This window comes from Azospirillum rugosum (assembly GCF_017876155.1).
Lineage (GTDB): Bacteria > Pseudomonadota > Alphaproteobacteria > Azospirillales > Azospirillaceae > Azospirillum > Azospirillum rugosum.
In genome coordinates, this window is sequence record NZ_JAGINP010000019.1 from 1 (window position 1) to 57,671 (window position 57,671).

The following is a 57,671-nucleotide window of genomic DNA, read 5'->3' on the forward strand; positions in this document are numbered from 1 at the left end:
CAGCGAGATGTTGTAGAGGAACAGCAGCGCCACCACGACGATGGCGGCCTTGATCCACAGCGGCTGCTCCAGGAACTCGCGCCCCTCGTGGATGCCGAAGACGTAGCCGACGACCGCGGCCAGCGCGCCGAACATGAACAGGCCGAACTGGAGGTAGGCCAGCTTCGGGCTGTGCAGCTCGCGCTCGGCCTCCTCCGGGATCAGGTAGTAGGCGGCGCCGAAGAAGCCCATCAGCAGCCAGACGATCAGCGCGTTGGTGTGGATCATGCGCAGGACGTTGAAGGGCAGCAGCTCCGACAGGGTGTTGGGCAGCACATAGACCGTGCCGGCCAGCAGGCCGACCAGCAGCTGCACGGCGAACAGGAGCAGCGCGCCGTAGAAGAAGGGCAGCGCCACCTTCTGGGACTCGTATTTCATGGCAGTCGTCCTTCCCGTCAGCCCGAGACCTTGGGCGGCCAGTTCTGGGTGTTGATGCGGCTGGTCCAGGCGAAGAAGTCGGCGAGGTCGCTGACCTCCTGGTCGGAGAGGTGGAACTGCGGCATCTGGCGGCGGCCCTCGATGCCGCTGGGCTGGGCGGCGAACCAAGCGGCGAGCGCGTCGCGCGCACCCTGCGGGTCCTTGTCGCCGCCGTAGCGGACCCAGACGTTGCCGAGTTCCGGCGCGAAGTAGGCGCCCTCGCCCAGGATGGAGTGGCAGTTGATGCAGGAGTGCTTCTCCCACACGTGCTTGCCGCGGGCGACGCTGTCGGTCAGGCCCTGGGCGTCGGTGCCGGTGGTGACGACGTATTTGTGGCTGGCCGCGGTCAGCGAGACGAAGGCGGCGAAGAAGAACAGCGAACCGCCGTAGAAGATGTTTCGGGCGGCCGCCTTGGTGAAGCGTTCCGTCATGCGTTGGTTCCCCTGGAACTGGATCAGGGCCCAGCGGGCCGGTCCTGGCTATCGATCGGGGCGAGCGGTCGGGCGGGAGAGCCGGCCCTCCGGTCGCCGTGCCGCCATCCATGGGGAAACTTGACTGATTTGCTCGGCCACTCCTTGACGGCGGTCAAGCGGCTGCGCGTTGGTTGCAAAGAACCGCGCCGCTCCTCCACCAAAGCAAACGGGGCCCGGCGTCATCCGCCGAGCCCCGTTTCCAAGGTCCTTATGCACCGCTCCCCGCGGTCGTCACTTCACGAGGGGGCAGCCACTGTCCTTCGGGTTGATGTAGGCCTGCTCGCCCGGAATGGTCTTCAGGATCTTGAAATAGTCCCACGCCGCCTTCGACTCGGCCGGCGTCTTCACCTGTGCCAGGTACATGTCGTTGAAGACGCGGCCGTTGTCGGCGATCTTCGCGTTCTTCATCATCATGTCGGTGACCGGCGTGCTGCGCATCTTGGCGGCCACCTTGTCGGGATCGTCGGTGCCGACCTCCTGCACGGTTTTCAGGTAATGCTTGACCGCCGAGTAGACGCCGGCCTGGTTCATCGACGGCTTGCGCCCGGTCCGCTCCTCGAACTTCTTCGACCAGGCGCGGGTCTCGTCGTTCATGTCCCAGTAGAAGGAGTTTGCCAGCATCAGCCCCTGCGAGGTCTCAAGGCCCAGCGCATGGACGTCGTTGATGTTCAGCAGCAGGCCGGCCAGCGTCTGGCCGCCCTGGGGGATGCCGAACTCGGCGGCCTGCTTCACCGCGTTGATGGTGTCGCCGCCGGCGTTGGCGAAGGCGACCACCTGCGCGCCCGACGCCTGCGCCTGCAGCAGGAAGGAGGAGAAGTCCGACGCGCCCAGGGGATGGCGCACGCTGCCCTTGATGGTGCCGCCCAGCTGCTTGACCGTGTTGGCCGCTTCGGCTTCCAGCGAATGGCCGAAGGCGTAGTCGGCGGTGATGAAGAACCAGCTTTTCTTGCCCTGTTCCATCAGCGCGCGGGCGGTGGAGGAGGCCACGGCGTGGTTGTCCCAGGTCCACAGGAAGCCGTAGGGGCTGCACTCCTTGCCCGTCAGGTCGGTGGAGCCGGGCCCGGACATCAGGAACAGGCGCTTCTTGTCCCGCGTGATGCCCTGCACGGCCAGCGCCGCGGCGGAGTTCGGCACGTCGGCGACCACGTCGACCTTCTCGGTGTCGATCCACTGGCGCGCCAGGTTGGCGGCGATGTCCGCCTTGTTCTGGTGGTCGCCGACGATGATCTCGACCTTGGTGCCGTTGATGGCGTTGCCGAACTCCTCCGCGGCCAGCCGCGCGGCCACCGCGGAGCCCTCGCCGTTGATGTCGGCGTAGATGCCGGACCGGTCGGACAGCATGCCGATCTTGATGACGCTGTCCGACATCTGGGCCTGGGCCGCGCCGGAGGCCAGGGCGGTGAAGGCGGCGCCGGCGAGAAGACCGGCAATAAGACCGTTGCGCATGTTTCGCTCCCTACGATTGGTTCTTGATGGTTGGGCCTGTCGAAGGATCAATGGGTCGTGTAGCCGCCGTCCACGGGAATGACGGCGCCGGTGATCGACGCGGCGGCGTCGGAGCACAGGAAGGCGATGGCGGCCGCGACCTCCTCCGGGGGGATCAGCCGGCCGGTCGGCATCTTGTCGAGGAACACCGCCTTCAGCACCCGCTCCTCCGGCAGGCCGGTGACCTGCGCCTGCTGGGCGATCTGCTTCTCGATGATGGGGGTCAGCACCGTGCCGGGGCACACCGCGTTGCAGGTGATGCCGTGCTCCGCGACCTCGATCGCCACGGACTTGGTCAGGCCGATGATGCCGTGCTTGGTGGCGACGTAGGCGGGCTTGTGCGGGGCGCCGACCATGCCGAGCACCGACGCCGTGTTGACGATGCGCCCCCAGCGCCGCTCCCGCATCGCGGGAAGGGCCGCCTTGATGGTGTGGAAGGCGGCGCTGAGGTTGACGGCGAGCAGCAGGTCCCACTTCTCGTCGGGGAACTCGTGCACCGCCGCCACGTGCTGCACCCCGGCGTTGTTCACCAGGATGTCGATGGGGCCCAGCGTCTCGGCGGCTTGGGCCATCATGGCGCGCGCCTCCTCCGGCCGGCTGAGGTCGGCGCCGGAATAGAGGATCGTCCTGCCGCTCTGCTCGGCGATCCCGGCGCACAGCCGGTCGATCTCCGCGCGGTCGCCGAAGCCGTTGAGCATCACGTGGCAGCCGCGGCCGGCAAGCTCGCGGGCGGTCGCCAGACCGATGCCGGTGGTGGAGCCGGTGACGACGGCGTTTCTGTTCTTCATCTCTTTTCCCTCCAACGTCTTGGACGATTGGGCGTCTCAGAACGCCACCTGGTCGGCGCCCTTCAGGGCGAGCATGGCGCGCGCCTCGGCGGGGGTGGCGACCTCAAGCGACAGCTCCTCCAGAATCCGGCGGATCTTCGCCACCTGCTCCGCGCTGTTCCGGGCCAGCCGTCCCTTGCTGAGGTACAGGCTGTCCTCAAGCCCGACGCGGACGTTGCCGCCCATGACGGCGGCCATGGTCGTGAAGGGAATCTGGTGACGGCCGGCCGCCAGCACCGACCATTCGTAATCCTTGCCGAACAGCCGGTCGGCGGTTTCGCGCATGAAGACGAGGTTGCGCTGCTCCGCGCCGATGCCGCCGAGGATGCCGAAGATCGTCTGGACGAAGAAGGGCGGCTTCACCAGCCCGCGGTCGACGAAGTGCGCGAGGTTGTAGAGGTGCCCGACGTCGTAGCACTCGAACTCGAAGCGCGTGCCGCAGCCCTCGCCCAGATGCTCCAGGATGTACGCGATGTCGCGGAAGGTGTTGCGGAAGATGAAGTCGTCCGTGCTGCGCAGGTAGGGCTCCTCCCAATCATGCTTCCAGTCCTTGTAGCGCTCGGCCAGCGGGAAGATGCCGAAGTTCATCGAGCCCATGTTGAGGGAGCACATCTCCGGCTGGGCCTGGAGGGGGGCGGCAAGGCGCTCCTGCACCGTCATGTTGAGCGAGCCGCCGGTGGTGATGTTCAGCACCGCGTCCGTCGACTGCTTGAGGCGCGGCAGGAACTGCATGAACACCGCCGGGTCGGGCGTCGGTTGCCCGGTGCGCGGATCGCGGGCGTGCAGGTGCAGGATCGCAGCACCAGCCTCGGCGGCGCCGACCCCCTGCTCGACGATCTCATCCGGCGTCACCGGCAGCGCGTCCGACATGGTCGGCGTGTGGATCGACCCCGTCAATGCGCAGCTGATGATGACCTTCTTCGATGATGCGGCCATGTGACGTTTTCCTGTGTGTGTCCGGCCCAACGGGCCGCGGAAGAGTGAAAATCCGGCGTTCGCGCGATCACCCGCGCTCCGTGTCGTCCAACCGTCGGAGATGGGCCGCCAAGCGGGCGTGGGCCTCGGTCCGCTGCGCATCATTCCAGGTCCGGAAGCCGGCCCCGGACTTCATGCCGAGCCGCCCGAACGCGACGAGGTCGCGCAGCAGGGGCAGCGGTCCGGCCGTGCGGTCGAGGTCCGGCAGGACGTGCTCGTGCACCGCGAGCGTCAGGTCGGTGCCGACGAGGTCGGCGTTCTCCAGCGGCCCCAGAACGGCAAGCCGCCGGCCGAAGCTGGCCTTGACCACGGCGTCCACCGTTTCGGCGTCGCACACGCCGTTCTGGACGAGCGCGATCGCCTCGCGCCACAGCGCGTGCTGCAAGCGGTTGCCGATGAAGCCGGGGACGTCCTTGCGGACATGCACCGGCATCTTGCCGATGGCGGTCAGCAGATCGATCATCGCGGCGACCGCCGCGTCGGCGGTGTCGGCGGTCTGGATGACCTCGACCAGCGGGATCTGGTAGGGCGGGTTCCACCAGTGGGTGCCCATGGCGCGGGTCTTGTCGCGCAGCCGTTCCATGATCCGGGTGATCGGGATCACCGACGTGTTGCTCGCCAGAAGCGCGTGGGGCGGGGCCGCGGCCTCGACCGCCGCGAAGATCCGTTGCTTCAGCTCCAGGTCTTCAGGCACCGCTTCGATGACGATGTCGGCGTGCGCGACGGCGTCCTCCAGCGTGTCGCAGGGCCGGATCCGATCCGCGGCGGTGCCGTCCATGCCCAGCCCCTGGAGGTTGCGGCGGACATGGTCGAGGATCCCGGCCCGGCGGGCGGGATCGGGCTCCTGGATATCGACGCGGTGACCGGCGACGGCGAAGGCCTGGGCGATCCCGTGCCCCATCAGTCCGGCGCCGATGATTCCAACACGCTGGTGCGTCATGCCTTGCGCTTTCCCTCCTCATGACTCAACGGGCGTCGCGTCACCGATTGTTCGCGGATCCCGCATTTTTCTTGGCGTCCGTATAACAAGATGCGTGCCAGAGGGGAAAACCGTTATAAATCAGCGTCTTATTCTGGTGCCCCGGGGATCGGGCGAACGGGCTGTTTGGGTTTCCGGACACCGCGGCCCGGCACGACGCGCGATGCCCAGCAAATCAGCGCTTTCCCCGTGTGCCAAATTTTGACAGACCGTGTTCAGAATATTGACAGGCGACGGGAGGCGGGCCATGACGGCGGAACAGGACAAGCACTTCGCAGCGGCGCGCGCCCTGATGGTGATGATCGACGAGATGATCGACGGCGCCATCCTGGTCGACAAAGACGCGCGCATCGTCTGGTCCAACGACAAGCACGTCTGGTTCGACGACAAGCGGATGGAGGCGCTGGGGATCCGGTCCGTGGCGGATATGGTCGGGCATCCCGTCGAACGCCTCATCCCGCACAGCCGGATGCGCGACGTGGTGGAGACCGGCCGCTCCATGCCGCTCGACATCATGCGCTATGGGGAGCACACGCTGCTGGTCAGCCGCCTCCCCCTGCGCGACGAGCGGGGGGAGATCATCGGCGCCATCGCCTTCGCGCTGAAGAACAGCCTCACCTACCTGCGGCCCATCGCGGAGCGCTTCAACAAACTGCAATCGCGTCTCGCGCGCATGGAAAAGGAACTCGCCGCCAGCCGGGCACCGAAATACACGGTGGAGAACCTGATCGGCTTCAGCCCGGCGATGCTCCAGGTGAAGCGGCTGGTGCGCAAGGCGGGCCAGATCCAGTCGGCGGTGCTGCTGCTGGGCGAGACGGGGACCGGCAAGGAACTGGTGGCGCACGCCATCCACGCCGCCTCCGACCGGGCCGACCGCCCCTTCGTGGGCCTCAACGTCGCGGCCATTCCCGAAAACCTGCTGGAGGCGGAGTTCTTCGGCGTCGCGCCGGGGGCCTACACCGGCGCCAGCCGGCAGACGCGCCCCGGGAAATTCCAGCTCGCGCACGGCGGCACGCTGTTCCTGGACGAGATCGGCGACATGCCGCTGCCGCTCCAGGCCAAGCTGCTGCGCGTGTTGCAGGAGCGGGAGGTCGAGCCGCTGGGGTCAAACCAGGTCATCAAGGTCGATGTCCGCATCATCGCCGCGACCAGCCGGCCGCTGGCGGAGATGGTGCGGGACGGCGCGTTCCGGTCGGATCTCTACTACCGGCTCAACGTCTTTCCGATCCAGCTGCCGGCCTTGCGCGACCGCCGGGAGGACCTGGAGATCCTCGCCTCCCTGTTCTCGGAACGGACGGCCGCGAGCCTCGACCAGCCGATGCGCGACCTCACCCCCCCAGCGCTGGAAACGCTGCACGGCTACGATTGGCCCGGCAACGTCCGTGAACTGGCCAACGTCATCGAGCAGGTCTATGTGCGCACCGACGGGGAGCGCATCCTGGCCGAGGACTTCGCCGACGTCCTTCCGAAAACCGCCGTCCACCGCCCCGCTGCGCCGACCAGGAAGCGCCCGCTGGCCGAGGCGATGGACGAGCTGGAGCGGTCACTCATCCTCGCCGCGCTGGAGGAGGCGAAGGGAAACAAGCTCGAAGCCGCCCGCAACCTCGGCCTGTCGCGCACCAACCTCTACGCGAAGCTGCGCAAGCACGGCATCACCGCGGATTTGGACGCTTAAGCGCCCTCTTCCTTCTCCACGAAGCTGTCGTTGTCGGTCAGGCGGTGGGCCGTGTTCTCCACATGCCGCCTTGCCGCAGCGCGGGCGGCTTCGGGGTCGCGGGCGAGAATGGCCTCGTAGATCGCCAGATGCTCCGCCTGGGCCAGCGCCCCACGGTCGGCCTTCTTCGCCGAACGCTTGCGGGAAACCATGATGTTCTCGTGCAGGAACTGGCCGAGGAAGGTGGTGAAGGTCAGGTAATGCGGGTTGCGGGTCGCCGCGCAGATGGCGCGGTGGAAGCGCACGTCGGCGTCGACGCCGGCCTCGACCTTCCCGCTCTCGATCGCCTCGGCCATCTTGTCCAGCGCCTTGCGCATGTCGCGCAGGTCGCGTTCGGTGCGCCGTTCCGCGGCCAGGCCGGCGGCCTCCGTCTCGATCCCCATGCGCAGTTCGACCAGCTTGACGATCTGCTCCGCCGGCTCCAGCTCGCCATGGTCGATCTGGAACGACGACTGGCGCCGGTTCGACACGACGAACACGCCGAGCCCCTGCCGGGTGCCCAGCAGGCCCGCGGTCTTCAGGCGCGCGACCGCCTCGCGGACGACCGTGCGGCTGACCCCGAAGCTGGTCGCCATCACCTGTTCGGAGGGAAGAATCTCGCCGGGCTTGTAGCGGCCACCGGTGATCTCCTCGGTCAATGCCTCGGCCACACGGTCAGTCAGGCTGACGGTGGGCTTCAACGCACGGGCGCGCGGAACTGGATTGGCCATGGCTCTCTACGGGTTCTCTCAGGGGGGACTTCGGTTTCAGGCTCTTGACAGATGACAATACTCTTATCATACAAGTGGGAGCTGGTCCACGCGGATTTACGCCAGCGGGAAAAGTTCACGCCACTGCAACAAGCGCCTCAACATATGGCGCGGGAAGGGCTTGGGCAACAGCATGACCACAAAAAAAGTAGTGTTGGTGGTGGGGGCCGGACAAGCCGGGTCTGAGGCCTGCTGGGCGTTGCGGCAGGGCGGTTTCGCCGGGGACATCATCCTCGTCGGCGCCGAAGCGGCGCTGCCCTATGAGCGGCCGCCCCTGTCGAAGAAGTTCCTGAACGGGACGCTGGACGCAGAGCGCCTGTTCCTGCGCGGCCCGGCCGCCTACGCCGACGCGGGCGTGTCGTTGAAGCTCGGCCGGCGGGTCGTCGGCCTCGATCCCGCGGCCTCCATCGCGGTGCTGGACGACGGGGAGCGGCTGGCCTTCGACTGGGCCATCCTCGCCATGGGCTCCGGCGCGCGCGCTCTGCCCATCCCCGGAATCGACCTCGCGGGCGTCCACGCGCTCCGGACGATGGAGGATGCGGAGCGCCTGCGCGCGGGGCTGCTGAAGGGCGGACGGCTGGTGGTGATCGGCGGCGGCTATCTGGGGCTGGAGGCAGCGGCGACGGGCCGCAAGCTCGGCTGCGAGGTCACCGTTCTGGAAAGCGCTTCCGGCCTGCTGCAACGGAGCGCGTCCCGCCAGACCGGCGCCTATTTCGAGGCGAAGCACCGGGCGGAGGGCGTCGACCTGCGCCTCGGCGCCTCGGTGGCGCGGATCGAGGGCGACGGGCGGGCGGAACGGGTGGTCACCGCCGACGGCACCGTCCTGCCCGCCGACCTCGTCCTGGTCGCCGTCGGCGGCGTTCCCGAAACCGCGCTGGCGGAGGCCGCCGGGCTGGAGTGCCGCAACGGCATCCTGGTCGACGCCGACTGCCGGACCAGCGTTGAAACCATCTTCGCCGTCGGCGACTGCGCCAACCATTTCGACCCGGCGCTCGGGCGCCACGTGCGGCTGGAGGCGGTGCAGACCGCGATATCCCAGGCGCGCTGCGCGGCGGCGGCCATCCTCGGCGCGCCCCGCCCCGCCCCCAAGACTCCCTATTTCTGGTCCGACCAGTATGGCGTGAAGTTGCAGATCGCCGGCCTGATCGACCCGTCGCTGCCCTGCGAGGACATCCTGTTCGGCGAGGCGGGCGTGTCCTTCGCCATCCACCGCATCCAGGGGGGCGTGCTCGCCGCGGTCGAGACGGTCAACCGCCCCGTGGACTTCGTCCGCGCCCAGAAATTGCTCGGCAAGCCCGTGGACGTCGCCGCGGTCGCCTGAACCAGCACAACGACCGGAACAACGAGGACACCATGCCCACTGCCCGCTTTGTCATGCCCGATGGAACCGAACGCGCGGTCGACGTGCCCGACGGCTGGTCGCTGATGGAAGGCGCCCGCCGCGACGGGATTCCCGGCATCGTCGCCGAATGCGGCGGCGGCGCCACCTGCGCCACCTGCCACGTCATCGTCGACCCGACCTGGTACGAGGTCGTCGGCGCACCGCCCGACACCGAATCCATGCTTCTGGAACTGGCGTCGGAGCGCGGCGAGACCAGCCGCCTCAGCTGCCAGATCCTGATGACCGACGCGCTGGACGGCATCACCGTCCGCGTCCCGGAATCGCAACTCTGAACCTCCAACAACAGCCCAAACGCTGACATAAGGGAGCGGAAACACCATGCCGGCACCGTCCGTGCACCCTCTGGCGCCGTCCGAACTCGTCGTGACGGCCATTCCGGAAGACGAACGCCTGTGGGTCCTGCAGGCCCCGAACGTCTGGTTCCGCCCGCTGATGTTCAACACGCTGCAGGGCCAGTGGTGCAACCTGCTGCGCGTCCGTCGCGCCGGTGTGCTGAGCCGCCACCGTCACCCCGGCCCAGTGCACGGCTACGTCATCAAGGGCACCTGGCGATACCTGGAGCATGACTGGCTGGCCACGGCCGGATCCTACGTGTTCGAGCCGCCGGGCGAGACGCACACGCTGACCGTCGACAGCGACGACGAGATGATCACCTTCTTCAACGTGTCCGGCTGCATGTATTACGTCGACGAGGAGGGCCGCCACACCGGCTTCGAGGACGTCTTCTCCAAGATCGACATGTGCGCCGCGCACTACGAGTCCGTCGGGCTCGGCGCCGACTATGTGAAGCAGTTCATCCGCTGACGTAGGGAAAAGAAAAGGCGCCGCGTCCGGGTGACGGACGCGGCGCCTTTTCCGTTGCGGCCCGTTACTCCACCACCTTCACCCCGGCGGTGTCCACCACCTGCTTCCAGCGGTCGTGCTCGGACTTCACGAAGCTGGTGAAGGCCTCCGTGTCGCGGTCGACGGGGAGGAAGGAGATGGTCTGCAAGCGCTCCTTGGTGGCCGGATCGCGGGCGACCTCGACCAGCGCCGCGGCGATCTTCGCCTTCAAGTCCGGGCTGAGGTTCTTCGGCCCGTACATGCCCATCCAGCTGGTGACGTTGAAGTCCTTGATGCCGGATTCGGCGATGGTCGGCACCTCCGGCAGCTGCTCCGCCCGGTAAGCGCTGGTGACCGCCAGCGCCTTCACCGCGCCGGCCTTGATCTGGCCGACCACCGTCGGCAGGTTTTCGAAGACGACGTGGATGTTGCCCCCGCGCAGATCGTTCAACGATGCCATGCCGCCCTTGTAGGGGATGTGCTCCATCTTCACGCCGGTCTTCTGCATGAACAGCTCGGCCGTCAGGTGGTTGGACGCGCCGATGCCGGTGGAGCCGAAGTTCAGCTGCCCCGGCCGCGCCTTGGCGTAGTCGATGAACTCCTGCACGGTGTTCACCGGCAGGTCCTTGTTGACGATCATGACGTTGACGAACTCGGCGATGCCGGCGATGGGCGTCAGCGTCTTGTCGATGTCGATCGGGAACTTCGGATCGACCAGCGGCGGCAGCACCAGCCCGCCCAGCCCGCCGACCAGCAGGGAATAGCCGTCCGGCTTGGACCGGATCACGTCCTGCGTGCCGATCACGCCGCTCGCCCCCGGCTTGTTGTCGACGATGACCGTCTGGTTGAGCCTGGCCTTCAGCCCGTCGGCGACCACGCGCCCGACGAGGTCGGAGACGCCCCCGGGCGGATAGGGAACGACGAGGCGGATGGTTTGCGACGGGTAAGTGTCGGCCACGGCTGTTGCCGCCACGCCGAAGGCCAGCAGCAACGCGCCCAGCGTTGTCACCACACGTTTCATCACGACACTCCAAAGGGAATGGGGAATTGCACGAAGGTCAATAAAGAGAGAAGAAGACCGTCTATTCCTGGAACGCCTCCTCCCGCGTCTTGCGGACGGACGGAAGCAGGACGGCGACCAGGAGGGCGACCGCCAGGAGCAGCAGCCCCAGGCTGATCGGGCGTTCCAGGAAGATGATCGGGTCGCCGCGCGACATCAGCATCGCCCGCCGCAGGTTCTCCTCGATCATCGGGCCGAGCACGAAGCCGAGCAGCAGCGGCGCCGCCTCGCAGCCGAGCTTGATGAACACATAGCCCACGAAGCCGAAGAGCGCGGTCAGGATCAGGTCGAAGGGCTGGCTGCTCAGCGTGTAGACGCCGATGCAGGAGAACAGCAGGATGGCCGGCGACAGCATGCGGTAGGGAAGCGACAGCATCTTCACCCACAGGCCGATCAGCGGCAGGTTGAGCACCACCAGCATCAGGTTGCCCACCCACATGCTGGCGATCATGCCCCAGAACAGGCGGGGCTGGTCGCTGACCACCTGCGGGCCGGGCACGATCCCCTGCATGATCATGGCGCCGATCATCAGGGCCATGACGCCGTTGGACGGCAGGCCCAGGGTCAGCATGGGGATGAAGGAGGTCTGGGCGCCGGCGTTGTTGGCGGCCTCCGGCCCGGCCACGCCCTCGATGGCGCCGTTCCCGAAGCGCGACGGGTCGCGCGCCAGGTTCTTTTCCAGCGTGTAGGACGCGAAGGAGCTCAGCAGCGCCCCGCCGCCGGGAAGCACGCCGAGCACGGAGCCGAGCATCGTCCCGCGCAGGATCGGCATGGCGCTCTGCCGCAGGTCGGCGCGGGTCGGTAGGACGCTCTTGACCGGGTTGACGAGGACCGTCCGCTTCTCCTTCGATTCGACGTTCACCATGATCTCAGCCAGGCCGAACAGGCCGATGGCGAGCACGACGAAATCGACGCCCTCCGCCAGTTCGGGAAGGCCGAAGGTGAAGCGCTGGTAGCCGGAATTGACGTCGGTGCCCGCGGTGCCGAACAGAAGGCCCAGCACGATCATGGCGATCGCCTTCAGCAGCGATCCCTGCGCCATGACCACCGCGGCGATCAGGCCAAGCACCATCAGCGCGCAGTATTCCGCCGGGCCGAACTGGATGGCCAGCTGCGCCAGCGGCGGCGCGAACAGCGCGATCAGCGCGGTCCCGAAGCAGCCCGCGGCGAAGGAGCCGATGGCGGCGATGCCCAGCGCCGCCCCCGCCCGGCCCTGCCGCGCCATCTTGTAGCCGTCGAGGCAGGTCACCACCGACGAGGTCTCGCCGGGCAGGTTCACCAGCACGGCCGACGTGGACCCGCCATACTGCGCGCCGTAATAGATGCCCGCCAGCATGATCAGGGCGGAGGTGGCGTCCAGGCCGAAGGTGACCGGCAGAAGCATGGCGATGGTCGCCATTGGCCCGATTCCCGGCAGGACGCCGACCAGCGTGCCGCACAGAACGCCGATGAAACAGTAAAGAAGGCTGACCGGCTGCAACGCCGCGCCGAATCCGAGGCTCAACGCGCTGAAAAGATCCATCACGCAGGTCCAATCGAGAGTTGCACGCCGACGCCGTAGACGAAAACGACGATCGCGATGGCGATGAGCACGAGGTAGATCAGCACGATCTCGATGGCGCGGAAGTCGCGGTTCGCCACCGCGCCGAGGCCGACCAGCACCGCCGTGGCGATGGCCAGGCCCGCCGGCTTCAGCAGCAGGCCGAAGGCCACCACGGCCGCCAGCACCAGCGCGCAGCGCGGGCTGCCGCCGGGGACGGACGCGCCGGGGCTGAGGACACCGCGCGCCGCGATGAGCGCGCCCAACCCGGTCAAAAGCCAGCCGAGAAGTGTCGGGAAATAGCCCGGTCCCATGCGGGTCGATGTGCCGTGGGGATAGGCGCTGGACAGCGCCAGGGCCGCCGCGCCGATCAGGATGAACATAAGGCCGGCAAGCACGTCCTGGCTGCCGAAGATCCGTGCTTTGGTCACCCGTGGACTCCTTCGAGGAAGGCGATGTGGGGCACCGGAGGAGCACCCGCGCCTTACGGTGCTACGGTTGTGATCAGATGCCTCAATGGTTGTCATTTAGCTTGACAGAGTACGATACGGTTATCATACAAGTGACAGACCGTCAAAGGCGTTTCTCCCCTCCTCCCTCCAGCGCACGCGGAACGACCGCGACGGCCTTTCAAAACCAAAGGAGCAGGTTGGTGAACGAAAAAACGAAAGGGATGCGCGCCGGTTTGGCGAACTACGGCGACGCCGGCTTCTCTTTGTTTCTGCGCAAGGCGTTCATCGCGGCCATGGGCTATTCCGACGACGCCCTGGAGCGGCCGATCATCGGCATCACCGACACCTTCAGCGGCTACAACGCCTGCCACCGCAACGTTCCGGAGGTGATCGACGCCATCAAGCGCGGCGTGATGCTGGCCGGCGGGCTTCCCATCGAATTCCCGGTCGTCTCGATCCACGAGGCCTTCTCCAACCCCACCAGCATGTTCCTGCGCAACCTCATGGCCATGGACACGGAGGAGCTGGTCCGGGCGCAGCCGATGGACGCGGTCGTGCTGATCGGCGGGTGCGACAAGACGGTCCCGGCCCTGCTGATGGGCGCTGCCAGCGCCAACGTGCCCGCGATCATGACGGTCACCGGGCCGATGATCACCGGCCACCACCGCGGCGAACGGCTGGGCGCCTGCACCGACTGCCGCCGCCTGTGGGGCAAGCACCGCGCCGGCGAGATCTCCGCCGCCGAAATCCAGGAACTGACCGGCAAGCTGGCGCCCGCCGCCGGCACCTGCATGGTCATGGGCACGGCCAGCACCATGGCGCTGATGACCGAGGCGATGGGCATGATGCTGCCGGGCGGGGCCGCCATCCCGGCCGTGCACGCCGACCGGCTGCGCCACGCGGAGGCCACCGGCGCGCGCGCCGTCGCCATGGCCGCGGAAGGGCTGACGCCGGACAAGATCATGACGCCGGCCGCTCTGGCGAACGCTTTGCGCGTGCTGCACGCGGTCGGCGGTTCGACCAACGCGCTGGTGCATCTGGCCGCCGTCGCCGGGCGCCTCGGCTTCGACCTCGACCTGGAAGCCTTCGACCGCATGGGCCTGGAAACGCCGGTGCTGGTCGACCTGAAGCCGTCGGGCCAGCATTACATGGAGGATCTGCACCGGGCCGGCGGCCTGACGACGATCCTGCGCGAGATCAAGCCGCTGATGAACCTCGACTGCGTCACCGTGTCCGGCAAGACGCTGGGCCAGCAGATCGAGGAGGCCCCGCCCTCCTGGCCGCAGGAGGTCGTCCGGCCGCTCGACAACCCGATCTATTCCAAGGGCGGCATCCGCCTGCTGCGCGGCAACCTCGCGCCGAAGGGGGCCATCATCAAGGAGTCCGCCGCCTCTCCCGTTCTGATGCAGCACACCGGCCGCGCCGTGGTGTTCGAATCGCTGGAGGACATGGACCGCCGCATCGACAGCCCCGACCTGGACGTGCGCGCCGACGACGTGCTCGTCCTGCGCAACGCCGGCCCGAAGGGCGCGCCGGGCATGCCGGAATCCGGCTACATCCCCATCCCGCGCAAGCTCGCCCAGCAGGGCGTCAAGGACATGGTCCGCCTGTCCGACGCGCGGATGAGCGGTACGGCCTTCGGCACCATCGTGCTGCACGCCTGCCCGGAAGCCGCGGTCGGCGGCCCGATCGCGCTGGTGCGCACCGGCGACCTCATCCGCCTCGACGTCCCGGCCGGCCAGTTGGAGTTGCTGGTGGACGAGGACGAGCTGATGCGCCGCCGCGCCGAATGGGTGGCGCCGGAATGGACGGGTGCCGAGCGCGGCTACCGCCGCCTGTGGTTCGACCAGGTCCTCCAGGCCGACGAGGGCTGCGACTTCGCCTTCCTGCGCAACCCGACCACCACCGGCACGGTGCCCTGACGGCACCGGTTGACCCCAAACAAATAGCCCGGCGCCCATCAAAGGCGCCGGGCTATTTGTTTGCTACGAACGATCCGACGGAATCAGTTCTGCAGAGAACCGCGGAAGTAGCGGAGCACCAGCAGCACGACCGCGCAGTCGAGCACGGTGATGATGACCGCCAGCGCCGCCAGCTGCGGGAAGGAGCCGTTCTCCCACAGGTCGAGCAGGGTCTGCCCGATGACCGGGTTGTTCGTGCCGCCCAGCAGCGCCGAGGCCGTCAGGTCGCCGGACATCTGGACGAACAGGATGATCCAGCCCGCCGCCAGGCCGGGCAGCATCAGGGGCAGAAGGATGCGCAGGAAGGTACGGCCGGGCGGGGTGCGGAAGACCTGGGCCGCCTCGACCAGCTCCCGCCCCACCTGGGACACGGCGGAGCTGGCGGAGCGGGCCGCCTGGGGCAGGAACATCACCAGATAGGCCAGCAGCAGCATTGTCAGCGTGCCGTAGAGGTTCAGCCAGCCCTGGCTGAAGGACACCAGGAAGCCGACGCCGATGACCGTGTGCGGGATGGCCGCCGGCAGGGTGGCGATACCGTCGATGACGGCGCGCAGCCGGCCTCCCGAATTGTGGGCGGCCAGCGCCAGCACCGCCGCCACGAACATGCCGATGGTCGCCCCAACCGCGCCCAGCGACAGGCTGTTGATCAGCGCCTGGGTCGTCATGTCGTTCTCGAACAGGACGAAATGGTAGTTGTGGAGGCTGAGCTGGCTCCACACCACCCGCGGCGTCCAGAAGGGCTGGAGCGAGACGATGACGAGCCCGATGACTGGAATGACCGCGGTCGCCAGGACATAGGCGATCATCGTCCCCTGCGCCAGCCAGCGCCAGCGGCCGAGCCGGATCCGCGAGGCCGGCGCACCCTTGCCGCCGATCGTCGCGTAGCGCCCGCTGCGCACGATCCAGGCCTGCAGCAGCAGCGCGCCCTGCACGATGATCATCATGAAGATGCTGAGCATGATCGCGAGATCGGTTTTCGGCGGGTAGTTGTAGAGCAGCCGGTAGGTCTTCACCGACAGCACCTCGATCCCGGCGCCCGTCCCGATGATCATGGGAACGGAGAAGAAGGCGAAGCCCAGCATCACCAGGATCAGCGCCGAGGCGAGCAGTGCCGGACGGATCGCGGGAAGCGTCACGACGAACAGCGTCTTCATCGGCCCCGCGCCGTTCATGCGGGCCGCTTCCTCGAAATACGGGTTGAGGTTCCGCAGCGCCGCCGACACGATCAAATAGACGTAGGGCACCAGGTACAGCGCGGTGATGATCACCAGGCCCTGATACGTATAGATGTTCAGCGGCCCCTCGCGCATCGGCACGCCGACGGCATCGAACAGGCCGCGCAGCAGGCCGTTGAGCACGCCGGCCTTGGGGGCCAGCAGCATCACCCAGCCGGTCACGCCGGCGATCTGCGGCACGAGCAGCGGGATCAGCGGCAGGATGTCCGCCGTCCAGCCGGTGCTCGCGTCCGTGCGCTCGTTCAGCCAGGCGAAAGCCGCGCCCACGAACAGCGCCAGTGCGCCGCTCACGGCGACCAGGACGACGGTGTTGAAAAGCGCGGCGAGGAGATCCGGGTTGGTCACCGCGGCGGTGAAGCCCGATAGGCCGATCCGCCCGTCGACGACGAAGGCGCGGAGGAGGATGCCGCCGACCGGGTAGACGACCAGAGCCAGGGTCAGCAGGATCAGCAGCGTGACCACAATGTTGAACGGCGACAGCCGGCCCGCGAGACGCGCGGCGCCGGCAAGCGGGGCGGAAGCGCTGCCCGTTGCTTGCATGGTGTTCGTTCCCTAATCCGTACGGTCAGCGGAAGACGCGGACATGCTCCGGATGGACCCCGATGCCGATGGCGCCCCCCTCGCGGACCAACTCCTGGCGCATGCTGCGCAGGATCACCCGCTTGTCGCCGACCAGCGCGACGTATTCCGTGAAGAGACCCAGGAACATCGTGCTTTCCAGGGTGGCGGCCATCACGTTCAGGCCGTCCTGCTCCGCCGTGACGTGCAGGTTTTCCGGACGGATCAGGACGACAACGGACTGCCCGACCTCGAAGTCGGCGCCGTCGCGCGACGCCAGCCGACCGATGTCCGTGTCGACCAGCAGAAGCCCGTCCTTGCGGCCGGCCACCGTGCCCGGGAACTCGTTGGTCGCGCCGACGAAGTCGGCGACGTAGCGCGAATCCGGCCGCTCGTAGATCTCATAGGGCGAACCGATCTGCGCCACGCTGCCGGTGTTCATCACGGCGATCCGGTGCGCCACCGCGGTGGCCTCCGTCTGGTCGTGGGTGACGTAGAGTGCCGAGAAGCCGAGCTTCTTCTGCATGCTCACCAGCTCGATGCGCAGCTGCTCGCGCACCTTGGCGTCCACGTTCGACAGCGGCTCGTCGAACAGGATGACGCCGGAATTGCTGACGATGGCGCGGGCGAGCGCGATGCGCTGCTGCTGGCCGCCGCTGAGCTGCCCCGGAAAGCGGTTCTCGAACGCAGCACAGCCGACCATGGCGAGCGCGGCCCGCACGCGGTCGCGGATGTCCGATTTCGGCACGCGGGCGTTGGTCAGCGGAAAGGCGACGTTGTCGAACACCGTCATGTGCGGCCACAGCGCGTAGGACTGGAAGACCATGCTGACGCCGCGCTTCTCCGGCGCTATCAGGATGCCGCGGTCGGAGGAGAAGACGACCGTGCCGTTGATCTCGATCTCGCCCTCGTCCGGCTGCTCCAGCCCGGCGACGCAGCGCAGCAGCGTGGTCTTGCCGCAGCCGCTCGGCCCCAGCAGGACCAGCTTCTCGCCGGCGTTGACGGTCATCGACACGTTGTTCAGCGCCAGCACGTCGCCGCGCGGGGTGCGGTAGCGCTTGGTGAGGTTGCGCACCCGGATGCGCACCTCGGCCGGCAGGGGGGTGGACATGGGGACATCGTCCGCGACGAGCGGCGCGGGGTTTGTGGCGATGGTCATGGCGCGTTGCCCCCTCACTTCAGGCCCAGCAGGCTGAGCATTTCCGGTGCGCGGCGCAGCGCGTCGGGAATGTTCGCGCGGCGGTATTCGGCGGGAAGCTGCAGCGCGCCGGGAATGTCGTTCCAGCGCGGCGACGCGCAGACGTTCTTGCAGTAGGCCTCCTGCCCTTCGCGCGACAGGATGAAGTCGACGAGCAGGCGCGCGCCGTTGGGATGCGGCGCCTTGGTCGACACGGTGATCTGCGATTCGTGCCCGACGGTGGGCAGCGGGTCGAGGTCGACCAGGGGAGCGCCCTTGTCGATGACCTGGTTGCTGGTCTGGCGCATGTTCGGCGCCAGGCAGACCGCCTCGCCGGCCGCCAGCATCTGCGTGCCGGGCACCGCGCTCGGCGCCCAGCGGATCTCCTGCGCGCCGAGGCGGCGCACGAAGTCGTTGCCGTAGACGTCCGCCAGCATGCACACCCAGTCCATCAGGCCGGGGCTGTTGCGCACGTCGGGAATGATGATCTGGCCCTTCAGGCTGGGCTTCAGAAGGTCGGCCCAGCCGTTGGCGAAATCGTCCGCCTTGGCCAGCGTGGTGTTGAAGGTGATGGTCTGCGGAAACAGGCCGATGTAGGCGTTGTGGGGGGACTTGAACGCCGCCGGCCACGCCGCGTGTTCGGGCAGCGTGTCGATGTCGGTGATCCAGCCCTTGGCGTAGGCGTCCTCGATCATCACGGGGTCCGCCAGCTGGAGAACGTCGGCGACCACGTTGCCGGCCTGCGCCTCCGTCGCGTAGCGCTTCGCCATCGGCCCGCTGGCAAGGCGCATGATCTGCACCTTGATGCCGGGGTACTTGGCGTTGAAGGCGGCGACCACCCGCTGCGACACCGTCGGGTTGTCGGACGCGTAGTAGGTGATCTCCCCTTCCTTCTTCGCCGCTTCGTACAGCGCCTTGAGATCGACCAGCTTGGCGGGTGCCGCCACCGCCGGCCGGCTGATCGAAAGCCCAATCGTTGCGGCTCCGGCCAGGGCCGCCCCGCCCCGCAGGACATCTCGTCGTGTCAGATCGTGCATCGTCGCATGCTCCCTGTTCTGCCATGTCGGACGCCGGATTTCGCGCGTCGCCGTTTTCGTTTGAGCCTTTGGCAGCGGTGTCCGAAAATTTAGCGGTCGAGCACCTCCGGATTGACCATCGCGGGCGCGCGGTCGCCGCAGGCAGCGGCGATCAGGTTCTTGACCGCCAGTTCCATCATCGCGCGCCGGGTTTCCACGGTGGCGCTGCCGATGTGCGGCAGCAGCATCACGTTGGGCAGGCCGCACAGCGGGTGATCGGCGCCGATCGGTTCCTTTTCCATGACGTCGAGCGCGGCCCCGGCGATGGTCTTGGCCTTCAGCGCCTCGATCAGCGCCGCCTCGTCCACCACGCTGCCGCGCGCGGTGTTGATGAAGTAGGCCGTCGGCTTCATCAGCGCGAACTCGCGGGCACCGACACCGCGCCGGGTGGCCTCCGTGAAGGGCAGGTGCAGGCTGACGAAGTCGGCCCGCTGGAACAGCTCGTCGCGGTTGCAGTAGGTCGCCAGCCCTTCGGCCTCGGCGCCGGTGTCGCGGTTCGGCTTGTAGTAGACGACGTCCATGTCGAAGGCGCGGGCGCGGCGCGCGACCATCCGGCCGATGCGGCCGAGCCCGACGATGCCCAGCGTCTTGCCGGCGATGTCGCGGGTCAGCGGGAAGGCACCCGCGTTCCACCCACCGGAACGGACGAACCGATCCGCGTCCAGGGCGCCGCGTCCCAGGCTGAGCAGCATCACCATGGTCAGGTCGGCCACGGCGGCGTCAAGCACGCCCGGCGTGTTGCAGACCAGGACGCCGCGCCGCGTGGCCGCGGGAACGTCGATGTTGTCGTAGCCGACCGCCACGTTGGAGACGACCTTCAGGTCCGGGCAGCGCGCCAGAAGCGGGTCGTCGATGCCGGCGCGGATGGTCGTCAGCGCCCCGCGAACGCCCTTGAGCAGTTCCGCGAGGTCCGTCCCGGGCGGCAGCGCCGCCCCCGGGGCCGCCACCACCTCGCAGGACGCGTCGATCGCGGCGCGCAGGTCCGGGGGCACGGCGGCCAGAAGAATGACGCGGGGTTTATGATCGCTGGTCATGCAATGGCAATCCTCGTACGTGCGGGAACGGCGACGGGATTTCGGGATGGCATCGATTGACGGCCGCGAGACGCGCGAAGCGCCGCCCTTGCCGGTGTCGCCTTCTCCCCGCTCCAGGTGAACGCCTCCGCGGAGGCGAAATTCATCGTGCTGAACGACGATAAGGTTATCATACAGGCCGCGCAACCATCAAAATCGGCTGGCCCGGGTTTTTCTTGGCCGGATCGGAACGGATTCAGGCGGAGCAGGCACGGGGACTTCGATTGCGGGTGTGACCAGCAATGCCCGTCCGCTGCCCAGATCCGTAGCATGTCCGCCGATCCGCATCATTGTGCGCCACCCCTTAGCCACGCGCGGCCCGGAATCGGCCGCAGGGTTTGTATAGTATGCAAACTATTGGCCAGTTGGGTAGCGATCTTGGAACGCAAATGGACAATGAAATTCCAAAAATGTCCGCAATCGATTTGCGGCTTTTCCGCAGTCTCCAGCGCGGCTGACGAAGCACGGCTGTGCAGAGATACATTATTCCCGCAATAGGAGCATCACGCGCCACTTCGCGCCAAACCGAGGATGGCAACCGCCGGATCCTTCTATCTCCGTCCAAACGCCCCTCCGAATCGACGGCGGACCGACGCATGGCCCTTGCCAGCCCTGATCATGTGGTTATCATACAGCTGCGTGCCCAAAGCAGCGCTGGCAGCCGGACCAAGTCCAAGACCATCGGCGCACGGTGCCACACCGCGGAACGCGGCGGAGAGTCGAACGAAGCGCATCGCCTTGACAGCGAACGGGAGGCGTCCATAGACTGATTTTGTACCGCAGTACGGAACCGGCCATTCCATTTTCAAGAGGCGCACAACGCCCCAAAACCGCCGGGCACGGTAACCGTAGGCTCTCGAACCAGAGCAGGGCTGGAGACATCGATGACCATCACACCCGACATGTACGAGCGTCTCGTCAACATAAAGACCGGCGAGATCAGCCGGGAGATCTTCGTCAACGAAGACATCTACGCGCAGGAACTGGAACGGATTTTCACGCGCGCCTGGCTGCTGGTCGGCCATGAGAGCCTGATCCCCAACCCGGACGACTTCTTCGTCTCGCGCATGGGCAACGACTCCGTCATCCTGACGCGCGACCGGCAGAACACCATCCATGTGCTGCTGAACAGCTGCATGCACCGCGGCATGAAGGTCTGCCGCTACGACCAGGGCAACACGCGCGCCTTCAGCTGCCCGTATCACGGCTGGAGCTATTCCACGGACGGCCGCCTCGTCGAGGCGCCGGGCCAGCTGGTCGGCGTGCCGGGCTTCGAGGAGCATTACCGCTGTGAACTCGACAAGAAGGCCTGGGGCCTTGTCCGCTGCCCGAACGTGGTGAACTACAAAGGTTCGATCTGGGCAAGCTGGGACGAGAACGCCCCGTCCTTCGAGGATTACCTCGGCGACATGCGCCTTTATCTCGATGCCGCGCTCGACCACCGCGACGGCAGCGAGGGCGGGTCGGAGGTCATCGGCGGCGTCCACAAGTGGCGCGTCAAGTGCAACTGGAAGTTCGCGGTCGAGAACTTCATCGGCGACCATTACCACAACATCAGCCACCGTTCCGTCGATCTCGTCGGCATCGGGCCGAGCGCCGGGCGCGGTCGGCGCGACATGGAAAGCACCGGCTCCTTCCAGAACATCATCATCGGCTTCCCCGCGCTCGGCCACGGCGTCATCGGGCACCTGCCGCGCTATGAGGAGCCGCCCTACGCGCCGGCCTACCAGCGCCACCCGGCCGTCCAGGAATACGACCGCCAGGTCTACGAGGCGCGGGTCAAGCGGCTGGGCAACAAGATGCGCGTCGCCACCGGTGCGGCGAGCATCTTCCCGAACATGTCCTTCCACGGCCGGCAGCCGCGCACGCTCGCCGTCTTCCACCCGATCAGCGCGACGGAAATGGAGATGTGGCGCTTCTACCTGGTGGACAAGGACGCCCCGCAGGAGGTGAAGGACGTCCTGCGCCACTATTACCTGCGCTACTCCGGTCCGGGCGGCATGACGGAGTCGGACGATATGGAAAACTGGATGTACGCGTCGGAGGCCAGCCGCGGCACCATCGCCCGGCGCCATCCCTACAACTACCAGATGGGCAACGGCTACGCCAAGCCGGTGGAAGGCCTGAAGGGCGCCGTCCAGGGCGGCGACACCACCGAGGAAAACGCCCGCATCCTCTACAACCGCTGGGCCCAGTTCATGGCCGGCAAGAGCTGGTCGGAGCTGATGCCGGCCCAAACCGCGTGAGGGAACCCGCCATGGACGACACCGCCCTGAAGGCGCTGCTGCTGCACCGCGAGGTCGAGGACTTCCTGCTGATGGAAGCCGACCTGCTCGACGACCGCCGCTTCGCCGATTGGCTGGCGCTGTGCACCGACGACATCCGCTACTGGATGCCGATGGCGCGCAACGTGCAATTCAACAAGACCGCCCAAGAGTACACGCGCGAGCAGATGGACACCTGCTGGATCGACGAGGGCAAGGAGACGCTGACCCAGCGCGTCAAGCAGCTCGCCACCGGCATCCATTGGGCCGAGGAGCCGCAGTCGCGCGTCTCCCACCTGATCACCAACATCCGCATCACCGAGGTCACGCCCGACGCCGCCGGCAACCCGGCGGAGGTGCAGGTGCGCAGCCGCTTCCTGGTCTACCGCAACCGCCTGCACGACGAGGTCGACATCTACGTCGGCAAGCGCCGCGACACCCTGCGCAAGCTCGACGGCGCCTGGAAGATCGCAAGGCGCGAGATCTTCCTCGACCAGAACGTCCTCCTCGCCAAGAACATCACGACCTTCTTTTGAGGTGATCCCATGTCTCAGGAAACCCTGGATCTGCTGACGCTCGAACCGGGCGCGCGGCTGCGCATGGCCGACGGCGCCACCGTGGAGATCGTCGAAAACCCGCGGGACGGCATGTGGGTCTTCGGCCGCTACCTGACCCACCCCACCGACGCGTCGAAGGTGAGCGACGCCGAGCACGCGATCTTCGCCCAGGACATCGTCGGCTTGGCGTCCTGACGCGGCGGACTCCGCCCGTTCGCCCGGACCGGTGACGGATCGCAGCGAACGGCGGAGGCAATGCATCAACACGATCTGCTTTATAGGGACGGCGCCCCGGTGCGGTAGGGCGCCGGTGCTGCTTTGCGTCCCAACGCACCGGCCATTACGCACCGCATCCGCAACGCCCGCCCCTCGGAACCGCGTTCCGCACGGCCATTGCCGGTGGAACAGCCAAACAGGAGGCAGTGCATGATCACCATCACCGTGAACGGGCGTGCGCAGCAGGTCGACGCCGACCCGGACACCCCGCTGCTCTGGGTGCTTCGCGACCACCTGAAACTGACGGGCACGAAGTTCGGCTGTGGGGCCGCGCAGTGCGGCGCCTGCACCGTCCACATCGACGGCGCCGCGGCGCGCAGCTGCGCGACTCCGGTGTCCGCGGTCGAGGGGGCCAAGATCACGACGATCGAGGGGCTGTCGGGCAACGGCGACCACCCGCTGCAGCGGGCCTGGGTGGCGCTGGACGTGCCGCAATGCGGCTATTGCCAGTCCGGCCAGATCATGCAGGCCGCCGCCCTGCTGGCCGACAAGCCGACCCCGTCCGACCAGGAGATCCGGGAGGCGATGGCGGGCAACATCTGCCGCTGCGGAACCTACCCGCGCATCCACGCCGCGATCCGCCAGGCCGCCAGCCAGGCCGCCGACACCACGCGCAAGGGGGGCTGAGCATGACCACCGTCGATCTTTCCCGCCGCGGCTTCCTGAAGGCGTCGGCTCTCGTTGGTGGTGGCCTCGCCATCGGCCTGCTCTCGCCGGACGGGCTGTCGGCCGCGCTGGCGCAAGGCGCCGACAAGCCGCTGCCGCCGCCCGATTTCTTCGTGCGCGTCGGCGCCGACGACATCGTCACGGTCATCGTCAACAAGACGGAGATGGGCCAGGGCGTCTACACCGGCATCGCGATGCTCGTCGCCGAGGAGCTGGAGGCGGACTGGAGCAAGATCCGCGTCGAAACGGCGCCGGTGAACGAGATCTACCGCAGCGCCCGCAACGGGATGCAGCTGACCAGCGGCAGTTCCAGCATGGCGTCCTCCTGGGACGTCTACCGTCCGGCCGGTGCCGCGCTGCGGACCATGCTGATCGCCGCCGCCGCCGCGGAGTGGAACATCCCAGCGGCCGAATGCCGCGCGGAGAACAACACCGTCCTGCACAGCCCGACCGGCCGGCGGCTGAGCTACGGCCATCTGGCCGCGGCCGCCGAAAAGATGCCGATCCCCACCAGCGTGACGCTGAAGGAGCCGTCGGCCTTCAAACTCATCGGCCAATCCCTGCCCCGCCTGGACAGCGCCGAAAAGTCGACCGGCCGCGCAATCTTCGGGATGGACATGGACCTGCCCGACCTGCGCATCGCGGTGGTCGCCCATCCGCCGGTGCTCGGCGCGACGATCCGGAGCATCGACGACAGCAAGGCCAAGGCGGTGCGCGGCGTCCGGCTGGTGGCGCCCACCCCCTACGGCGTGGCGATCGTGGCCGACAGCTTCTGGCAAGCGGTCAAAGGCCGCGACGCGCTGGTCATCGACTGGAACCTCGGCCCCAACGCCGCGCTGTCCACGGACACGCTGCTGTCCCACTACGCGGAGATGGCGAAGGCTCCGGGAAACGTGGCGCGCAAGGACGGCGACCCGGCCGCCGCTCTCGCCAAGGCGGCGCGCCGGCTCGACGTGGAGTACGACGTCCCCTACCTCGCCCACGCGCCGATGGAGCCGCTGAACTGCACCGTCGACCTGCGCCCGGACCACTGCGAGATCTGGGTCGGCACGCAGTTCCAGTCGGGCGACCACAAGGCGGCGATGAAGGCCACCGGCTTGAAGCCGGAGCAGGTCACGATCCACACGCTGTACGCCGGCGGCAGCTTCGGCCGGCGCGTCAACGCGCACGCCGACTTCGTGCTCACCGCGATCGAGGTGGCGAAGGTGGCGAAGGCGCCGGTGAAGGTCGTCTGGACGCGCGAGGACGACATGCGCGGCTGGTACTATCGGCCCATGGCCTACGACCGGATTTCCGTCGGCCTCGACGGCGATGGACGGGTCGCCGCCTGGCAGCAGACCATCGTCAGCCAGTCCATTGCCGCGGGCACGGAATTCGAGCCGCAGGTCCACCGCAATGGCCTCGACATGTCCGCCGTCGCCGGTGCGGCGAACATGCCCTACGCCATCCCCAACATCCAGGTCGACCTGCACACGCCGACGCACGACGTTCCGGTGCTCTGGTGGCGGTCGGTCGGCAGCTCGCACACCGGCTTTGTCGTCGAGAGCGTGATCGACGAGCTGGCGCACGCCGCCGGCCGTGATCCGGTGGACTTTCGGGCGGAGATGCTCGCCAAGTCGCCGCGCCACGTCGCGGTGTTGAAGCTCGCGGCGGAAAAGGCGGGATGGGGCAAGCCGCTTCCCGCCGGTGTGGCGCAGGGTGTGGCCGTCTTCGTCACCTTCGGCACCTATGTCGCCCATGTGGTCGAGGTGTCGAGCGACAAGGGCAAGATCAAGGTGCAGCGCGTCGTCACCGCGGTGGACTGCGGCCTTCCGATCAACCCGCGCACCATCCAGGCGCAGATGGAGAGCGCGGCGGTCTTCACCCTGTCGGCCGCCCTGTACGGGGAAATCACCATCAAGGACGGCGCCGTCCAGCAAAGCAATTTCCACGACTACCAGGTGCTGCGCATGGACGAGTGCCCGAAGATCGAGGTGCACATCGTGCCCAGCACCGAACGCCCAACCGGCGTGGGCGAACCGGCCGTGCCACCGCTGTTCGCGGCGGTCGCGAACGCCGTCTTCGCGGCGACGGGCACACGGGTAAGGTCGCTGCCGCTCGCCAAAGCCGGCATGGTTTGAAAGTGCGTTCGGCACCATAGCCCTCTCCCCTCTGGGGCTACGGTATTCACACATTTCACGTATGCGTTAAGTAACTGACGCAGTTCGAGAGAAAGCCCCTCTCCCTTGAGGGGAGAGGGGTTGGGGTGAGGGTGGCGCCGGCCTCTGGCCGGCCGGAACCTTTCAATGCGGCCGAGTTTGCGATTTTCTCCGGGCTGCCGCCCGCAACGACCCCTCACCCCCAACCCCTCTCCCCCAAGGGGAGAGGGGCTTCTTCCTGCGTTCGCCCAAGAGGGGAGAGGGGACTTTGACGTCGATCATCGAACAACGCCGTCGCGTGTCTTGACAGGTCTCGATCGTCGCCCTACAGTTTTGAAAATGGAATTTATGGTTCCACTGTACGGGACCAGCTCCGCGGAAGCACGGCCCTAGCAGCCAGGGACATCCGCGAGCGCCCCCTCCCCAAAAATCACGTCAGCCACGATCCGAGCAGGGCTGGAGACATCCATGACCATCACACCCGACATGTACGAGCGTCTCGTCAACATAAAGACCGGCGAGATCAGCCGGGAAATCTTCGTCAACGAGGAGATTTACAAGCAGGAGCTGGAGCAGGTGTTCGCCCGCGCCTGGCTGCTGGTCGGCCATGAGAGCCTGATCCCCAACCCGGACGACTTCTTCGTCTCGCAGATGGGCAACGACTCCGTCATCCTGACGCGCGACCGGCAGAACAACATCCATGTGCTGCTGAACAGCTGCATGCACCGCGGCATGAAGGTATGCCGCTACGACCAGGGCAACACGCGCGCCTTCAGCTGCCCGTATCACGGCTGGAGCTATTCCACGGACGGCCGCCTCGTCGAGGCGCCGGGGCAGCTGGTCGGCGTGCCGGGCTTCGAAGAGCATTACCGCTGCGAACTCGACAAGAAGGCCTGGGGCCTCGTCCGCTGCCCGAAGGTCGTGAACCACAAGGGCTCCATCTGGGCCTGCTGGGATGAGAACGCCCCGTCCTTCTACGACTATCTCGGCGACATGCGCCTGTACCTGGACGCGGCGCTCGACCACCGCGACGGCACGGAGGGCGGGTCGGAGGTCATCGGCGGCGTCCAGAAATGGCGCGTGAAGTGCAACTGGAAGTTCGCCGCCGAGAACTTCATCGGCGATCATTACCACAACATCAGCCACCGCTCCGTCGACCTCGTCGGCATCGGGCCGAGCGGCGGGCGCGGCCGGCGCGACAAGGACACCGCCGGGCCATACCAGAACGTCATCATCGGCTTCCCGGCGCTCGGCCACGGGGCGAACGGGCATCTCCCGCGCTTCGAGGAAGCGCCCTATTTCCCGACCTGGCAGAAATACCCCGAGGTCCAGGAGTATTTCCGGGAGGTCTACGAGGCGCGCAAGAAGCGCCTGGGCGACCAGTTCCGCGTGCAGACCGGCACCGGCACGATCTTCCCGAACATGTCCTTCCACGGCCAGCAGCCGCGCACGCTCGCCATCTTCCACCCGGTCGGCCCGACGGAAATGGAAATGTGGCGCTTCTATCTGGTGGACAAGGACGCGCCGCAGGCGGTCAAGGACGCCATCCGCCATTACGCGCTGCGCTACTCCGGCCCCGGCGGCCTGACCGAGTCCGACGACATGGAGAATTGGCTGTACGCGTCGGAAGCCAGCCGCGGCACCATCGCGCGCCGGCACCCCTACAACTACCAGATGGGCAACGGCTACGCCAAGCCGGTGGAGGGCCTGAAGGGCGCCGTCCAGGGCGGCGACACCACCGAGGAAAACGCCCGCATCCTCTACAACCGCTGGGCCCAGTTCATGGCCGGCAAGAGCTGGTCGGAGCTGATGCCGGCCCAAACCGCCTAAAGAACACCGCGTGAGGGAACCCGCCATGGACGACACCGCGCTGAAGGCGCTGCTGCTGCACCGCGAGGTCGAGGACTTCCTGCTGATGGAAGCCGACCTGCTCGACGACCGCCGCTTCGCCGATTGGCTGGCGCTGTGCACCGACGACATCCGCTACTGGATGCCGATGGCGCGCAACGTGCAGTTCAACAAGACCGCTCAGGAGTACACGCGCGAGCAGATGGACACCTGCTGGATCGACGAGGGCAAGGAGACGCTGACCCAGCGCGTCAAGCAGCTCGCCACCGGCATCCACTGGGCCGAGGAGCCGCAATCGCGCGTCTCCCACCTGATCACCAACATCCGCATCACCGAGGTCACCCCCGACGCCGCCGGCAACGCGGCCGAGGTGCAGGTGCGCAGCCGCTTCCTGGTCTACCGCAACCGCCTGCACGACGAGGTCGACATCTACGTCGGCAAGCGCCGCGACACCCTGCGCAAGCTCGACGGCGCCTGGAAGATCGCAAGGCGCGAAATCTTCCTCGACCAGAACGTCCTCCTCGCCAAGAACATCACGACCTTCTTTTGAAGAGCCGTCCGAGGAGCGGCGCGGTTGCGCCGTTCGCCCGGTTGTTTCATTGTGCAGGATGTTCCATTTCACCGGAAGCCGCCGCGCGCCCACAGACGGACGCCGCCACGATGGTGTGACACGATGATCAGAGCCGTTGACCGCGCGTTCGACATTCTCGACTGCTTCAAGACCGCCACGGAACTGAACCTCAGCGAGCTGAGCGAACGGACCGGGCTCAGCAAAAGCACGGCGCACCGCTTCCTCGCCGTGCTGGAGGAACGCGGCGCCGTGGTCCGCGACCCCAAGACGCAGCGCTTCGCCATCGGCCCGGCGATCCTCGCGCTGAGCGCCAAGCAGAACGGCCCGGAGGAGCTTCAGCGGCTGGCCCAGCCGATCATGGCCGAACTGCGCGACAGCAGCGGCGAAACCACCGTGCTGTCGCTGCGCGTCGGCGACCACCGCATCGCCGTCGACCAGTGTGAAAGCCACCAGCAGCTGCGGCGCAGCGTCCAGATCGGCGAGGTGCGCCCGCTCTATCTCGGCGGGGCGGGCAAGGCGATGCTCGCCTACTCCGACATGGTGGAGCGGGAACGGATCCTGCAGTCGATGCCGCGGGAGCGGATCACCTCCTACACCATCACCGATCCGGACCTGCTCGCGGCCGAACTCGACCGCATCCGCAAGCGCGGCTACGCGGTCGCCGAAAACGAATATCTGTTCGGCGTGATCTCCATCGCCGCCCCGGTGTTCGACGCGGCCAGGCGCGCCATCGCGGCGCTGACCCTCACCGGCCCCGTCTTCCGCATCACCCCGGAAATGGTGCAGCGGCTCGGCCCCGACGTCGCCGAAGCGGCGGGCAAGCTGACCCGGCTGATCGCCCCCGACGCGAAGCGTGCATCAGTGTCCGCCGCTTCCGAACCGGAACAGCGCCGCTCCGCCTGACCGGACCTTCGCACACCCTACCCTACAGGAGACGCCCTGGCCCCCCTTCGCGGGGATGACGGCCGTCTCATGACAGGAACACGCTCTCCAAACGCGATCACCCCGGTGACCCGGGGAGATCGCTTTGACACCCATACGCTTGTATGATAACCGTATTCATCACACAGGCCAGCGCCACCCGGCGTATGGCGCAAGCGAAGCCGTCACAGTGCCCTCCCAAGGAGAATGCGGGTGAAAGCGCAGCCGGAATCCTACTCATCGCTGGTTGACGCCGACCAGGGAATCGTCAGCCGGGAAGTCTTCGTGAACCAGGAGGTCTTCGAGCAGGAGATCGCGCGCATCTTCGCCCGCGCCTGGCTGTTCGTCGGCCATGAAAGCCTGATCCCCAACCCGGACGACTACTTCGTCTCGCGCATGGGCATGGACTCCGTCATCCTGACGCGGGACCGCCAGGGCAACATCCACGTCCTGCTGAACAGCTGCATGCACCGGGGCATGAAGCTCTGCCGCCACGACCAGGGCAACGCGCGCGCCCTCACCTGCCCCTACCACGGCTGGAGCTATTCCACGGACGGCCAGCTGGTGGAGACGCCGGGCGAACTCGTCGGCGTCCCGGGTTTGGCGACCCATTACCATGGGCAGCTCGACAAGAAGGCTTGGGGCCTCGTGCGCTGCCCGAACGTCGTGAACTACAAGGGCACCATCTGGGCCAGCTGGGACAAGGAGGCCCCGCCCTTCCTCGACTATCTCGGCGACATGAAACACTACCTCGACGCCGCGCTCGACCACCGCGACGGGCGCGAGGGCGGGTCGGAAGTCTTCGGCGGCGTGCAGAAATGGCGCGTCAAATGCAATTGGAAGTTCGCGCCGGAGAACTTCATCGGCGATATGTACCACGACATCAGCCACCGCTCCGTCGATCTCGTCGGCATCGGGCCCAGCGTCGGCAAGGGCCGGCGGGACGCGTCGCGCCGGCGCATGACCATCGGCTTCCCCGGCCTCGGCCACGGCCTGCTCGGCCAGCTGCCGCACACGGCGGAGGACGACTACGTTCCGCTCTACACCAAGCACCCGGAGGTGGAGGCCTATTTCCGTGAAATCCACGCCGCCCGCGTGCGCAACCTGGGCGACCGGATGCGGGTGCAGACCAGCGTCGGCACGATCTTCCCGAACATGTCCTTCCACGGCCGGCAGCCGCGGACCATCGCCGTCTTCCACCCGATCAGCCCGACGGAGATGGAGATGTGGCGCTTCTATCTGGTGGACAAGGACGCCCCGCAGGCGGTCAAGGACGCCACCCGCCATTACTACCTGCGCTATTCCGGCCCGGCGGGCATGACGGAATCCGACGACCTGGAGAACTGGTCCTACGCGACGGAGGCCAGCAAGGCGCCGCTGGCGCGGCAGTACGCCTACAACTACCAGATGGGCCTCGGCCACGCGCAGCCCATCGAGGGCCTGCGCGGCGCGGTGCAGAGCGGCGACGTGTCGGAAGAGAACCAGCGCATCTTCTACAGCCGCTGGGCCGACTTCATGGCCGGGAAGAGCTGGGCCGACCTGATCCCGGGTTGAGTCGCACAACGCCTTCCGCTTGCAAATTCCCACGATCATCCAGAAAAGACGGCGGCCATTCCGATGATGGACCTGAAGAACCCCAGCCTTTTGAAGACCCAGGCCTATGTGAACGGCGAATGGCGCGACGGCCCGCAGGGCCGCAGCTTCCCGGTCACCAACCCGGCGACCGGCGCCGTGCTGGCCCAGGTCGCCGACCTCGGCGCGGAAGAGACGCGCGCCGCCATTCTCGCCGCCAACGACGCCTGGGACGGCTGGCGGTCGAAGACGGCCAAGGAGCGCGCCGCCGTCCTGCGCCGCTGGTACGAGCTGGTTCTGGAAAACCAGGAGGATCTGGCGGCGATCATGACCGCCGAGCAGGGCAAGCCGCTGGCCGAGGCGCGCGGCGAGGTCGGCGCCGGCGCCACCTTCCTGGAATGGTTCGCGGAGGAGGCCAAGCGCGCCTACGGCGACGTGATCCCGGCCCACAAGCCGGGCGCGCGCATCGTCGTGGTGAAGGAGCCCATCGGCGTCGTCGCCGCGATCACGCCCTGGAACTTCCCCTTCTCCATGATCACCCGCAAATGCGCCCCGGCGCTCGCCGCCGGCTGCCCGGTGGTGGTGAAGCCGGCGGAGGACACGCCGCTGTCGGCGCTGGCCATCGCGGCGCTCGCCGAGCAGGCCGGCGTGCCCAAGGGCATCTTCAATGTCGTCACCGGGTCCGACCCCGTCGCCATCGCCGGTGAGCTGACCGCCAGCCGGCTGGTGCGCAAGCTGTCCTTCACCGGTTCGACCGAGGTCGGCAAGATCCTCATGCGGCAGTGCGCCGACACCGTGAAGAAGGTGTCGCTGGAGCTGGGCGGCAACGCGCCGCTGATCGTCTTCGACGACGCCGACCTCGACGTCGCGGTGGCCGGCGCCATCGCGTCCAAATACCGCAACGTCGGGCAGACCTGCGTCTGCGCCAACCGCATCCTGGTGCAGTCCACCGTCTACGACGCCTTCGCCGCCAAGCTGACCGCCGCGGCCGAGGCGCTGACCGTCGGCAACGGGGCGGAGCCCGGCGTGCAGCAGGGCCCACTGATCAACCCTCAGGCCGTGTCCAAGGTGCAGGAAATGGTGGACGACGCCCTCGCCAAGGGCGCCACGCTGACCACCGGCGGCAAGCGCCACGCGTTCGGGCCGAACTATTTCGAGCCGACCGTGCTGACCGGCGTCACCACCGACATGCGGGTGGCGCGCGAGGAGATCTTCGGGCCGGTCGCCCCCCTCTTCCGCTTCGACACGGAGGACGAGGCGGTGCGCCTGGCGAACGACACGGAATACGGCCTCGCCGCCTACTTCTACACCCGCGACCTCGGCCGGGCGTGGCGCGTCGCCGAGCGGCTGGAATACGGCATGGTCGGCATCAACGAAAGCCTGCTCGCCACCGAGGTCGCCCCCTTCGGCGGCATCAAGGAAAGCGGCATCGGCCGGGAAGGCTCCAAGTACGGCTTGGATGACTTCCTGGAGATCAAATACATGTGCGTCGGCCTGTAATACATGTGCGAAAAGGAAGACCGGGCATGAGCACGCTGACCGTCATCGAAAACACGGCCGACGCCGATGTCTTCACCTCCTCCAAGCTCTACCCGACGGCCATCGCGCCGACCACGCCGGAGGTGCGTGTCCACGTCGTCCACCGCAGCGAGGACACGGGCCACACCGCCGGCGTCTGGGAGCTGACCGTCGGCAAGTGCCGGCTGGAGCGGACGGTGGACGAGGTCTTCGTGCTGCTGTCGGGCGTCTGGGTCCTCACCGCCGACGACGGCACGGTGACGACCCTGCGGGCCGGCGATACGGCCTTGCTTCCGAAGGGATGGAAGGGCATCGGCGAGGTCGTCGAGACGGTGCGCAAGGTCTACGCGACCTTTCCGTCCAGGGCGTGATTCATTTGGCCAGGAACTCCAGGAAAGGAAAATTCTCGAAGTCGAACCAGACAACGGCCGGCGGCGTCCCGGACCGGTCGAGCCAGTCATGGATGCAGTACGGCGCGGCCTGATCCAGCCCCCAGTAAGCCCGCCCTTCGTCGAAGTGCCAGCCGATGTAGGAAACGGCCATGTCGAGGAAAGCGGCCGCTCTGGGCGTGCGATTGAACGCCATGAAGCCGGCCAGGAAATCGCGCGTCGGCCCGCGATGACGCCGGTCCTTCATGATGGCGATGTCCCAGGATGGCCATGCGCCCACCGCGGCGCCGGGATCCTCCAGGAACCGGGCATCGATGTCCACCTGAACGACCGGCCCCTTCCCGTCCCGGATCAAGTCTCTTGCCACCGCAAAGCGCGCGGATGCGAAGTAGGTCAAGCGCACGGGATCGGAAAGATGGCTCAGATCGATGGCTTCGCACGAGCAGGATAGCCTGCCGCCGGAGGCGTCACTCAGCCGCTTCAACGCATCCAGCGTTTCCGCGGACGGGTTGACGACATGGACGTGCAAAACACAGGATCCCGCACGCTCACGGAACGACGCCACGAAGTCCGAACCGAAGCGCCGCCAATACACGTCATCGCATCCCGCCAGCAGGATGGGCCGGCCATCGTTCGCGGGCGGCGCAAGCGTCCGGCGTACCGCCGCCCCGAACAGGCGCGAGGAAAACCCGCCCAAGCGATCGTAGAACCGCGGATCGCTTTGGACCAGGGACCAAACCAGCAGTTCGAAATCGCTGGCCACCTCCTCCGGGGAAAAGAGTCGGGCGTGCTTGCGGAAGAAGCGGCACGCCACGCCCATCCGCTTTTGGCGGTAGAGATCGTAGCAGACGACCGCCAACGCCGCGGTGTGGCGCGGGTTGCGCTTCAGGACGAGCCGGGCGAACTGCGCGGTTTCAGCCAGGGTCGAGTCATCCAGGACACCGTTTTGCAACGCAAGGATGATGGTGCCGAAGCTGTTCTTCAGCGCCTCGGCATGGCCGCCCTGCGCGGCCCGCAGGAAATGGGCGATCGCGTCACGCATCGTGATCGGGTCGACCATGTGGCGGCTGTTTAGCGGATTGGCCGACAGCAGCCCGCTGATGGACAGCTTGCAGACGCCCAGCCTGTACAGGTGGGCGGGGTGGTTCGGATCGCCGTTCCCGAGCCGTTGATAGACCAATTCCGCATCCGCCGCCTTTCCTTGCGACAGCAGACAATCGCCGAGCCGAAGGAGAAGCGACTCCTGGTCCGGAGCAAGCCGAAGGGCGCGCCGAAGCGCGGCGGTGGCGGCCTCGGCCCGGTTGGCGTCCAGGAGCACAGCGCCCAGGTTGCCGTAGGCCTTGGCCCAGGCCGGGTCGAGCGCGACGGCGCGCCGATGGCATGCCGCCGCGCGCTCGGCCTGTCCGTTCGCCCGCCACGCGGCGCCGAGGTTGTCGTAATAGGCGGCGCAGAACGGATCGCGGGCGATGGCCGTCCCGATCAGGTCGACGGCGCGCGCGTGGTCGCCGGCCTGATGGTGAAGGACGCCGAGAAGATGCCAGGCATCGGCCACCGACGGGTCCGCTTCGAGAATCTTGCCGTAAATCTCGGCGGCTTCCTGAAAGCGGTTGCTCTGGTGCAAACCAACGGCGATCCGCAGAGCTTCGGGAATGCTGGTCATCAACGAATGGCTCCGCCGCACGACAAGGCGCGCCCGACCGCATCAACATGCCACCAAAGCGCGTTCATGCTGCATTAGATACCTCATGCCGTAGGCATAGCCTTTAAAATTTTCAAAGATCAGGGCCTGCTTGCCAGGGGCGATTGCCGGAACGCTGGCCGGAACGTAGAGCGTCGATGTCGAAGCGGATGTTCGTCGCCGCTGTGCGGACTTTCGACCACATCGCAGCTTCGCACGAAAGCCCACCGGCGCTCGCGTCCACTCACAACCTGCCGATCGCACGAAGGAACTGTTGCTGTCGACCGACAACCGTTTCGAGGAGGGATTCGGGGCGTGCGATCCGCTGCGTGCCCGATCGATCCTCGATGGAATGCCGTGAGGCGGCAACGACGGTGCTTGTCGGTCGGGTTGCGTTCTTCCCAAAGGTCGGGAATGATGTGGCCGAAGCGTTTCGGGCCTTCTCCGGCGTGACGCAAGTGCGCCAGGATTGGGCATTCAAGGTTGATTGATCGCTCCTGATCGCAGCCCGCACACCAGCTGAGGACCAACCTTCATGCCTTTTGACAACCCGGCGAGCGGTCGAGCCCGTCGGCAACCGCGGTTCGGCAAAGCGGCCCCCCAGCAAGCCGCACAAGCAGCCCCGGCGCGAGCGCGCCCAAAGGTGAATGGATCGGCCGAGCAAAAGCACGCGCAATGGCTCGCCCGCGCGGGCGATGCCGAGCGGGCCGGCGATTCCGTCGAAGCCGAAACCTGCCGCCAGCACGCGGAGCATTGGTTTCGTGTGGCTCACGGCCGCAACGATCCATGAGACTCCGCTGATCCGCCCTGTTTCCTTGGGATCCGGGGCGGCGGCGCGCGGCCGGTTGTTCCATCGATGGCCGGCGAACCGGATCAGGCGGTCCTCCACAGCGTGATGATCATGACGCCGGCCACCGTCAGGGCCGCACCGGCCAACTGCAGCCAGCCCAGCGGCTCCGCCAGCATCAGATAGCCGAAGACCGCGGCGGCGACCGGGCCGATGGCGCCGCTCAGCGCCACCAGATTGGGACCGACCCGCCGCAGCGCCTCCGCCGTCATCAAGACGGGCAGCACGGTGCAGACCACCGCCATGACCGCCGACAGGCCATAGACCGGCAGCGGCAGATCCAGGGCCGAAAGCGGCCGCAGCACACCAAATTGCAGGATGCAGCACAGGCAGGCCGCCGTCATCGCATAGGCGGTGAAGCGCATGGAGCCGATCCGCTGCACCACGCGGCTGCTGCCGACCAGATAGACCGAATAGAGGAAGGCCCCCATGAAGACCAGCCCGGCCCCGGCCATGAAGTTGGGATGGCCGGTCCCGACCTCCGACCACACCACCAGCGCGACGCCGGCATAGGAGACGACCAGCGCCGCCACCTCGCGCAGCCCGATCCGCTTGCCGAGGAACAGGGCCGACAGAACCACCACGATGGTCGGGTAGAGGAACAGCAGCAGCCGCCCCATCCCGGCGGAGACATAGCGCAGCCCCAGGAAATCGCAGAAGCTGGCGGCGTAATAGCCGGTGACGCCCAGCCCGACGGTCAGCGCCAGATCCCGGCCCGATATGGGCGCCCGCGCCCCGCGCGCGCCCGACCACAGGGCCATGCCCAGGAAGAAGGGCAGCGCGAAGACCATGCGCAGCATGATCAGCGTCACCGGGTCGACGTTGTAGCGGTAGGCCAGCTTGATGATGACCGGCCGCAGCGAAAAGGCCACCACCCCCGCCACGGCAAGCCCCAGCCCGGCCAGAATTTGGACCGGCGGCATCACAGGAGCCGCGGCGGCGGTATCGGAAGACAGGCTGCTTTGTGATGCGCTGCTCTGAGACAAGGTGGCGAATCCGGCGACGGGAGTAGGGACGCCATTCAAGCATCCCCGCGCCCGTTTGGCTCGCACCAAGGCGACGCACGGCCATGCCCGCCGCCATACCCTGGATTGCACGATCCGCGGTGCTGACGGTGAAGCGCCCCGACTGTCAGGCAAGAGGCGTTTCCGCGAGAGGCCGGGCTTCGGCCGCATGGGCGGCGGGGACCGCGTTGCGCCGTGGTCACCGGATCAGCAGAACCGCAAGGCCGCCACCGATCAGCGTCCCGGCCCACAGCCGGTCGAAGTTGACCCAGCCGCGCCGCAGGATGCCGAGACCGACCGTGCTGAAGACCAGAAGCGCCACGACGGCGACCACCGCAAGCATCGCCGCCATGTGCACCAGCACCACCATCGCCCCGGCCAGGGCGGTGCCGAGCGCGGCGACCGTGCCCGTCATCTCGGCACCGGGACCACACAGCGACAGGGCCAGCATGGAGGCCGGCGTCAGCATGCCCAGCAGCAGGGGCAGAATCATCAACCCGGCGCCATGGGCCGTGGCCATCAGGAACGACCACAGCGTCAGTTCGGCGAAGCCGGCGCGCATCCCGGCCCGGACCCGGTGACGCGGGTCGCGCATCAACCGGTAAGCGCCGAAACCGATCAGGATGGCGGCCAGCCCCGGCGCCAGAAGCTTCGGCGCGACGAAAAATTGGGTCACCCCGAACCCCAGGACCACGATCAGCACGGACAGCGCATGCCCCAGCGCGATCGGCGGCAAGGCCGACAACACCGCACCGCGGCGGCCTTCCTGGAGGCCGAGAGCCACGGCGAACAGCCATCCCGACGCCGGGTTGGCCCCGTGGAAGGCGCCCAGCCCGACCAGCGCCAGCCACGGCCCGAAATCGCTCAGGGGTGATCGCTCAGGGGTGATCGCTCAGGGGTGATCGCTCAGGGGTAGCAGTACGAGTCCGAGGAGGCGTCGCCGCCTTCGAGCCGGACCTGATGCCCGCGGAACCCGTCGTCGAAGCGCAGGAAGAAGCGCTCGTCGATGGCGAGGCTTCCATCGGGGGCGGCATCGAGCTTCACCATCCAGCTCTTGATGCCCTCCGGATAGAACTGCTCGTCCCACGTCCGGTACAGCGAATTGGTGAAGTAGACCCGCCGGCCGTCACGGCTGACCTCGACCATCTGCGGGCCTCCATTCAGGGCGCCGTCCGCGCCGGGATGGCCGGCGCGCGCGACGATGCCGCCCAGGCGGACGGAACTGGTCAGTTTGGGCTGGAACGGGTCGGCTACGTCGTACCGGCGCATTTCGCCGGTGCCCCAGCACGCCACATAGAGCCAGCGGTCGTCGAGCGACAGGTCGATGTCGGTGACGAGCGGCGGCACGGCCTTGAAGCCCTTGAGCAGGGGTGGCAGCTGATCCGGGTCCGCCGGTTCGGCCGGAATATCGATGATCTTCCGCATCGCCCACCGGTCGCCCTCGCGGTGCCACAACCAGATCGACGAGGACAGGTCGGTCAGGTTGACCACGGCGTTCATGAAGCCGTGCGTCTTGGTCGGATCGTGGGCCGGCCGCAGCTCCAGCGCCAGCTGGTATTCCGGGCCGAGATCGATGGTCTGCTGGTGGCGGCGCTTGCGCAGATCCCAGAAATGGACGCGATGGCCATACTTGGCGCCGAGCAGCAGGTCGGGGTCGAGCCCGTTCTCGATCATGTCGGGCGTGCCCCACTCGCTGGTGACCATAGTGTCCTGGCCGAGGTGCCACCACACGTCGTAGGCCAGGAACTGCGGCCCGCGATCGATCTCCCACTGGCCGAGGACGTCGAACGTCTCGTGGTCCATGAGGAACACCCCGCCCGGCCCGCCGCCGTTGCCTTCGCCGTTTCCCAGCGCGCTGACGTAGATGCCCTCCGGCCCGCAGTGCAGGGTGTGGGGGCGGGAGTAGTTGGCCCGCGCCGCCACCTCCTGCGGCTCGATCACCTTGACGATCTTCGGACTGGCGGGATCGGGCTTGATGTCCAGGATGTGAATGCGCGACGACCGCAGGCCCGGCACGATGAGATAACGCCGCTCCACATGCGGATGGGGCGCATAGGGGCACAAGGCCGAGCTGCAGGCGTTCCAGCCGAAGTGATGCAGCTCGTCGCCGGTGTTGGGCATGTCCACCCGGGCGAGAAGCTGGCCGTAGCGCGACGAGTTCGGATCGACGTCGACGACGCCCAATGCGTCCGGGCGCGCCGCCGATTCGACATTCAGCATGGCCACATACGCAAGCCGTTCGGGAGGAGCCTGCATGGCCATCCGGGGCGAAGGATAGAAGCTGGGGTCCGGAGTCCAGGTCGCCATCGGGCATCCTCCCTAATCGATGCGCTCTACGCAGGCAATTCTATGGCAGCACAATGCCTGGGTTCAAAAGAGCATAGGGAAGATTTCACTGCCACATGGCGCGTCTTCTCAGCCCACTTTGGCTGATGGCCTTGCAGGATTTTCGGCGTATTTCAGTGAAAGTCAGCAGGACGTGGGATGCTTCTCGGTAGACGCCTTGCCACTCCGCCCGCGCGGCCCCGGCTATGTTACGTGAACACGTAGTCCCGACCGGCCACAAGGCCCACGGTGTCCACCTGCAACGAAGACCCGTCTCCGAAGGAGAACGTGGTGCTTCCGGTCCCTGCGGACACGGAGACGTCGCCGGCCGCGTAGCCGCGGAATTCGATGCGATCGATGCCGGCTTCGAAGTACGAGATGCTGTCATCGCCAAAGCCGGGGGCGGCCTGCTGCATCCGGAACACATCCGCCAGCTGGTCGAAATAGCTGACCATATGGTCGTTGCCGGCACCAGGAAGGAACAGGTCGGTTCCACCGTCGCGCAGCGTGTCGACCAACCAATCGTCGCCGTCGGCGCCGATCAGCGTATCATTGCCTGTCCCTCCTTTGACGGTGTCGTTGCCGGCCCCGCCGTCGAGGCTGTCGTTGCCGATGCCTCCGAAAATCTGGTCATTCCCCCAACCGCCATACATGCGGTCGTCCCCGGGGTCGCCGCCGTAAGGATCGCCCAGCCAATCGTTGCCGTTGCCGCCAAACAGCGTGTCGTCGCCGAGGCCGCCGTTGAGTGAGTCCTGGCCGTCTTCCCCGGACAGGAAGTCGCTTCCGGCGCCCCCTTGGATCATGTCATCGCCGCTCCGACCGTACATCGAGTCGGCGACGTCGGTGCCGTTCAGGCGGTCGGCTCCGCTCGTTCCCCAAAAATTCGCCATGCGGCCCTCCGTTGAAACAACAGAGAACACATAACCACGGCAAGGTCGGCAGTCTTCACAGCATCCGAGTTAAGGCAACCGTCGCCCGATTTGTTGCCGTTGCGAAATAATCCACATGCCCCAGCACACGCCAAACAATCATCGCCATGATGACCGGGATGCAACAGGACATGATTACAATTTATTGCTATAAACGCGTGACTTTTTTGCGGCATGGCCAACCCATCGGGGCAACCTGCTGATGGTGTGAGCCAGCTTACAGCTTTCTCCCCACCCGTCGCCCACTGTCCGGCTTGGCGCGTTGGTGCGCCTACCGCGAGGATCCGGGCATGAGCGGAGAGCAATCCTTGTTCCGGCCGGAGGTGCGGCGATCGCTTCAGGACCGGCAATGGGGTCGGGTTTCCCTCCTCCAGCCGTTGTCCTCCAAGATTCTGTGCTGGGGGCTGGTGGCGACAGCGGCCATGATCGCTGCGTTCCTGAGCGTCGCCGACTACGCCCGGAAGGAAACGGTGACCGGGTATCTGGCGCCGACGGCCGGGGTGGTGAAGATCGTCGCGCCGCGGCCGGGCATCATCAGGGCCATTCACGTGAAGGAGGGGCAGCGCATCGAAGCCGGCCAGCCGCTCGTCACCGTCGCCATCGAGCAGACCACGGCCGAGGGCGAGAACGTCGATGCGACCATGCTTCGGATTTTGGAAGGCCAGAAGGCCAGGATCGACGAGCAGCTGACTCTTCAGGAACGGCATTTCCAGTCCGAAGGGCAACGCCTTCGCGCGCAGATCGCCGGCATCGACGCCGAGATCGCCCAGATCGGATCGCAGATCGTCATCCAGCGGGAGCGCATCGCGAATCTGACCGAACTGATCGCCGCGGGCCAGGGCTTGCGCGCCAAGGGCTACCTGTCGGACGTCGAATACAAGCGGCGCTACGACCAGATGCTCGAACAGAAGCAGGGCCTCGGCACGCTCCAGCAGCGGACGACGACGCTCCAGGCCGATCGGACATCGGCGGGGTTCAACCTCGATCAGCTGCCGACGACCAGGGCCGAGAAAATCGAGGCGTTGCGCGCCCAGCTGTCGGAGGTCGAGCAGCGCATCACCGAAATCAACGGGCGCCGCGCCTATGTGGTGCATGCGCCGGTGGGCGGCCGGGTCGCCACGCTGCAGGCCCTGGTGGGGCGGACGGCGGACTCCCAACGGATGCTGATGTCCATCCTGCCCGTGGACAGCGTCTTCCAGGCCGAACTGTTCGTGCCCACCAAAGCCGTCGGCTTCGTCCGGCTCGGCCAGGAGGTGCGCATCCTCTACGACGCCTATCCGTTCCAGCGCTTCGGCACCCACCGCGGGCGGATCATCCAGGTCGCCCACACCATCCTGACCAGCGCCGACCTGTCCGCGCCGGTGGCGCTGGGCGATCCCGCCTACAAGGTCACCGTCGCGCTGGAACAGCAGGAGATCGCGGCGTTCGGCCAGCGTCTCCCGCTGCAGGCGGACATGCTGCTCCACGCGGACATCCTTCTGGACCGGCGCCCGCTGCTGGTGTGGCTCCTCAATCCTCTGCTCGGGATGCGCCTGTGATGACGACGATCCATGACCTCCTGAACGTCGACCTCCTGAACATCGGGGGCCGGCGGCGGCTGCCGATGATCCTTCAAACCGAGACCACGGAATGCGGGCTCGCCTGTCTGGCCATGGTCGCGTCGTTCCACGGAAACCGCGTCGACCTGAATGTCCTGCGCCGACGCCATTCCGTCTCGCTGAAGGGCACGACCTTGAAGGCGTTGATGCAGACCGCCGGGCAATTGAAGCTGGCCTGCCGGGCGCTGCGCTTCGACATGGACAATCTCCCGGACTTGCGCCTGCCGGCGATCATCCATTGGGACATGGACCATTTCGTCGTCCTCAGCAAGGTATCCGCGAAAGGCATCGAAGTGCACGACCCCGCCGCCGGGAAACGGCGGTTCACGATGGCCGAGGCGTCGATGCACCTCACCGGGATCGCGCTCGAACTGGCGCCGACGGACGGCTTCGTCCGACGCGACGAGAGGATCCGCCTGCCGCTTTCCGCACTCTGGGGGCGCACCGACGGGGCGATCCATGCCTTGGGCCAGATCTTCGCGCTGTCGCTTCTGCTCGAAGTCCTGGTCATCGCAAGCCCTTTCTACCTGCAGATCGCCGTGGACGAGGCGGTCGTGAAGGGTGATGCGGACCTGCTCATCGTCCTCGCCGTGGGCTTCGGCGGGCTGGCGGCGATCTCGGTCGTATCGACCGCCCTGCGCTCGTACATCGCGCTCATCCTGCAGAACACCATGAATTTCCGCATGGTGTCCGGGCTGTTCCGGCATCTGCTCCGCCTTCCGCTGGCCTATTTCGAAAAGCGCCACATCGGCGACACCCTGTCCCGCTTCGCCTCCACCGAACCGATCCGCCATCAGTTCGCGGAAGGGCTGATCACGGCGCTGCTCGACGGCATCATGGCGGTGGCGACGCTGATCATGATCTTCGTCTACAGCGCCCCCTTGGCGGGCGTCGTCACCGCGGCAGCGGCGCTCTACGCGGCCGCGCGGATCGCCCTCTACCGCAGCTTCCGGTACCGCACCGAGGAGGCCATCCGGGTGAAGGCGCTGGAAAGCTCCACCTTCATCGAGACGATCCGGGCGATCCAATGCCTGAAACTGTTCGGACGGGAGTTCGAATGCGAAGGACAATGGGTCAACCGCTTTTCCGACGTGGTCGACGCGAACGTGCGGGTGGGGCGGCTGACGATCACCTACAAGACGCTGAACGACGCCATCTTCGCCGTCGAGAATATCGTCACCATCTATCTCGGCGCCCGGCTCGCGCTCGACGGCGCCCTGACCGTCGGGATGATGTTCGCGTTCATCAGCTACAAACGGCATTTCACCGAGAAGGCCGGCCAGCTGGTTGAGAAGGCGCTGGAGTTCCGGCTGCTGGACCTGCATCTGGAGCGTCTGGCCGACATCGCCCTCGCCCCGCCCGAACGCGGCCATGACGACCCATCCTCCTTCACCCACGACATCCAGGGCGCCATGGAACTGCGCGACGTTTCCTTCCGCTACGCGGACAGCGAACCGTTCGTGCTGGAGAGCGTGAACCTGAAGATCGACCCGGGCGAGTTCGTCACGATCTCCGGCGCCTCCGGCGGAGGAAAGACGACCCTGGTGAAGGTGATGCTGGGCCTGCTGGAGCCGAGCGGCGGCGAGGTCCTGGTCGACGGGCTGCCCCTGTCGACGGTCGGGTTGCAGACCTTCCGCCGGCAGGTCGGCGCGGTCATGCAGGAGGATCAATTCCTCTCGGGCTCCATCGTCGACAACATCTGCTTCTTCGACCAGTCCTTCGACATGGAGTGGATCATGGAGTGCTGCCGGATTGCCTGCATCCACGACGAGATCATGGCCATGCCGATGACCTACAACAGCCTGATCGGCGACATGGGCGGCGCCCTTTCCGGCGGCCAGAAACAGCGGATTCTTTTGGCCCGCGCGCTTTACCGGCGGCCGCGCATCCTGGTCCTGGACGAAGGCACAGCGCATCTTGACGTCGATGTGGAGCGCCGGATCAACGAGAACCTGCGGCGGCTTGCGATCACCCGGATCAGCATCGCCCACCGGCCGGAAACGATGCGCGCGGCCGACCGCATCTTCGTCGTCGGACGGCGGGTCGCACAGAGGCCGTGAAGGCCGCGGCCACCAGCGCGAGCGCTGGCCCCGCCAGCCGGCGTGAAATCATCACCGGACGAATCCGCTCCGTCGACAAAGAACCGGCTGCGATCGCAGCGCCGGCCATCCAGAACGCTTCCCGATCAAGACTTTGCGGGACGGAGCACAGCATTCCCACAACATCTGTCCGCCATAGCCGCCAGCTTTACCAAGAAACGGCTTGCTTGTGGTCTGGATCACACTCGGCAGGCGGCCTAGGAGGCATAATTCCTGGGTGCTTCCGGAAAGAAACGCCCCACTACGACCGAGTAGCGCAAATATCCACAACCGACATCAAAGACCATTGAGAGGAGAAATGCCATGCTTCATAAAGATCACCTCACGGCGGAGCCCTGCGAGAATGATGCGTCCTCACGCGAGTCCGGACCGGTCCAGACGCGAATCCTGGCGCGTCAGCTTGCCCGGCCGCTCACCGCGGAAGAGATCGACGTTGTCGCCGGCGGCATGCGTGCGGCGGGCGGCACCTGCTCGGCCGGGACGTGCTGCGTACCCGACTGCGACGATTGACGCCATCTCCACGAAGTCACCTTGATCATAAACGGCGCACTCAGGCCGAGTTTGGCCAATTGTGATCAAAGCATTCGACCGGAACGCGTTCAATAAGGCCAAGGTCGGCGGTGGGTGGCTATGACCTTCCCACCGCCGACTGCTTTGATCCGGTCATGCGAATTTTTTGACGGTTGCGCCCACCAACCCATCGACATGCACCCATTATTGGAGCAGACGCAATGGCCGTCCTCATCCTCGGCTTCCCGCAAGACATTCACATTCACGCCGTGCGATGGGCGCTCGATCAGGTCGGTGTCGACCATCACGTTCTGTACACGCCGGACATGCCGGGGCGGTTGCGCGCCTCGGTCCACGTGTCCGCCGCTTCTCCCGCGACGGCGAGCTTCCGCAGCGGAACCGTCCATGGCGCGACGGGACGCTACGACACGGTCTGGTACCGGCGCAGCGGCGAGGCGATGCGGCCTCCCGGCATGGCCGATGCGGATTGGACCGTGGCCGCCCGCGAATGCGACCATCACGTCCGCTCGCTCCGGCGGTGTCTGGCCCCCGACGCCTGTTGGGTGAACGACCTGGATGCCCGCGAGCAGGCGCGTTTGAAGATGCCGCAGCTCATCGCGGCGCGGGCCTGCGGCCTGGCCATACCGGAGACCCTGCTGAGCAACGATCCCGAGGAGATCCGCCGGTTCTACGCCGAGCACCGCCCCCATGGCGTCATCTTCAAGCTCAACGTCCAGACCTATTGGGCGGGACCGGGTGGGGCCAGTCACGTGCTCTTCACCACGGCGCTGCGCGATGAGGATCTCATCGACGACGAGGCGCTGTCGCGGTGTCCCGCGATCTACCAGCGCAAGATCGAGAAGGCGTATGAGCTGCGCGTGACCTGTATGGACGAGCGATGCTACACGGTCCGGCTCGACTCCCAATCCCGTGACATCACGCGCATGGATTGGCGCGCCGATCTGCGCGCCCCCTTGCCGCCGCGTCTGCACGCGCTGCCGCCGCACGTCGAGGAACGCTGCATCATGCTGATGCGCAAGCTTGGCCTCGCGTTCGGCTGCATCGACATGATCGTCACGCCGCAGGGCGAACACGTCTTCCTCGAAGTCAACGAGATGGGCCAGTTCCTGTGGGTCGAGCAGGACGAGCCGGGTTGTCCGATGCTGCGTGCCTTCGCGTCTCTGCTCATCGAGCGTCGGCTGGACCGCTCCTCCCGATTGGTCGGCAGCGACCGCATTTCCTTTGACGAGTTTCTCAAGTCGGGAACGTGGGAACGTGCCCGCGCCGACGACGACGCGCACCATGTTCGCTATGACGCGCTGCGGGCGGTCAGTGAGCTATGACCCGTGCGAGCACACCTGCCGAATGGACGGCCGGTGAATGGACGGCCGGTGAATGGACGGTCGATGCGCGGCGGCGCTGGCGCGCAACGGCAGGAACACCCGCATGCTCAGCGTCAGGAGGATCACGGCCATAGAGGCGGACAGCAGGATGCCCACGACCGCCACCATTTCAGGACCAAACACATCGGGCATAGCGCGCTCCATCGGTTCGACCCCGGCATGGTGCGCCGTTGTGGGGTGGAGCACATTGACGCGCGTCAATTCTGTTGTTGCAAAATCCGAAGCGCCGCCGGGCTGTCATCGGGGTGCGGGATCGGTCGTGTCGAACGTCACCCCGACCTTGCCGACATGCCCACCCTGCGGCAGGCGGCGGATGGCTTCCGCAACCTCCTGGAACGGGTAGAGCTTTTCGTCCACGACCGGGCGCATCCTGTGCAGGTCGATCGCCCGCAGCATGTCTTCGAACAGGTCGCGGCTGCCCACGGTCACGCCCTGAAGGCGGATGTTCTGCGTCACCACATGCCCCAGGCCGAACTCGGCCGCCGCACCGCCAAGGACGCCGATCAGGCTGATGGTGCCGCCGCCGCGCACGGCGCGCACGGACTGCGCCAGCGTGCCGGCGCCACCCACCTCCACCACATGGTCCGCACCGACGCCGTCGGTCAGCCGGCGGACCGTCCGCCCCCACTCCGGCTCCGCCCGGTAGTTGACGAGATGATCGGCGCCGAGCGTCCTGGCCCGTTCCAGCTTGGCGTCACTGGAGGACAGGGCGATCACCCGCGCCCCCTGCATCTTGGCGAATTGCAGGGCGAACAGCGAGACTCCGCCGGTTCCCTGCACCACCACCACGTCGCCGGCCTTCACCGGGTTCTGCGCGACCACGGCGCTCCAGGCCGTCACCCCCGCGCAGGGCAGCGCCGCCGCTTCCAGGTCGGTCAGGAAGCCGGGCACGCGCACCGCGGCGTCCTGCTCCACCGCCATGAACTCCTGCATCACGCCGTCGCGCGGGCCGCCGAGCTGCGACCGCCACCAGCCGTCCCGGAACGGCCCGCTGACCCAGTCCTGGAAGAAGGTCGGGCAGGCGCGGTCGCCGACCTTGAAGCGTGTCACCGCGGCGCCGACCGCCACCACCTCCCCGACCCCGTCGGACACCGGGACCAGCGGCAGTTCCCCGCTGCGGCCGCCATAGCCGCGCCGGACCAGGACGTGGTCGCGGTAGTTCAGCGTCGCCGCCTTCATGCGGAGCAGAATCTGCGTCGGTCCCGGCGCGGGCTCCGGACGCTGCGCTTCGACGATGTGGTCAACCGACCAGTCGTCGCGGATTTCCATGACACGCATCGTTGCCCCTCCGTTCGGACCTTCGCCCCGCAACCCGTGGCCAGCAAGATATGGGCGGCGGCCCCGCGATCCCAACCGCATGATTCCGCCACCGAGGCGCCGTGTCTCAAATCTGCCTCTTGCTGGATCACAGGTTTCCGGGCCTCTTGTCGAAAGGAAACCGCCGGGGACAAGCCCCGAAGCGGCATCTGCGCACAGCAGATGGAGGACAGGTAACGAGCATCACGAGGATGTCATGCCCCGGAGCACACACAGCATTGCCGCGCTCATTGCCCTCATGGCGCTGGCGACTGCGTGCACCGATGTGAAGGAGAGCCTTCCATCCCGCACTGCTACGGAACAACTTCTCATCGCGAGCGCGGCCGACAGCGCGGCCAACCGCCTGAAACTCGACCTTCCCAACCAGCGGAAGGCCTTCGTCGACTCCAGCAACTTCGAGGGCACCGACGCGAAATACGCGGCGAGCGCCATCAAGGAGTCGCTCCTCCGCCAGGGAGTCCGCCTGACCGACGACAAGGGCGACGCCGACACGATCATCGAGATCAGGCTTGGCGCGCTGTCGGTGGACCAGAGCAAGACGGTGCTCGGGATTCCCTCCATCACCCTTCCCGGCACGATCACGCTGCCGGAGGCCTCGGTCTACAGTTCGACCGAGAACCAGGCGGTGGCGAAATTCTCCGCCTTCGCCTACGACCGCAAGTCCGGCGAGATGGTCGCGGCGTCCGAACCGGCCTATGGGCTGTCCGGGGAGCAGAGCTACCGGGCGATGTCCCTGTTCTCCTGGCGCACGTCCCCGCAATACGCGGAAGATCCGAAGTAAACCCAGCGCTCTGCTGGCGCTGCTGTTCCGGCCGCACCGGCCGGGGGGAACAAAGCGGACGAGAACATGAACCGTCCCGGCGGGCCGCCCCTGCTCCGTGGTCCGTACCGCGGGGACGGAGGGGTTCCCGTTTCCCGAACAGTCGGGTTCGCCCAGGATGAAGGACGGACCCGATGACGGGGAACTTTAAAGCTGCAGAACGGTGGTCGCCGTCCATGCCGCAGCCGGGAGCACATCCGGAGCAAGACCCAAGGCCGCTGAACAAGCCAGCGCGTGGCGCAGGCGCGGCTCCGCGACCTCGTCGCACTCGACGCCGAATTCCTCCTCCCAAAGCGCCAGGCTGTAGAGGCGCCATTGGCTGCGACGGTCGAGGCGGCCGTACCGGTCCGCCAAGCTCCTGCGGCTGCAGAAGCGCGCCAGCAGCGGCGAGCGCAGCACCGTGCCGGCCATCACCTCGGCGTGCCGCGACAGCCAGAGGGATTCCGGCGCCGCGAAGGCGATCTTGTTGCGCCGCCAGGCGATGTCGGCGGGCAAGACGTCGTCCATGGCCTTGCGCAGCACCCACTTGGTCCAGCCGTTCCTCATCTTGAGCCCGGGGTCGAGCGCGATGCCGCGCTCGACCAGCCGGTGATCGAGAAACGGCAAGCGGGTCTCGATGCCGAACGCCATCGCGTTCTTGTCCTCATAGCGCAGCAGCGCCGGCAGCCCCGTCTGGGTGACTTCCAGCACCTGCAGCGCGCGCAGGTCGAAACAGCCCCGTGCCAGCCGCCGCATCCAGTCGGGCATCGCCGGGCGAGCGGTCAGATGGCGGGCGCGCAGCAGGTACTGGCCGTAGCGCGCCAACGGCATGAGGTCGCGCGCCACGAGCCCCGCCAGGTGAAGCGGCCCGACGCGCGCGTTGTTGCGGGTCACCTGCTTCATCCAGGCAAGCGTCTGGAGCATGCCTTGCCGCTGCCACAGCGCCATGGCGCAGGCCGCGTAGTAGCGGTGGTAGCCGAGCAGGCTCTCGTCCGCCCCCTGCCCATCCAGCAGCACCACCATGCCCGCGCGCCGCGCCGCCTGCATGACCGCCGCCTGCATGCAGATGGACGGCGACGGAAACGGCTCCTCCTGGTGGCGGACGACGAGGGGCAGCAGTTCCGTGAGATCCTCGTAGGTCGGCTTCGTCTTGACCCAATCGAGCCCGCCGGCCCGCACCACCTCCGCGGCGTACGTCTCTTCGCTGTTGGATTCATCCTCGCTGATGGCGGTGATCGCGCCGAATGGCGACGCGCTGGCCGCGTGGTGCATCCGCGCGGCCAGCAGCGACACGCTGGAACTGTCTAGCCCGCCGCTCAGGCAGGTGCCGACGCGGACATCGGACCGCAGGCGCAGCCGGACCGCTTCCTCGAACAGCCGGCGGAAGCCCTCGACCGACTCGTCGTCCGTCGACCCGGCCACGCGCTGCGCAAGGTCGTAGTAGCAGCGCATCGACAGGGCGTCGGTCTTCAGGTCATAGGTCAGGCAATGCGCCGGCAGCAGGCTGTGCACGCCGTCGAAGAAGGTGTCCGCCGACTGCACCAGCGTACCGGTCAACAGGAACTCCGAAACGATGGGCGCGTTGGCCCGGACCGCGCCGAGGAACGGCAGCAACTGGCGGATCTCCGAGCCGAAGGCGAAAGCGTCCTCGGTCCGCACGTAATAGAAGGGCTTCTCGCCGAAACGGTCACGGGCCGCGAACACGATGTCGCGCTGGCGGTCATGAATGGCGAAGGACCACATGCCGTTGAGCCGCGACAGGCATTCGGTTCCCCACTCCGCATAGGCCGCGAGCAGCACCTCGGTGTCCGTGCGGGAGCGGAAGCGGTGGCCAAGCGCCTCCAGTTCGGCGCGCAGCTCGAGGAAGTTGTAGATCTCGCCGTTGAAGGTGATCAGGCGGCATCCGTCGGCAGACGCCATCGGCTGATGGCCGGCCGCGGACAGGTCGAGGATGGCCAGCCGGCGGTGGCCGAGCGCCACCCGGCCGTCGACGTGGTGGCCTTCTCCGTCGGGGCCGCGATGGCGGACCGCGTCGGTCATGGCGCGGATGCGCGTCCTCAGGTCGAGCTTACCGTTCCGGGCGACAATGCCTGCAATTCCGCACATACCGTGATCCTCCCGAATGGGCGGAACCGTCCGGAACAGGCCGGAGCAGGAAACCGCTGACCGTCGTTACGGCCTTTTTCTGCCATTCAACCATAGCCTCAAGAACCTCCCGATACGTGCGGAAGCACTGACACCGAAGTCGAAGAGTTTTGTTCTCCTTTGCGGCCATATCTGAAGGGCCGTCGCGCTCGGGGTAATCTCCCGCCATTGGTGTTGATCCGCCGGCGGGTCCGGTCACGCTGGGATGCAAAGAGCATTCAGCAGAAGAGGAACCTTCAAGCGTAGAGGACAGGCTGAGCGCCTGGGACAAAGAACCGGGCAGGCATGAAGCGAATCGGGGTCGGTTTCGGTCTGCCCGGCGGGACGGAGAGCCGGGTCACGGGCGGCTGGGGCGGCGTCGACATCGTGACGAGGCCGCGGCCGAAGGCATGCAACAACGCGCTGCCTCCGGCCGCTGCGTCGACGACGACGTTGCGTCAACCGAAGGTTAGTTGCAATTCACCTTCGCTGATCTCTGCTCCGTAGACACCATCGCTCATTGGATAAATTTGGTCCTGTGCGACGTTCAGCTCCTGAACCATCTGGTCGTAGGCGGCAGAGACTCTGTTGTCCGGATTGGTCCAGAGGGCGATCTGCCCAATGATCTTTATTTGCTCCGCCCCTGGGAACAGGGCGACGACCTGCTCAACCGCCTGGGCATCGAACAGGTCTTGGTTCTGATCGGAAATGGACAGGTGCACCCCACGGGCCTCGCCGTTGACGACGCCGAGAACGCCGATGCAGGAGGTGAACTGCGTAAACTGGATCCGTTGGGCAGTGCCGTATTCACGCTCGGAAATCGCCATTACGGCGTTCGTGGCTTGGATCGTATAGGGCATCTTAAGCTTCCTAATTTGTTTTGGCTCAGAATTATAGAGTCATCTGCGTCCGTCTGCAAGCTTATTCAAAATACAATAATACAATAGTATGCAATGAACAGCGGTTTTACAAGCCGTCTCATCACCAAAGATACATGGTCTCTTAATGAAAAGTCAATCCGCATTATTGTATGGTTCCAGAATATGCCAAAGATATCGGAAATTTTGTCATGTTATCTGGTCTTAATGCGCCTTTATGCTTGATATGACGGCGCATAGTATGATGCAACGAATTTAAACAGTCCTCATGTTCCGGGAAATACTAGACATACACTTGGTTCTGACGGTTGGTTCACTCACGATATCTGAAACTTCAACCACAAGACGGGCTGCCTGCAATGGTCGTTGTTTCTCGAACGAAATCCCCAGCCACGAGCATGCGTCTTCCACATTCTCCTAAACAGTTATATATCTAAAGGATATACCCGTAGGGAGAAGACATGCTCAAGCCCGTTCAGCCCAGCCGCCGCACGTTCCTGGTCGGTGCCGGCCGGTTTGCCGCCGCCTCGGCGCTCGCCAGCGTCGTGCCGTTCCCCGCCGCTGCCGAGGCCACCGGCCATCGCGTCGAAGCTTCGGCGCTGAAGGATTTGGCCAAGGCGGTGCAGGGCGGCGTCGTGCTGCCCGACGACCCGTTCTTCGGCGATTACGCCCGGCCGAACAACCTGCGTTTCCGTACGCTGCCCACCGCGATCGCGCGCTGCGCCAGCGATCAGGACGTGCAGGCCTGCGTCGCCTGGGTGAGGAAGCACGGCGCCCGCTTCGCCGTGCGCAGCGGCGGGCACAACTACGCCGGCTTTTCCACCACCCCCGGCCTGCTGATCGACATGACGCCCATGAGCAGCATCGCCGCCCTGCCCGGCGGGGACGGGCTGGTGAAGGTCGGCGGTGGCGCCCTCAACGGCATGGTCTATCAGGCGCTGGAACGGCTGAACCGGACCATCACCCACGGGCGCTGCACCACGGTGGGCGCGGCGGGCTTCCTGCTGGGCGGCGGCATCGGCTTCAACATGCGCATGTACGGCATGGGATCGGACTTGCTGCAGGCCACGAGCATCGTCACGGCGGACGGCGCGCTGCACGCCGACATCCAGGACGGCGGCGCCGACCGCGACCTGTTCTGGGCCTGCCGCGGCGGCGCCGGCGGGAATTTCGGCATCAACACGTCCTTCACCCTGCGCACCTTCCCGGTGGAGACGGTCACATTCTTCGACATCACCTGGACCACGGACGTGGACGAGGTGCTGTACACCCTGCTGACACGCCTTGCCGAGGCGCCGCCGGAATTCGGCAGCAAGATCAGCGTCACCAAGCCGCCGCGCGGCAGCGTCGGCCAGACCCTCACCATCTCCCTCCTTGGACAGCTGCACAAATGCAGCACCACGGTGGAGGCCATCATCGGTCCCGTGCTGGAGAAGGCGTCGAAGAAGACGATCAGCCCGGACATGCCGTACTGGCCGGCGCAGGATCTGCTGAGCGAGTTCACCTACCCGTACTTCTATCAGGAGAAGTCCTCCTATATGAAGGCGGCGGCCATCACGCCGGACGCCGTCGCCAACATGGTCCGGCTTGCCCGCCGCATGCCGGGCACCAGCATGGCCAATGCCTTCAAGTTCTTCCAGGTGGGCGGGCAGGTGAACGCCACACCGGCCGACGCCACCGCCTACGTCCACCGCGGCTACGACTGGCTGTTCTCGTCCGAAGTGAACTGGTGGGATCGCAAGGATCCCAGGACGCTGGTGGACGAGAACCTGGCGTGGCAGGAACGGTTCTACGCCGACGTCAACAAGGCCACCAAGGCGGTGGGCGCTTTCCAGAACTTCCCCGACCCCTCCCTGAAGGACTGGTCCACCGCCTATTACGGCGGCAACTACGCCAAGCTGCGGCGGGTGAAGACCGCCTACGACAAGACCGACCTGTTCACCTACCGGCAGGGCATCAAGCCCCTGTAAGCAAACCGGGAAGCGATCCGGGCACAGGAGCCGCTCTGCTGCTGTGCCCGCCGGCCCTGCGAGCGCGACCATGCGAGCGCAACGTCTTGACGACGATGCGCTTGCGGCGGCTCCCCCTCCGTTCGGTTCCGGCCCCTCGCGTGGCGGCCCGACGCGCCCTGCCGGCTGCGCCGCCTCCGCCGTCAATCATCCGACCACACCAGCGCCCGAAGAGTGTCCAGCCACGGCGTCAGGCGCCTCGGCTGACGTCCCCGCACGACCGCTTCTGCTGAGCAAGGCGGCGCCTGTGGGCGCGCATTTCTCCCCAGCCCGGCGCGCCCGCGTGTGCGCGGCAAAGTATTTGAGACACAGGCGACGGAACTGCATCCAAAACGCAGTTATCGCTGTGCTTTAATTGCTCTAGAATATTTTCTCGTGATTGGTGAAATGCCGACACGATGCAAAGTATTTTGCACTTTTTCTCACCCACTTACAAATTCCATTCTGGAGAACATCATGTCGACCACGCAGAACGTTGTGCAAGTGAGCGCCGTGTTCAACGTCAACAACACCGCCTACAACACCAGCATGAACATCCCGACGACGTCGCCGAGCGCGTCGAATCCGTTCCTCTTCACCATCACGTCCGAGCCGACCGGCAGCGCTTCCTCGACCACCTCCACGACGTCCACCCCCGCGACGCCCACGAACATCCTGACGGTCGCCGTGGGCGGTTCCGGTCTGGTCTATGTCTCGGTGGAGCCGCCGAACGATCTGATCACCAACGCCTTCGGCAGCGATGTCGTCCAGAACCTGAGCGTCGCCCTGGCGGAAGGCACCTACGACGCCACGAGCAACAGCTTCTCGAGCAGCAGCGCCTCGACCTAAGCCGGCTGCGGCGCCCCGGCTTGACGATCTCGCCGGGGCGTCCGCCGACAATCATGCCGCGGTATTTGAAACCACCCGCCAAAAGAGCCTGTCCATGCAGATCGGTATCAGCGGAACCCTAGCGTTTTTTGAAGTATTCAGCAAACAGCTCAATACGCAAGCCAACTGTGATTTGGTCATCTCGAACGCGCATAGCCTGATCTATGCCGAGATGACAGATGTCGACATTATCGCGTTGTTGAACGAAGCCTTCGGCCTGGGGCTGGAGGGGGCATCCTTGAACGTCATTTCGGCGGGCTTCTTCACGTTTTCGTCCAGCGACGGCGGCTCGGCGCAAGACACCCTGCAAAGCGTCTTTCCCCAGGCACCCGTGCCCACCTCCATCGCGATGATCACCACGCCGATGGCCGACACCACGGCCCTCTGGATGACGGTGGCGTTGACCGACACCGACGCCAACGACGGCTTGTTTTCAAGCATCGTCGATATCGGTGTTTCCAATGATACCCAAATATCGCTTTCCGCAACCTTCGCCCAAGGAACCAACGCAAGCGACGCCGTTCGACAGGCGACCTACACCATCGCCCTGGATGGCACGGTCACCGTGTTCGATACTTTTTCTTTTCAGGACATCGTCGTCAGCTACAGCCTCGGCAATTCAAAGCAGCTGGCGGTCAGCGGCACGCTTTCCGTGACCTTGTTCGGCAGCAGCTTCGATTTCACCGGTGACATTGTATCAAACGGCGCCACGCAGGTTGTGACCGCCGACATCGCGGCGGCGGCGGACATCGACCTGACCTCTCTGTTCGGCGGGAACTTTCCCCACATTTCGTTTAGCGATATCGCCTTCAACGCATACTGCCCCTATGGGAACAACACGAACGCCGCCCAGTTCATGGTGCGGGGCAATTGTCAATTTGGCGACCTGCAGTTCACCGGGCTTTTGTACATGCAAGGCACGACGCCGGTGTTGGGCAGCGTCGTCTTCACCCAATCCACGTCCATCAGCACCCTGTTCGACCAGTGCATACCCGGTGCCTCCTGGCCCAGCGATCTGATCGACCTCACCCTGCTGGCCGGCTGCCAAGTCTATTACAACGACACCAACGGCCCCTTGACCCTGACGCTGTCCAACGACGGAACCGCGCCGACTCTGTTGCCGGTCTCCTCCGGTGCGAACAGCGGTTCGGGGACCGGCACGGCCAATCAAGGCACGGCCAGCCAAGTCCCCGGCAGCCCGACGACGGTCACCTACGCCACCGGTTTCAACCTCGCCGCCTCGTTCGTCCTGACGCTGCTGGACGACATCAGCATTGATGGCACCGTCGTCGTCAACGGCACTGGCGTCACCGCGTCCATCGACATCGCCGAGCCGATCGACATCTATGTCCTGTCGATCACCCAGCAGGGCAACCCCAGCGCCGGCCCCGTGCTGTCCTTCCAGACCAGCGGCTCCACCGGATCGATGAGCTTCAACGGCGCGCTGCTGTTCTTCCAGGAGTCCTTCGGCGTCAACGCGACCGTCACCGCCACCAGGGACACCAATCAGAAGCTGCTGATCACGACCACGCTGACCCCGGCCCAGGACTATGCGCCGCTGTTGAGCACGAACGACTCGCTGACCTTCAGCTACAGCGCCGACCAGGGTTTCCAAATTCAAAACTGGCCTTCGGTGTCGACGGTCGAAGACATCATCGATTTCCTCGATACGCTGAAGAACCTGTCGAGTGCCAAGAGCAGCCTATGCGGCGCCCTTGCCGATTTCGTCTGCTCCGACCTGCTGGGGCAGAGTTGGGATCTGTCGCTCAGCTTCAGTTCCACGGCCGCCGACGGGCTGAGCCTCAACCTCACCATCACCTACGAACTTACATTCTCCGGCACGTCCTTCGCCACGGTCACGCTGCCGGACGCGATGGTGATTTCCATCCCCACCAGCGTCAGCCTGGATCCGAGCAGTTCGAGCTATCTGTGGACGGTGATCGTCGAAGCCATGCAGGCGGCGGCGGAATCCTTCGTCCAGGCGCTGTTGAACAATCCGCAGGCGATCGCCCAGTTCCTGGTGCTGTTCGGCGGCAAGCAGGCCACGCAGTACGCCGCCACGCTGGCGTGCCAAGGGCTGATCGATGGGGCGACCGATGCCGCGGTCGCCGCGGGTGCCGACGCCGCGGGCGCGGCCCTCGGCACCGCCGCCGTTGGCGTCGCGGCGGTTGGAGCCGCCGTTCTCGGAGTCCTTTCCGGCCTGGGTGGCGGTGGCAGTGGCGGTGGCAGCAGCGGCGGCGGCAACAGCAGCGGCGGCAACAGCGGCAGTGGAGGGAACTCCGCGCCCCCGGCGCCGACCAATCTGGTCGCGACGGCCTCCGGGGCGACGGTCACGGCCACCTGGTGGCTCAGCAGCGGCGCCCAGAGCTACACGGCGACCATCTCCGACCAGGCCGGAAATCCGCTGGCCAGCAGCAGCACGCTGAGCCACGACACCACGTCCTATTCGTTCGGCGTCCAGCCGGAGGCGCTTCCCGCCACCTGCACCATCGCCGTCACCGCCAGCAATCCCAACGGGACCAGCCAGCCGGCGACCACCACGGTCACCTATCTGGCCGCCCCGGCGGGGCTGACCAGCCAGGCGGCCACCGCGACCGCCCCCGACGTTGCCATGACGGTCGGCTGGACCGCCGCTGCCAACGCCACCTCCTATGCCGTGACCGCCGCCGGCCCGGCGACGGTCAGCCAAACCAGCGCCACGACCAGCGCCGTGCTGACGTTCGGCCCCGACGATCCGGCCGGCAGCTACTCCGTGACCGTCACCGCCACCGGCGGTGCCCAAACCGTTCAAAGTCCCGCGTCCAACGCGCTGACCCTGACCCGCCTTGCGGCGCCGACCGGGCTGACCAGCCAGGCGGCGAACGCCGGCGCGCCCAACACCGGGGTTCAGATCGGCTGGGCCGCGGTCACGGACGCCACGTCCTATGCGATCACCGCCTCGGGCCCGGCGATCATCAGCCAGACCAGCACGACCACCAGCGCCGTGCTCGCGTTCGGCCCGAGCGATCCGGCCGGCAACTACTCCGTGACCGTCAGCGCCACCGGAGGCGACCAGACCATTCCCAGCGCGCCCTCCACCGCGCTGACCCTGACCCGCCTCGCCGCTCCCGGCGGGCTGGCCGCCAGCGCGACCGCCACCGCGATCACGGCGACCTGGAACACCGTCACCGGCGCCGGTTCCTACGCCCTCTCCTGGACGAGCCCCGACGGAACAACCGGAAGCGAGACGGTCGCCGCGGCGGCCGGCGCGACCCAGACCGGCAGCATCACGCTGCCGGCTCCGGTCACCGGCGGCACATGGACGATCAGCGTCCAGGCCCTGCCCGCGAGCGGTCAAAGCCAGACCATCGCCGGTCCGTCGAGCGCGGCGGTGAGCGTCGCGGTCACTTCGTCGACCATAAGCATCCAGAACAGCACCAGCGTTCCCGTCATCGCGAATGGAACCCAGATTGCGGCGGGTGGAAGCCTGACCGTCGACTATGCCGGCACCGGCGTGTCCATCGCGGTCCTTGGCGTCGGCTTGATCCAAGTGGTCGAGGCGGGGTCCGAGAATCCGGGGCCGAACAGCTCGGCCGTCAAGATCGTCAGCGGCAACTACTACAGCTATTGGGGCTATGATGGGACGGTGACGATGTCGCTCACCATCAACGCCGCCCAGGGGCAAACCACCTTCTCGGTGGCGAACGGGCCGTCGCAGGTGGCCGTCCAGCGGTCCAGCCCCGACAATGTGTTCCCGATCCCGTCCCTGCGCGGCGACGTCGTTCGCGATGGCGTCAACCTCTTCACCGCCGACGTGAACCGCACATTCCCGCTGGTGACGATGGAGGACGGACGGCTGAGCCTTGCGGTCTCGGCGTTCTACAACAGCCGCAGCATGGTCCTGTCGGTGCCGGCACAGGACAACAGCCTGGCCGGAAGCGGCTGGAAGCTGCTGGATTACCCGAAAATCGCCCGGGAAGGCGCGCTCTATTATTTCCTGGATGGAAACGCCAGCCATCTGCTGAGCCCTGCGCCGGGCGGTTCCGGATACGTCACCGGTGGCCAGTATCACGCCTGGCAGTTCGCCTATGAGGGCAGCACCGACGCGTGGACGGCGACCGACGACCAGGGAATCCAATACCAGCTGAACAACACGGGCACGCTGGCGACCGGGCGCGCGGTCTGGAACCTGTCGTCGGTGACGGACTCCTTGTGGCCGGTCTCGACCATCACCGTCACCTATTCGGGCCAGACGATCACCGCCATTTCCAACTCGCTCGGCAAGGTCGCCACCTTCAATTACGACGCGCAAGGCCGGCTCGCCAGCGTCGTCTCCGCCGTGAAAGCGTCCGGCGGTGCGGCGACGTCCTTCGCGCAGGTGGTGCTCACCTACTCGGCCGGGACGACGCCAACCCTCCTGCAGTCCATCCAGGAACAGAACATCCTCGCCAATGGCATCGCGGTGCCGGTGGATGCGGGATATGCATTCACCTACGATCCGTCCAACGACCCGACCTATCCCTTCTCGTTGTCCTCGGTCCAGACGCCGCAAGGGGCGGTCGTGACCTACA

At 66.5% G+C, this 57,671-nt stretch carries 48 protein-coding genes (1 of these 48 running past the window's edge); 24 read left to right on the top strand and 24 right to left on the bottom strand.

Annotation, left to right across the window (positions count from 1 at the left end):
- The 6 genes from J2851_RS23535 to J2851_RS23560 all read right to left on the bottom strand — a co-directional run.
- On the bottom strand, positions 1-417 hold a 417-nt coding region (locus J2851_RS23535), incomplete at its 3' end, for a cbb3-type cytochrome c oxidase subunit I (RefSeq protein WP_209769297.1).
- A 17-nt stretch (positions 418-434) separates the two neighbouring features.
- Positions 435-887, bottom strand: a complete 453-nt coding sequence (locus J2851_RS23540; protein ID WP_209769298.1) for a c-type cytochrome — start codon at positions 885-887, stop codon at positions 435-437.
- Positions 888-1,160: 273 nt separating this feature from the next.
- Positions 1,161-2,375 carry an ABC transporter substrate-binding protein gene (locus J2851_RS23545; protein ID WP_209769299.1) on the bottom strand — a complete coding sequence of 405 codons (1,215 nt, stop codon included), beginning with the start codon at positions 2,373-2,375 and terminating at the stop codon, positions 1,161-1,163.
- A 47-nt stretch (positions 2,376-2,422) separates the two neighbouring features.
- Positions 2,423-3,202 carry a 3-hydroxybutyrate dehydrogenase gene (locus J2851_RS23550; RefSeq protein WP_209769301.1) on the bottom strand — a complete coding sequence of 260 codons (780 nt, stop codon included), beginning with the start codon at positions 3,200-3,202 and terminating at the stop codon, positions 2,423-2,425.
- Between the two features lie 36 nt (positions 3,203-3,238).
- Positions 3,239-4,177, bottom strand: a complete 939-nt coding sequence (kce, locus tag J2851_RS23555) for a 3,5-dioxohexanoate:acetyl-CoA acetone transferase (protein ID WP_209769302.1) — start codon at positions 4,175-4,177, stop codon at positions 3,239-3,241.
- A 67-nt stretch (positions 4,178-4,244) separates the two neighbouring features.
- Positions 4,245-5,156, bottom strand: coding sequence for a 3-hydroxyacyl-CoA dehydrogenase family protein (locus J2851_RS23560; protein ID WP_209769303.1), 912 nt, complete (start codon positions 5,154-5,156; stop codon positions 4,245-4,247).
- A 286-nt stretch (positions 5,157-5,442) separates the two neighbouring features.
- Between J2851_RS23560 and J2851_RS23565 the strand changes: the two genes are divergently transcribed.
- Entirely contained in the window at positions 5,443-6,870 is a 1,428-nt protein-coding gene (locus J2851_RS23565; protein ID WP_209769304.1) for a sigma-54 interaction domain-containing protein, read from the top strand.
- Here the strand turns inward: J2851_RS23565 and J2851_RS23570 are convergent.
- Positions 6,867-7,619, bottom strand: coding sequence for a FadR/GntR family transcriptional regulator (locus tag J2851_RS23570; protein WP_209769305.1), 753 nt, complete (start codon positions 7,617-7,619; stop codon positions 6,867-6,869). The two genes, J2851_RS23565 and J2851_RS23570, sit on opposite strands and share 4 nt — an antisense overlap.
- A gap of 172 nt (positions 7,620-7,791) precedes the next feature.
- On the opposite strand from J2851_RS23570, the gene J2851_RS23575 reads away from it, so the two are divergent.
- Genes J2851_RS23575 through J2851_RS23585 form a run of 3 tightly spaced genes read left to right on the top strand, consistent with a single transcriptional unit; the run spans position 7,792 to position 9,864 of the window.
- Positions 7,792-8,979, top strand: a complete 1,188-nt coding sequence (locus J2851_RS23575; protein ID WP_209769306.1) for an NAD(P)/FAD-dependent oxidoreductase — start codon at positions 7,792-7,794, stop codon at positions 8,977-8,979.
- 32 nt (positions 8,980-9,011) lie between these two features.
- The gene (locus J2851_RS23580) at positions 9,012-9,332 is read left to right on the top strand and encodes a 2Fe-2S iron-sulfur cluster-binding protein (protein ID WP_209769308.1); all 321 of its coding nucleotides are present in this window, start codon (positions 9,012-9,014) and stop codon (positions 9,330-9,332) included.
- 46 nt (positions 9,333-9,378) lie between these two features.
- A complete protein-coding gene (locus J2851_RS23585; protein ID WP_209769310.1) occupies positions 9,379-9,864 on the top strand; it encodes a 2,4'-dihydroxyacetophenone dioxygenase family protein in 486 nt (161 codons plus the stop codon).
- A 64-nt stretch (positions 9,865-9,928) separates the two neighbouring features.
- Here the strand turns inward: J2851_RS23585 and J2851_RS23590 are convergent, their stop codons facing one another.
- The 3 genes from J2851_RS23590 to J2851_RS23600 form a co-directional block, all read right to left on the bottom strand.
- The gene (locus J2851_RS23590) at positions 9,929-10,903 is read right to left on the bottom strand and encodes a Bug family tripartite tricarboxylate transporter substrate binding protein (RefSeq protein ID WP_209769312.1); all 975 of its coding nucleotides are present in this window, start codon (positions 10,901-10,903) and stop codon (positions 9,929-9,931) included.
- Positions 10,904-10,964: 61 nt separating this feature from the next.
- On the bottom strand, positions 10,965-12,464 hold the full coding sequence (locus J2851_RS23595; protein WP_209769314.1) for a tripartite tricarboxylate transporter permease: 1,500 nt from the start codon (positions 12,462-12,464) through the stop codon (positions 10,965-10,967).
- Positions 12,464-12,913 carry a tripartite tricarboxylate transporter TctB family protein gene (locus tag J2851_RS23600; RefSeq protein WP_209769316.1) on the bottom strand — a complete coding sequence of 150 codons (450 nt, stop codon included), beginning with the start codon at positions 12,911-12,913 and terminating at the stop codon, positions 12,464-12,466. Before J2851_RS23600 ends, J2851_RS23595 begins: the two co-directional genes overlap by 1 nt.
- 221 nt (positions 12,914-13,134) lie before the next feature.
- On the opposite strand from J2851_RS23600, the gene J2851_RS23605 reads away from it, so the two are divergent.
- Positions 13,135-14,856, top strand: coding sequence for an IlvD/Edd family dehydratase (locus J2851_RS23605; RefSeq protein WP_307421041.1), 1,722 nt, complete (start codon positions 13,135-13,137; stop codon positions 14,854-14,856).
- Positions 14,857-14,939: 83 nt separating this feature from the next.
- On the opposite strand, the gene J2851_RS23610 is transcribed toward J2851_RS23605, so the two are convergent.
- The 4 genes from J2851_RS23610 to J2851_RS23625 form a co-directional block, all read right to left on the bottom strand.
- Positions 14,940-16,670 carry an ABC transporter permease gene (locus J2851_RS23610; protein WP_209769318.1) on the bottom strand — a complete coding sequence of 577 codons (1,731 nt, stop codon included), beginning with the start codon at positions 16,668-16,670 and terminating at the stop codon, positions 14,940-14,942.
- 25 nt (positions 16,671-16,695) lie between these two features.
- Entirely contained in the window at positions 16,696-17,847 is a 1,152-nt protein-coding gene (locus J2851_RS23615; RefSeq protein ID WP_209769319.1) for an ABC transporter ATP-binding protein, read from the bottom strand.
- 14 nt (positions 17,848-17,861) lie between these two features.
- Complete coding sequence (locus tag J2851_RS23620; protein WP_209769321.1) at positions 17,862-18,902, bottom strand: extracellular solute-binding protein; 1,041 nt, start codon at positions 18,900-18,902, stop codon at positions 17,862-17,864.
- 89 nt (positions 18,903-18,991) lie between these two features.
- Complete coding sequence (locus J2851_RS23625; RefSeq protein ID WP_209769323.1) at positions 18,992-19,975, bottom strand: 2-hydroxyacid dehydrogenase; 984 nt, start codon at positions 19,973-19,975, stop codon at positions 18,992-18,994.
- Between the two features lie 923 nt (positions 19,976-20,898).
- On the opposite strand from J2851_RS23625, the gene J2851_RS23630 reads away from it, so the two are divergent.
- The 11 genes from J2851_RS23630 (at position 20,899) to J2851_RS23680 (ending at position 32,716) form a co-directional block, all read left to right on the top strand.
- Entirely contained in the window at positions 20,899-22,260 is a 1,362-nt protein-coding gene (locus tag J2851_RS23630; RefSeq protein WP_209769324.1) for an aromatic ring-hydroxylating oxygenase subunit alpha, read from the top strand.
- An 11-nt stretch (positions 22,261-22,271) separates the two neighbouring features.
- A complete protein-coding gene (locus J2851_RS23635) occupies positions 22,272-22,814 on the top strand; it encodes a 3-phenylpropionate/cinnamic acid dioxygenase subunit beta (RefSeq protein ID WP_209769326.1) in 543 nt (180 codons plus the stop codon).
- Between the two features lie 9 nt (positions 22,815-22,823).
- The gene (locus J2851_RS23640) at positions 22,824-23,030 is read left to right on the top strand and encodes a hypothetical protein (protein ID WP_209769328.1); all 207 of its coding nucleotides are present in this window, start codon (positions 22,824-22,826) and stop codon (positions 23,028-23,030) included.
- Between the two features lie 231 nt (positions 23,031-23,261).
- Positions 23,262-23,738 carry a (2Fe-2S)-binding protein gene (locus J2851_RS23645; protein WP_209769331.1) on the top strand — a complete coding sequence of 159 codons (477 nt, stop codon included), beginning with the start codon at positions 23,262-23,264 and terminating at the stop codon, positions 23,736-23,738.
- A 2-nt stretch (positions 23,739-23,740) separates the two neighbouring features.
- Entirely contained in the window at positions 23,741-25,897 is a 2,157-nt protein-coding gene (locus tag J2851_RS23650; RefSeq protein ID WP_209769333.1) for a xanthine dehydrogenase family protein molybdopterin-binding subunit, read from the top strand.
- Positions 25,898-26,383: 486 nt separating this feature from the next.
- Positions 26,384-27,745, top strand: a complete 1,362-nt coding sequence (locus J2851_RS23655; RefSeq protein WP_209769335.1) for an aromatic ring-hydroxylating oxygenase subunit alpha — start codon at positions 26,384-26,386, stop codon at positions 27,743-27,745.
- Between the two features lie 25 nt (positions 27,746-27,770).
- A complete protein-coding gene (locus tag J2851_RS23660; protein ID WP_209769336.1) occupies positions 27,771-28,313 on the top strand; it encodes a 3-phenylpropionate/cinnamic acid dioxygenase subunit beta in 543 nt (180 codons plus the stop codon).
- Between the two features lie 123 nt (positions 28,314-28,436).
- A complete protein-coding gene (locus J2851_RS23665) occupies positions 28,437-29,237 on the top strand; it encodes an IclR family transcriptional regulator (protein WP_209769338.1) in 801 nt (266 codons plus the stop codon).
- 231 nt (positions 29,238-29,468) lie between these two features.
- The gene (locus tag J2851_RS23670) at positions 29,469-30,809 is read left to right on the top strand and encodes an aromatic ring-hydroxylating oxygenase subunit alpha (RefSeq protein ID WP_209769339.1); all 1,341 of its coding nucleotides are present in this window, start codon (positions 29,469-29,471) and stop codon (positions 30,807-30,809) included.
- Positions 30,810-30,872: 63 nt separating this feature from the next.
- Positions 30,873-32,327 (top strand): NAD-dependent succinate-semialdehyde dehydrogenase, encoded by a 1,455-nt coding sequence (locus J2851_RS23675; protein ID WP_281416083.1) that lies wholly within the window; start codon positions 30,873-30,875, stop codon positions 32,325-32,327.
- Between the two features lie 26 nt (positions 32,328-32,353).
- Positions 32,354-32,716 (top strand): cupin domain-containing protein, encoded by a 363-nt coding sequence (locus J2851_RS23680; protein WP_209769340.1) that lies wholly within the window; start codon positions 32,354-32,356, stop codon positions 32,714-32,716.
- Position 32,717: 1 nt separating this feature from the next.
- Here the strand turns inward: J2851_RS23680 and J2851_RS23685 are convergent, their stop codons facing one another.
- The 6 genes from J2851_RS23685 to J2851_RS23710 form a co-directional block, all read right to left on the bottom strand.
- Positions 32,718-34,394 carry a tetratricopeptide repeat protein gene (locus J2851_RS23685; RefSeq protein ID WP_209769341.1) on the bottom strand — a complete coding sequence of 559 codons (1,677 nt, stop codon included), beginning with the start codon at positions 34,392-34,394 and terminating at the stop codon, positions 32,718-32,720.
- Positions 34,395-34,656: 262 nt separating this feature from the next.
- Positions 34,657-35,301: a hypothetical protein gene (locus J2851_RS36745; protein ID WP_425514322.1), complete on the bottom strand. Its 645-nt coding sequence runs from the start codon at positions 35,299-35,301 to the stop codon at positions 34,657-34,659.
- On the bottom strand, positions 35,286-36,182 hold the full coding sequence (locus J2851_RS23695; RefSeq protein ID WP_246500883.1) for a DMT family transporter: 897 nt from the start codon (positions 36,180-36,182) through the stop codon (positions 35,286-35,288). Before J2851_RS23695 ends, J2851_RS36745 begins: the two co-directional genes overlap by 16 nt.
- 280 nt (positions 36,183-36,462) lie before the next feature.
- Positions 36,463-37,047, bottom strand: a complete 585-nt coding sequence (locus J2851_RS23700; RefSeq protein ID WP_307420328.1) for a hypothetical protein — start codon at positions 37,045-37,047, stop codon at positions 36,463-36,465.
- A gap of 122 nt (positions 37,048-37,169) precedes the next feature.
- Positions 37,170-38,570 carry a selenium-binding protein SBP56-related protein gene (locus J2851_RS23705; RefSeq protein WP_209769344.1) on the bottom strand — a complete coding sequence of 467 codons (1,401 nt, stop codon included), beginning with the start codon at positions 38,568-38,570 and terminating at the stop codon, positions 37,170-37,172.
- Between the two features lie 227 nt (positions 38,571-38,797).
- Positions 38,798-39,478, bottom strand: a complete 681-nt coding sequence (locus J2851_RS23710) for a calcium-binding protein (RefSeq protein ID WP_209769345.1) — start codon at positions 39,476-39,478, stop codon at positions 38,798-38,800.
- A gap of 461 nt (positions 39,479-39,939) precedes the next feature.
- Between J2851_RS23710 and J2851_RS23715 the strand changes: the two genes are divergently transcribed.
- From J2851_RS23715 to J2851_RS23730, 4 genes are all read left to right on the top strand, one after another.
- Positions 39,940-41,055: a beta-barrel domain-containing protein gene (locus tag J2851_RS23715; RefSeq protein ID WP_209769346.1), complete on the top strand. Its 1,116-nt coding sequence runs from the start codon at positions 39,940-39,942 to the stop codon at positions 41,053-41,055.
- Positions 41,055-43,175 (top strand): peptidase domain-containing ABC transporter, encoded by a 2,121-nt coding sequence (locus J2851_RS23720; protein WP_209769348.1) that lies wholly within the window; start codon positions 41,055-41,057, stop codon positions 43,173-43,175. Before J2851_RS23715 ends, J2851_RS23720 begins: the two co-directional genes overlap by 1 nt.
- 342 nt (positions 43,176-43,517) lie before the next feature.
- Positions 43,518-43,724 (top strand): hypothetical protein, encoded by a 207-nt coding sequence (locus tag J2851_RS23725; protein WP_209769350.1) that lies wholly within the window; start codon positions 43,518-43,520, stop codon positions 43,722-43,724.
- Positions 43,725-43,945: 221 nt separating this feature from the next.
- Complete coding sequence (locus J2851_RS23730; RefSeq protein WP_209769352.1) at positions 43,946-45,067, top strand: MvdC/MvdD family ATP grasp protein; 1,122 nt, start codon at positions 43,946-43,948, stop codon at positions 45,065-45,067.
- Here J2851_RS23730 and J2851_RS23735 read toward each other — a convergent pair.
- Both J2851_RS23735 and J2851_RS23740 read right to left on the bottom strand, forming a co-directional pair.
- Complete coding sequence (locus J2851_RS23735) at positions 45,062-45,259, bottom strand: hypothetical protein (RefSeq protein ID WP_209769354.1); 198 nt, start codon at positions 45,257-45,259, stop codon at positions 45,062-45,064. The two genes, J2851_RS23730 and J2851_RS23735, sit on opposite strands and share 6 nt — an antisense overlap.
- Positions 45,260-45,364: 105 nt before the next feature.
- Positions 45,365-46,405 carry a zinc-dependent alcohol dehydrogenase family protein gene (locus J2851_RS23740; protein ID WP_209769356.1) on the bottom strand — a complete coding sequence of 347 codons (1,041 nt, stop codon included), beginning with the start codon at positions 46,403-46,405 and terminating at the stop codon, positions 45,365-45,367.
- Between the two features lie 235 nt (positions 46,406-46,640).
- Between J2851_RS23740 and J2851_RS23745 the strand changes: the two genes are divergently transcribed.
- Positions 46,641-47,225: a DUF6655 family protein gene (locus J2851_RS23745; protein ID WP_209769358.1), complete on the top strand. Its 585-nt coding sequence runs from the start codon at positions 46,641-46,643 to the stop codon at positions 47,223-47,225.
- 186 nt (positions 47,226-47,411) lie between these two features.
- On the opposite strand, the gene asnB is transcribed toward J2851_RS23745, so the two are convergent.
- On the bottom strand, positions 47,412-49,349 hold the full coding sequence (asnB, locus tag J2851_RS23750) for an asparagine synthase (glutamine-hydrolyzing) (protein WP_209769360.1): 1,938 nt from the start codon (positions 49,347-49,349) through the stop codon (positions 47,412-47,414).
- 476 nt (positions 49,350-49,825) lie between these two features.
- A complete protein-coding gene (locus J2851_RS23755; protein ID WP_209769362.1) occupies positions 49,826-50,227 on the bottom strand; it encodes a hypothetical protein in 402 nt (133 codons plus the stop codon).
- 479 nt (positions 50,228-50,706) lie between these two features.
- Here J2851_RS23755 and J2851_RS23760 point away from each other — a divergent pair, with 479 nt between their 5' ends.
- The 3 genes from J2851_RS23760 to J2851_RS23770 all read left to right on the top strand — a co-directional run.
- Positions 50,707-52,215 (top strand): FAD-binding oxidoreductase, encoded by a 1,509-nt coding sequence (locus J2851_RS23760; RefSeq protein WP_209769363.1) that lies wholly within the window; start codon positions 50,707-50,709, stop codon positions 52,213-52,215.
- Positions 52,216-52,710: 495 nt separating this feature from the next.
- Positions 52,711-53,082, top strand: a complete 372-nt coding sequence (locus J2851_RS23765) for a hypothetical protein (protein WP_209769364.1) — start codon at positions 52,711-52,713, stop codon at positions 53,080-53,082.
- 277 nt (positions 53,083-53,359) lie between these two features.
- Positions 53,360-57,671: the 5' end (the start) of an RHS repeat-associated core domain-containing protein gene (locus tag J2851_RS23770; RefSeq protein ID WP_209769365.1), read on the top strand. Its footprint extends 5,333 nt past the window's final position; only the first 4,312 of its 9,645 coding nucleotides appear in the window; the start codon lies at positions 53,360-53,362; the stop codon falls past the right edge of the window.

Bases quoted from the DNA above. Each gene is read 5' to 3' on its own strand.
- J2851_RS23540 (WP_209769298.1), bottom strand. From the start codon at position 887: ATGACGGAACGCTTCACCAAGGCGGCCGCCCGAAACATCTTCTACGGC.
- J2851_RS23545 (WP_209769299.1), bottom strand. From the start codon at position 2,375: ATGCGCAACGGTCTTATTGCCGGTCTTCTCGCCGGCGCCGCCTTCACC.
- J2851_RS23550 (WP_209769301.1), bottom strand. From the start codon at position 3,202: ATGAAGAACAGAAACGCCGTCGTCACCGGCTCCACCACCGGCATCGGT.
- kce (WP_209769302.1), bottom strand. From the start codon at position 4,177: ATGGCCGCATCATCGAAGAAGGTCATCATCAGCTGCGCATTGACGGGG.
- J2851_RS23560 (WP_209769303.1), bottom strand. From the start codon at position 5,156: ATGACGCACCAGCGTGTTGGAATCATCGGCGCCGGACTGATGGGGCAC.
- J2851_RS23565 (WP_209769304.1), top strand. From the start codon at position 5,443: ATGACGGCGGAACAGGACAAGCACTTCGCAGCGGCGCGCGCCCTGATG.
- J2851_RS23570 (WP_209769305.1), bottom strand. From the start codon at position 7,619: ATGGCCAATCCAGTTCCGCGCGCCCGTGCGTTGAAGCCCACCGTCAGC.
- J2851_RS23575 (WP_209769306.1), top strand. From the start codon at position 7,792: ATGACCACAAAAAAAGTAGTGTTGGTGGTGGGGGCCGGACAAGCCGGG.
- J2851_RS23580 (WP_209769308.1), top strand. From the start codon at position 9,012: ATGCCCACTGCCCGCTTTGTCATGCCCGATGGAACCGAACGCGCGGTC.
- J2851_RS23585 (WP_209769310.1), top strand. From the start codon at position 9,379: ATGCCGGCACCGTCCGTGCACCCTCTGGCGCCGTCCGAACTCGTCGTG.
- J2851_RS23590 (WP_209769312.1), bottom strand. From the start codon at position 10,903: ATGAAACGTGTGGTGACAACGCTGGGCGCGTTGCTGCTGGCCTTCGGC.
- J2851_RS23595 (WP_209769314.1), bottom strand. From the start codon at position 12,464: ATGGATCTTTTCAGCGCGTTGAGCCTCGGATTCGGCGCGGCGTTGCAG.
- J2851_RS23610 (WP_209769318.1), bottom strand. From the start codon at position 16,670: ATGCAAGCAACGGGCAGCGCTTCCGCCCCGCTTGCCGGCGCCGCGCGT.
- J2851_RS23615 (WP_209769319.1), bottom strand. From the start codon at position 17,847: ATGACCATCGCCACAAACCCCGCGCCGCTCGTCGCGGACGATGTCCCC.
- J2851_RS23620 (WP_209769321.1), bottom strand. From the start codon at position 18,902: ATGCACGATCTGACACGACGAGATGTCCTGCGGGGCGGGGCGGCCCTG.
- J2851_RS23625 (WP_209769323.1), bottom strand. From the start codon at position 19,975: ATGACCAGCGATCATAAACCCCGCGTCATTCTTCTGGCCGCCGTGCCC.
- J2851_RS23630 (WP_209769324.1), top strand. From the start codon at position 20,899: ATGACCATCACACCCGACATGTACGAGCGTCTCGTCAACATAAAGACC.
- J2851_RS23635 (WP_209769326.1), top strand. From the start codon at position 22,272: ATGGACGACACCGCCCTGAAGGCGCTGCTGCTGCACCGCGAGGTCGAG.
- J2851_RS23640 (WP_209769328.1), top strand. From the start codon at position 22,824: ATGTCTCAGGAAACCCTGGATCTGCTGACGCTCGAACCGGGCGCGCGG.
- J2851_RS23645 (WP_209769331.1), top strand. From the start codon at position 23,262: ATGATCACCATCACCGTGAACGGGCGTGCGCAGCAGGTCGACGCCGAC.
- J2851_RS23650 (WP_209769333.1), top strand. From the start codon at position 23,741: ATGACCACCGTCGATCTTTCCCGCCGCGGCTTCCTGAAGGCGTCGGCT.
- J2851_RS23655 (WP_209769335.1), top strand. From the start codon at position 26,384: ATGACCATCACACCCGACATGTACGAGCGTCTCGTCAACATAAAGACC.
- J2851_RS23660 (WP_209769336.1), top strand. From the start codon at position 27,771: ATGGACGACACCGCGCTGAAGGCGCTGCTGCTGCACCGCGAGGTCGAG.
- J2851_RS23665 (WP_209769338.1), top strand. From the start codon at position 28,437: ATGATCAGAGCCGTTGACCGCGCGTTCGACATTCTCGACTGCTTCAAG.
- J2851_RS23675 (WP_281416083.1), top strand. From the start codon at position 30,873: ATGATGGACCTGAAGAACCCCAGCCTTTTGAAGACCCAGGCCTATGTG.
- J2851_RS23680 (WP_209769340.1), top strand. From the start codon at position 32,354: ATGAGCACGCTGACCGTCATCGAAAACACGGCCGACGCCGATGTCTTC.
- J2851_RS23685 (WP_209769341.1), bottom strand. From the start codon at position 34,394: ATGACCAGCATTCCCGAAGCTCTGCGGATCGCCGTTGGTTTGCACCAG.
- J2851_RS23695 (WP_246500883.1), bottom strand. From the start codon at position 36,182: ATGCCGCCGGTCCAAATTCTGGCCGGGCTGGGGCTTGCCGTGGCGGGG.
- J2851_RS23705 (WP_209769344.1), bottom strand. From the start codon at position 38,570: ATGGCGACCTGGACTCCGGACCCCAGCTTCTATCCTTCGCCCCGGATG.
- J2851_RS23710 (WP_209769345.1), bottom strand. From the start codon at position 39,478: ATGGCGAATTTTTGGGGAACGAGCGGAGCCGACCGCCTGAACGGCACC.
- J2851_RS23715 (WP_209769346.1), top strand. From the start codon at position 39,940: ATGATCGCTGCGTTCCTGAGCGTCGCCGACTACGCCCGGAAGGAAACG.
- J2851_RS23720 (WP_209769348.1), top strand. From the start codon at position 41,055: ATGACGACGATCCATGACCTCCTGAACGTCGACCTCCTGAACATCGGG.
- J2851_RS23725 (WP_209769350.1), top strand. From the start codon at position 43,518: ATGCTTCATAAAGATCACCTCACGGCGGAGCCCTGCGAGAATGATGCG.
- J2851_RS23730 (WP_209769352.1), top strand. From the start codon at position 43,946: ATGGCCGTCCTCATCCTCGGCTTCCCGCAAGACATTCACATTCACGCC.
- J2851_RS23735 (WP_209769354.1), bottom strand. From the start codon at position 45,259: ATGCCCGATGTGTTTGGTCCTGAAATGGTGGCGGTCGTGGGCATCCTG.
- J2851_RS23740 (WP_209769356.1), bottom strand. From the start codon at position 46,405: ATGCGTGTCATGGAAATCCGCGACGACTGGTCGGTTGACCACATCGTC.
- J2851_RS23745 (WP_209769358.1), top strand. From the start codon at position 46,641: ATGCCCCGGAGCACACACAGCATTGCCGCGCTCATTGCCCTCATGGCG.
- asnB (WP_209769360.1), bottom strand. From the start codon at position 49,349: ATGTGCGGAATTGCAGGCATTGTCGCCCGGAACGGTAAGCTCGACCTG.
- J2851_RS23755 (WP_209769362.1), bottom strand. From the start codon at position 50,227: ATGCCCTATACGATCCAAGCCACGAACGCCGTAATGGCGATTTCCGAG.
- J2851_RS23760 (WP_209769363.1), top strand. From the start codon at position 50,707: ATGCTCAAGCCCGTTCAGCCCAGCCGCCGCACGTTCCTGGTCGGTGCC.
- J2851_RS23765 (WP_209769364.1), top strand. From the start codon at position 52,711: ATGTCGACCACGCAGAACGTTGTGCAAGTGAGCGCCGTGTTCAACGTC.